At 65.8% G+C, this 56,797-nt stretch carries 50 protein-coding genes and 3 pseudogenes (1 of these 53 cut by a window edge); 30 read left to right on the top strand and 23 right to left on the bottom strand.

What is annotated here, in order from left to right; genetic code table 11:
* Window positions 1-245: the 3' portion of a LysM peptidoglycan-binding domain-containing protein gene (locus tag GV044_RS20235; protein WP_159874281.1), read on the top strand. It extends 1,426 nt beyond the left edge of the window; the window shows 245 of its 1,671 coding nt (coding positions 1,427-1,671); its start codon lies beyond the left edge, outside the window; it ends in the stop codon at window positions 243-245.
* 5 nt (window positions 246-250) lie between these two features.
* Here the strand turns inward: GV044_RS20235 and GV044_RS20230 are convergent, their stop codons facing one another.
* Window positions 251-2,362 carry a bifunctional (p)ppGpp synthetase/guanosine-3',5'-bis(diphosphate) 3'-pyrophosphohydrolase gene (locus GV044_RS20230; protein WP_159874280.1) on the bottom strand — a complete coding sequence of 704 codons (2,112 nt, stop codon included), beginning with the start codon at window positions 2,360-2,362 and terminating at the stop codon, window positions 251-253.
* A 102-nt stretch (window positions 2,363-2,464) separates the two neighbouring features.
* On the bottom strand, window positions 2,465-3,340 hold the full coding sequence (gene hemF / locus GV044_RS20225; protein WP_159874279.1) for an oxygen-dependent coproporphyrinogen oxidase: 876 nt from the start codon (window positions 3,338-3,340) through the stop codon (window positions 2,465-2,467).
* A 44-nt stretch (window positions 3,341-3,384) separates the two neighbouring features.
* On the opposite strand from hemF, the gene pdeM reads away from it, so the two are divergent.
* The 8 genes from pdeM (at window position 3,385) to GV044_RS20185 (ending at window position 10,152) form a co-directional block, all read left to right on the top strand.
* Complete coding sequence (pdeM, locus tag GV044_RS20220; RefSeq protein WP_159874278.1) at window positions 3,385-4,086, top strand: ligase-associated DNA damage response endonuclease PdeM; 702 nt, start codon at window positions 3,385-3,387, stop codon at window positions 4,084-4,086.
* Between the two features lie 162 nt (window positions 4,087-4,248).
* Window positions 4,249-4,770, top strand: coding sequence for a translation initiation factor IF-3 (gene infC, locus GV044_RS20215; RefSeq protein ID WP_159874277.1), 522 nt, complete (start codon window positions 4,249-4,251; stop codon window positions 4,768-4,770).
* Between the two features lie 121 nt (window positions 4,771-4,891).
* The gene (gene cobA / locus GV044_RS20210; RefSeq protein ID WP_159874276.1) at window positions 4,892-5,668 is read left to right on the top strand and encodes a uroporphyrinogen-III C-methyltransferase; all 777 of its coding nucleotides are present in this window, start codon (window positions 4,892-4,894) and stop codon (window positions 5,666-5,668) included.
* On the top strand, window positions 5,665-5,961 hold the full coding sequence (locus GV044_RS20205; RefSeq protein ID WP_159874275.1) for a DUF2849 domain-containing protein: 297 nt from the start codon (window positions 5,665-5,667) through the stop codon (window positions 5,959-5,961). The genes cobA and GV044_RS20205 overlap by 4 nt, the downstream gene beginning before the upstream one ends.
* A gap of 1 nt (window position 5,962) precedes the next feature.
* The gene (locus GV044_RS20200) at window positions 5,963-7,591 is read left to right on the top strand and encodes a nitrite/sulfite reductase (RefSeq protein ID WP_159874274.1); all 1,629 of its coding nucleotides are present in this window, start codon (window positions 5,963-5,965) and stop codon (window positions 7,589-7,591) included.
* A gap of 50 nt (window positions 7,592-7,641) precedes the next feature.
* Entirely contained in the window at window positions 7,642-8,073 is a 432-nt protein-coding gene (locus GV044_RS20195) for a DUF934 domain-containing protein (protein WP_159874273.1), read from the top strand.
* A 274-nt stretch (window positions 8,074-8,347) separates the two neighbouring features.
* Window positions 8,348-9,169: a phosphoadenylyl-sulfate reductase gene (locus GV044_RS20190; protein ID WP_159874272.1), complete on the top strand. Its 822-nt coding sequence runs from the start codon at window positions 8,348-8,350 to the stop codon at window positions 9,167-9,169.
* Between the two features lie 176 nt (window positions 9,170-9,345).
* The gene (locus GV044_RS20185; protein WP_159874271.1) at window positions 9,346-10,152 is read left to right on the top strand and encodes an SDR family NAD(P)-dependent oxidoreductase; all 807 of its coding nucleotides are present in this window, start codon (window positions 9,346-9,348) and stop codon (window positions 10,150-10,152) included.
* Window positions 10,153-10,207: 55 nt separating this feature from the next.
* Here the strand turns inward: GV044_RS20185 and GV044_RS20180 are convergent, their stop codons facing one another.
* Complete coding sequence (locus tag GV044_RS20180; RefSeq protein ID WP_159874270.1) at window positions 10,208-12,277, bottom strand: PQQ-dependent dehydrogenase, methanol/ethanol family; 2,070 nt, start codon at window positions 12,275-12,277, stop codon at window positions 10,208-10,210.
* Window positions 12,278-12,477: 200 nt separating this feature from the next.
* On the opposite strand from GV044_RS20180, the gene ruvX reads away from it, so the two are divergent.
* From ruvX to aat, 3 genes are all read left to right on the top strand, one after another.
* The gene (gene ruvX / locus GV044_RS20175) at window positions 12,478-12,960 is read left to right on the top strand and encodes a Holliday junction resolvase RuvX (protein WP_159874269.1); all 483 of its coding nucleotides are present in this window, start codon (window positions 12,478-12,480) and stop codon (window positions 12,958-12,960) included.
* 122 nt (window positions 12,961-13,082) lie between these two features.
* Complete coding sequence (locus GV044_RS20170) at window positions 13,083-13,502, top strand: DUF983 domain-containing protein (protein WP_201299180.1); 420 nt, start codon at window positions 13,083-13,085, stop codon at window positions 13,500-13,502.
* Between the two features lie 39 nt (window positions 13,503-13,541).
* A complete protein-coding gene (gene aat, locus GV044_RS20165; protein WP_159874267.1) occupies window positions 13,542-14,339 on the top strand; it encodes a leucyl/phenylalanyl-tRNA--protein transferase in 798 nt (265 codons plus the stop codon).
* Window positions 14,340-14,374: 35 nt separating this feature from the next.
* Here the strand turns inward: aat and GV044_RS22455 are convergent.
* The 4 genes and pseudogenes from GV044_RS22455 to GV044_RS20145 all read right to left on the bottom strand — a co-directional run.
* Window positions 14,375-14,557, bottom strand: a pseudogene (locus GV044_RS22455) (DUF2155 domain-containing protein); the annotation flags it as partial.
* Between the two features lie 244 nt (window positions 14,558-14,801).
* Window positions 14,802-15,203 carry an NADH:ubiquinone oxidoreductase subunit NDUFA12 gene (locus GV044_RS20155; RefSeq protein WP_159874265.1) on the bottom strand — a complete coding sequence of 134 codons (402 nt, stop codon included), beginning with the start codon at window positions 15,201-15,203 and terminating at the stop codon, window positions 14,802-14,804.
* 52 nt (window positions 15,204-15,255) lie between these two features.
* Window positions 15,256-15,756 (bottom strand): DUF192 domain-containing protein, encoded by a 501-nt coding sequence (locus tag GV044_RS20150; protein ID WP_371741660.1) that lies wholly within the window; start codon window positions 15,754-15,756, stop codon window positions 15,256-15,258.
* Window positions 15,753-16,277 (bottom strand): RecX family transcriptional regulator, encoded by a 525-nt coding sequence (locus tag GV044_RS20145; protein ID WP_371741659.1) that lies wholly within the window; start codon window positions 16,275-16,277, stop codon window positions 15,753-15,755. The genes GV044_RS20150 and GV044_RS20145 overlap by 4 nt, the downstream gene beginning before the upstream one ends.
* 189 nt (window positions 16,278-16,466) lie before the next feature.
* Here GV044_RS20145 and GV044_RS20140 point away from each other — a divergent pair, with 189 nt between their 5' ends.
* Complete coding sequence (locus GV044_RS20140) at window positions 16,467-18,227, top strand: fatty acyl-AMP ligase (RefSeq protein WP_159874259.1); 1,761 nt, start codon at window positions 16,467-16,469, stop codon at window positions 18,225-18,227.
* Between the two features lie 50 nt (window positions 18,228-18,277).
* Here the strand turns inward: GV044_RS20140 and GV044_RS20135 are convergent, their stop codons facing one another.
* The 3 genes from GV044_RS20135 to GV044_RS20125 are packed head-to-tail and all read right to left on the bottom strand — an operon-like array spanning window position 18,278 to window position 20,080.
* Complete coding sequence (locus GV044_RS20135; RefSeq protein ID WP_159874257.1) at window positions 18,278-18,763, bottom strand: DUF421 domain-containing protein; 486 nt, start codon at window positions 18,761-18,763, stop codon at window positions 18,278-18,280.
* On the bottom strand, window positions 18,763-19,311 hold the full coding sequence (locus tag GV044_RS20130; protein WP_159874255.1) for a hypothetical protein: 549 nt from the start codon (window positions 19,309-19,311) through the stop codon (window positions 18,763-18,765). The genes GV044_RS20135 and GV044_RS20130 overlap by 1 nt, the downstream gene beginning before the upstream one ends.
* Window positions 19,312-19,366: 55 nt before the next feature.
* Entirely contained in the window at window positions 19,367-20,080 is a 714-nt protein-coding gene (locus GV044_RS20125) for a TonB family protein (RefSeq protein ID WP_236555140.1), read from the bottom strand.
* Between the two features lie 116 nt (window positions 20,081-20,196).
* Here GV044_RS20125 and GV044_RS20120 point away from each other — a divergent pair, with 116 nt between their 5' ends.
* Both GV044_RS20120 and GV044_RS20115 read left to right on the top strand, forming a co-directional pair.
* Window positions 20,197-20,919 (top strand): dienelactone hydrolase family protein, encoded by a 723-nt coding sequence (locus GV044_RS20120; protein ID WP_159874251.1) that lies wholly within the window; start codon window positions 20,197-20,199, stop codon window positions 20,917-20,919.
* A gap of 265 nt (window positions 20,920-21,184) precedes the next feature.
* Window positions 21,185-23,758 carry a TonB-dependent receptor gene (locus GV044_RS20115; protein ID WP_159874249.1) on the top strand — a complete coding sequence of 858 codons (2,574 nt, stop codon included), beginning with the start codon at window positions 21,185-21,187 and terminating at the stop codon, window positions 23,756-23,758.
* A gap of 104 nt (window positions 23,759-23,862) precedes the next feature.
* On the opposite strand, the gene GV044_RS20110 is transcribed toward GV044_RS20115, so the two are convergent.
* Window positions 23,863-24,939, bottom strand: a complete 1,077-nt coding sequence (locus GV044_RS20110; RefSeq protein ID WP_159874247.1) for a phosphotransferase — start codon at window positions 24,937-24,939, stop codon at window positions 23,863-23,865.
* Window positions 24,940-25,074: 135 nt separating this feature from the next.
* Between GV044_RS20110 and GV044_RS20105 the strand changes: the two genes are divergently transcribed.
* The 8 genes and pseudogenes from GV044_RS20105 to GV044_RS22450 all read left to right on the top strand — a co-directional run.
* Window positions 25,075-26,292 (top strand): CaiB/BaiF CoA-transferase family protein, encoded by a 1,218-nt coding sequence (locus tag GV044_RS20105; protein WP_159874245.1) that lies wholly within the window; start codon window positions 25,075-25,077, stop codon window positions 26,290-26,292.
* Window positions 26,292-26,717 carry a Zn-ribbon domain-containing OB-fold protein gene (locus tag GV044_RS20100; RefSeq protein ID WP_159874243.1) on the top strand — a complete coding sequence of 142 codons (426 nt, stop codon included), beginning with the start codon at window positions 26,292-26,294 and terminating at the stop codon, window positions 26,715-26,717. The genes GV044_RS20105 and GV044_RS20100 overlap by 1 nt, the downstream gene beginning before the upstream one ends.
* Window positions 26,714-27,898, top strand: coding sequence for a thiolase family protein (locus GV044_RS20095; RefSeq protein WP_159874241.1), 1,185 nt, complete (start codon window positions 26,714-26,716; stop codon window positions 27,896-27,898). Before GV044_RS20100 ends, GV044_RS20095 begins: the two co-directional genes overlap by 4 nt.
* A 247-nt stretch (window positions 27,899-28,145) precedes the next feature.
* Window positions 28,146-29,345, top strand: a complete 1,200-nt coding sequence (locus GV044_RS20090) for an amidohydrolase family protein (protein ID WP_159874239.1) — start codon at window positions 28,146-28,148, stop codon at window positions 29,343-29,345.
* An 81-nt stretch (window positions 29,346-29,426) separates the two neighbouring features.
* The gene (locus GV044_RS20085; RefSeq protein WP_159874237.1) at window positions 29,427-31,016 is read left to right on the top strand and encodes an MFS transporter; all 1,590 of its coding nucleotides are present in this window, start codon (window positions 29,427-29,429) and stop codon (window positions 31,014-31,016) included.
* On the top strand, window positions 31,009-32,301 hold the full coding sequence (locus GV044_RS20080; protein ID WP_159874235.1) for a cytochrome P450: 1,293 nt from the start codon (window positions 31,009-31,011) through the stop codon (window positions 32,299-32,301). The genes GV044_RS20085 and GV044_RS20080 overlap by 8 nt, the downstream gene beginning before the upstream one ends.
* Window positions 32,302-32,323: 22 nt before the next feature.
* A complete protein-coding gene (locus tag GV044_RS20075; protein WP_159874233.1) occupies window positions 32,324-33,196 on the top strand; it encodes an alpha/beta fold hydrolase in 873 nt (290 codons plus the stop codon).
* A gap of 116 nt (window positions 33,197-33,312) precedes the next feature.
* Window positions 33,313-33,400 (top strand): annotated as a pseudogene (locus GV044_RS22450) (GIY-YIG nuclease family protein); the annotation flags it as partial.
* 682 nt (window positions 33,401-34,082) lie between these two features.
* On the opposite strand, the gene GV044_RS20065 reads toward GV044_RS22450, so the two are convergent.
* The 3 genes from GV044_RS20065 to GV044_RS20055 all read right to left on the bottom strand — a co-directional run bounded on the left by GV044_RS20065 (window position 34,083) and on the right by GV044_RS20055 (window position 36,205).
* Complete coding sequence (locus GV044_RS20065) at window positions 34,083-34,388, bottom strand: hypothetical protein (RefSeq protein WP_159874231.1); 306 nt, start codon at window positions 34,386-34,388, stop codon at window positions 34,083-34,085.
* Between the two features lie 183 nt (window positions 34,389-34,571).
* The gene (locus tag GV044_RS20060) at window positions 34,572-35,312 is read right to left on the bottom strand and encodes an SDR family oxidoreductase (RefSeq protein WP_159874229.1); all 741 of its coding nucleotides are present in this window, start codon (window positions 35,310-35,312) and stop codon (window positions 34,572-34,574) included.
* Window positions 35,313-35,428: 116 nt separating this feature from the next.
* Window positions 35,429-36,205, bottom strand: a complete 777-nt coding sequence (locus GV044_RS20055) for a tyrosine-protein phosphatase (RefSeq protein ID WP_159874227.1) — start codon at window positions 36,203-36,205, stop codon at window positions 35,429-35,431.
* A gap of 78 nt (window positions 36,206-36,283) precedes the next feature.
* On the opposite strand from GV044_RS20055, the gene GV044_RS20050 reads away from it, so the two are divergent.
* The 3 genes from GV044_RS20050 to GV044_RS20040 are packed head-to-tail and all read left to right on the top strand — an operon-like array spanning window position 36,284 to window position 40,412.
* On the top strand, window positions 36,284-37,396 hold the full coding sequence (locus GV044_RS20050) for an HlyD family secretion protein (protein ID WP_159874225.1): 1,113 nt from the start codon (window positions 36,284-36,286) through the stop codon (window positions 37,394-37,396).
* 12 nt (window positions 37,397-37,408) lie between these two features.
* On the top strand, window positions 37,409-38,956 hold the full coding sequence (locus GV044_RS20045) for a DHA2 family efflux MFS transporter permease subunit (RefSeq protein WP_236555138.1): 1,548 nt from the start codon (window positions 37,409-37,411) through the stop codon (window positions 38,954-38,956).
* A 1-nt stretch (window position 38,957) separates the two neighbouring features.
* Window positions 38,958-40,412: an efflux transporter outer membrane subunit gene (locus GV044_RS20040; protein WP_159874223.1), complete on the top strand. Its 1,455-nt coding sequence runs from the start codon at window positions 38,958-38,960 to the stop codon at window positions 40,410-40,412.
* Window positions 40,413-40,426: 14 nt separating this feature from the next.
* Here the strand turns inward: GV044_RS20040 and GV044_RS20035 are convergent, their stop codons facing one another.
* A complete protein-coding gene (locus GV044_RS20035) occupies window positions 40,427-40,618 on the bottom strand; it encodes a hypothetical protein (RefSeq protein ID WP_159874221.1) in 192 nt (63 codons plus the stop codon).
* A gap of 248 nt (window positions 40,619-40,866) precedes the next feature.
* Here GV044_RS20035 and GV044_RS20030 point away from each other — a divergent pair, with 248 nt between their 5' ends.
* A complete protein-coding gene (locus GV044_RS20030; RefSeq protein WP_159874219.1) occupies window positions 40,867-41,250 on the top strand; it encodes a winged helix-turn-helix domain-containing protein in 384 nt (127 codons plus the stop codon).
* A 25-nt stretch (window positions 41,251-41,275) separates the two neighbouring features.
* Here GV044_RS20030 and GV044_RS20025 read toward each other — a convergent pair whose 3' ends face one another.
* The gene (locus GV044_RS20025) at window positions 41,276-42,049 is read right to left on the bottom strand and encodes an enoyl-CoA hydratase/isomerase family protein (protein WP_159874217.1); all 774 of its coding nucleotides are present in this window, start codon (window positions 42,047-42,049) and stop codon (window positions 41,276-41,278) included.
* A gap of 232 nt (window positions 42,050-42,281) precedes the next feature.
* Between GV044_RS20025 and GV044_RS20020 the strand changes: the two genes are divergently transcribed.
* Window positions 42,282-44,051, top strand: a complete 1,770-nt coding sequence (locus GV044_RS20020) for a bifunctional diguanylate cyclase/phosphodiesterase (protein ID WP_159874215.1) — start codon at window positions 42,282-42,284, stop codon at window positions 44,049-44,051.
* Window positions 44,052-44,160: 109 nt separating this feature from the next.
* On the opposite strand, the gene GV044_RS20015 is transcribed toward GV044_RS20020, so the two are convergent.
* The gene (locus GV044_RS20015) at window positions 44,161-44,439 is read right to left on the bottom strand and encodes a hypothetical protein (protein WP_159874213.1); all 279 of its coding nucleotides are present in this window, start codon (window positions 44,437-44,439) and stop codon (window positions 44,161-44,163) included.
* 192 nt (window positions 44,440-44,631) lie between these two features.
* Between GV044_RS20015 and GV044_RS20010 the strand changes: the two genes are divergently transcribed.
* Window positions 44,632-45,522 carry a hypothetical protein gene (locus GV044_RS20010; protein ID WP_159874211.1) on the top strand — a complete coding sequence of 297 codons (891 nt, stop codon included), beginning with the start codon at window positions 44,632-44,634 and terminating at the stop codon, window positions 45,520-45,522.
* Between the two features lie 119 nt (window positions 45,523-45,641).
* Here GV044_RS20010 and GV044_RS20005 read toward each other — a convergent pair whose 3' ends face one another.
* The 4 genes from GV044_RS20005 to GV044_RS19990 all read right to left on the bottom strand — a co-directional run bounded on the left by GV044_RS20005 (window position 45,642) and on the right by GV044_RS19990 (window position 52,398).
* Entirely contained in the window at window positions 45,642-46,565 is a 924-nt protein-coding gene (locus GV044_RS20005) for a hypothetical protein (protein ID WP_159874209.1), read from the bottom strand.
* 10 nt (window positions 46,566-46,575) lie between these two features.
* Window positions 46,576-47,652 (bottom strand): DUF262 domain-containing protein, encoded by a 1,077-nt coding sequence (locus GV044_RS20000; protein WP_159874207.1) that lies wholly within the window; start codon window positions 47,650-47,652, stop codon window positions 46,576-46,578.
* A gap of 323 nt (window positions 47,653-47,975) precedes the next feature.
* The gene (gene lepA / locus GV044_RS19995; RefSeq protein WP_159874205.1) at window positions 47,976-49,778 is read right to left on the bottom strand and encodes a translation elongation factor 4; all 1,803 of its coding nucleotides are present in this window, start codon (window positions 49,776-49,778) and stop codon (window positions 47,976-47,978) included.
* A gap of 31 nt (window positions 49,779-49,809) precedes the next feature.
* A complete protein-coding gene (locus GV044_RS19990) occupies window positions 49,810-52,398 on the bottom strand; it encodes an EAL domain-containing protein (RefSeq protein ID WP_159874203.1) in 2,589 nt (862 codons plus the stop codon).
* A 374-nt stretch (window positions 52,399-52,772) separates the two neighbouring features.
* Here GV044_RS19990 and GV044_RS19985 point away from each other — a divergent pair, with 374 nt between their 5' ends.
* On the top strand, window positions 52,773-54,080 hold the full coding sequence (locus GV044_RS19985) for an FAD-dependent oxidoreductase (protein WP_159874201.1): 1,308 nt from the start codon (window positions 52,773-52,775) through the stop codon (window positions 54,078-54,080).
* A 186-nt stretch (window positions 54,081-54,266) separates the two neighbouring features.
* On the opposite strand, the gene uvrC is transcribed toward GV044_RS19985, so the two are convergent.
* Together uvrC and GV044_RS19975 are read right to left on the bottom strand one after the other, a co-directional pair.
* Window positions 54,267-56,210 carry an excinuclease ABC subunit UvrC gene (gene uvrC / locus GV044_RS19980; protein ID WP_159874199.1) on the bottom strand — a complete coding sequence of 648 codons (1,944 nt, stop codon included), beginning with the start codon at window positions 56,208-56,210 and terminating at the stop codon, window positions 54,267-54,269.
* Between the two features lie 80 nt (window positions 56,211-56,290).
* Window positions 56,291-56,797 (bottom strand): annotated as a pseudogene (locus tag GV044_RS19975) (hypothetical protein); the annotation flags it as partial.

Raw genomic sequence — 56,797 nt, 5'->3', positions numbered from 1 at the left:
CGCGCGACATCCAGGTGGTCGACCGCGACTGCAACCACGACGGCAAGTTCACACCGGACCTGCCCACCAGCGGCGACAAGACCGATCCCTGCAATGCCGGCACGACGATGTACATTCACAAGGGCGGGACCAGCTTCACCGGCTCGGCGGGTTGCCAGACGCTGCCGCCCGCCGACTTCGACGCCCTACGCACCAGCGTGGGCGAGCAACCGAGCTTGGATTACATCCTGATCAACGCATCCTGACCGGCTCAGACCCGCTGAGCTTCTGCCACTGCTTCGCTCGCGCGCAGTGAGCCGACGATGCGCGTCAGGTGCGCGAGGTCGGTCACTTCCATGTCGACCTCGTAGGTGCCGAAAGGCTCGTCGCGCTGCACCATCTGCAGGTTGACGACGTTAGCGCGATTTCGCGCGAAGATGTCGGTCACCTCCGCCAATGTGCCCGGCCGGTTGTAGAGCACCAGCCGCAATCGCCCGACCGCGCCGGTGGTCCGCTCGCCCCAGGACACGTCGAGCCAGTCGGCATCGACTCCGCTGGCCAATGTCAGACAGTCGATGGTGTGCACTTCGACCTTCTGGTCGGGCCGCCTCAGGCCAACGATGCGATCGCCGGGCACCGGGTGGCAACACTCGGCCAGGTGGAAACCCATGCCGGGCGTCAGGCCCTTGATGGAGATCGCCTGCTCCTGGACGGGCCAGTCCTCATCCTCGGGCAGTTCGGCGGTACTGCCCGGCGCGATCGCTTCCATGACCTGCCGGTCGGTGAGCCGGGCCGAGCCGATAGCGAACATCAGTTCTTCCTCGTCGCGCAGGCCTAGGCGGCCGACGGCGGCGGTGGTCGCCTTCTTGCCGATGCGGCCGGGGAGGCGCGAGGCGATCTCGTCGTACAGCTTGGCGCCGATCGCGGCGATTTCCTGCCGCTCCTTGGCGCGCACGGCCCGGCGGATGGCGGCGCGGGCCTTGCCGGTGACGACGAAGCCCAGCCAGGCCAGCTGCGGCTCGGTCTGCGTGCTCTTGACGATCTCCACCACGTCGCCGTTCACCAGCCGGGTGCGCAGCGGCACCAACCGACCATTGATCTTGGCGCCGACCGCCGCATTGCCCAGGTTGGTGTGGACGGCATAAGCGAAGTCCACCGCGGTCGAGCCCTTGGGCAGCTGGTGCAGCGCGCCCTTGGGTGTGAAGGCGAAGATGCGATCGGCGTAGATCGCCAGCTTGGTATGCTCGAGCAGTTCCTCGGCATCGTGGCTGGCATCGACGATCTCGATCAGGTCGCGCAGCCAGCCGACTTGCCCGTCTGGCTTGACGCCGCTGCCGGGTCTGCCGCCGCCCTGCTTGTAGGCCCAATGCGCGGCCAGGCCGAATTCGTTGGTGCGGTGCATGTCGCGGGTGCGGATCTGCACCTCCATGCGCATCGAATTTTCATAGATCAGGGCGGTGTGCAACGACTTGTAGCCGTTGGTCTTGGGCGTCGAAATGTAATCCTTGAACCGCCCCGGGATCATCTGCCAGGTCTGATGCAGCACGCCGAGCGCGCGGTAGCAATCCTCCGGCTGCTCGACCAGGACGCGGAACGCCATGATGTCGGTGATCTGCTCGAACGTCACGTGGCGCTCGCTCATCTTGCGCCAGATCGAGTACGGGTGCTTCTCGCGCCCGACGACCTCCACGCCCAGGCCGGCTTCGGCGAGCGCCTGGCGGATGGCGAAGGCGATCGCGTCGACCTGCCCGCCTTCCTGATTGCGGATCTGCGCCAGTCGGCCCGTGATGATCGCGTAAGCCTCGGGCTCCAGCTGCTCGAAGGCGAGGAGCTGCATCTCGCGCATGTATTCGTACATGCCCACGCGCTCGGCCAGCGGCGCGTAGATATCCATGGTCTCGCGCGCGATGCGCCGGCGCTTGTCCTCGCTCTTGATGAAGTGGAGCGTGCGCATGTTGTGCAGCCGGTCGGCCAGCTTGACGAGGAGGACGCGCAAGTCCTCGCTCATCGCCAGCAGGAACTTGCGCAGGTTCTCCGCCGCCCGCTCGTTCTCGGGCATGGCCTCGATCTTGGAGAGCTTGGTGACGCCGTCGACCAGGCGCGCGACGTCGGGCCCGAACTTCTGCTCGATCTCCTCGACGGTGACGAGCGTATCCTCGACCGTGTCGTGCAGCAGCGCGGTGATGATGGTCTGCTGGTCGAGTTTGAGCTCGGTCATCAAGCCTGCCACCTCGATCGGATGGCTGAAATACGGGTCGCCGCTGGCGCGCTTCTGGCTGCCGTGTTTCTGGACGGTGTAGACGTAGGCGCGGTTCAGCAAGGCCTCATCGGCCTCTGGCGCATACTCTAGGACGCGTTCGACGAGTTCGTATTGGCGGAGCATTCCGGGCCGACCATGTGGCGATTTTCCCCGCCGCGGCAAGGGGAAAGGTGCGGTGCCATGTCACGGCAGGCCCGAGCGTCGCACCGCAGAAAGCCTCTCGCCTCAGCTCCAGGTCGCTTCGGGCGGCAGGCTCATCAGGATGGCATCGATGTTGCCACCGGTCTTGAGGCCGAACAGCGTGCCCCGGTCGTAGACCAGGTTGAACTCGGCATAACGGCCGCGCCATTCCAGCTGCTGCGCTTTGTCCGCCGTGCTCCAGGGCAAGCCCAGGCGACGCCGCACGATCCGCGGAAACACGGACAGGAACGCCTCACCCACGGCCTTGGTGAAGGCGAAGTTCGCTTCCCAGACCTGCTCGTCGGTGCACTCGAGGTGGTCGTAGAAGATGCCGCCGACCCCGCGGTGCACGTTGCGGTGCGGGATGAAGAAGTACTCGTCCGCCCACGCCTTGTAGCGTGTGTAGGCGTCGGGCGCGAAGCCGTCGCACGCGGCCTTGAACGCGGCGTGGAACTCGGCCGTGTCGTCGTCGTAGGGCAGCGGCGGATTGAGGTCGGCGCCGCCACCGAACCATGCCTTGGTGGTCGTCAAAAAGCGCGTGTTCATGTGCACGGCGGGCACATGCGGATTGCTCATGTGTGCGACCAGGCTGATGCCGGTGGCGGTGAAGGCATTGTTATCGGCACTGGCACCGTTGATGGTACCGGCAAAGTCCTTCGCCAGCCCGCCCGCGACGGTCGAGACGTTGACGCCGACCTTCTCGAACACCTTGCCCTTCATCACCGCGCGGGTGCCACCGCCGGTGTCGCCGCTCTCGCCTTCCAGGGCTTGCCGCTTCCACGGCGTGTAGGCGAAGGCGGCCTGGCTGCCCATCTCGCGCTCGATAGCCTCGAACTCGGCACAAATCGCGTCGCGCAAGTGCTCGAACCAGGTGCGGGCGCGTTGGGTGAACGGTGTCCAGTCGGTTGCAATATCTGTCATTTCGGCGGCTTGCCAAATCGCGGGGCTTGCGGCAAGGGCGGCACATGGTTCCCTTTTCGTTCTGTGGTGAGGAGTTGCGCCTGGTGGGCGCCACCTCGAGCGGCCGCGGCGGTGGCGGTGCGCTCTACTGGCCGCGCGAGCAGGCGCTGCTGGTGGCCGACCTGCACCTCGAAAAGGCGAGCTTCTATGCCCGTTCAGGCCAGATGCTGCCACCTTACGACAGCCGGGAGACCCTGGAACGCCTGGCCCTCGCCATCCGCGAGACCGGCGCGCGCCGTGTCTTCGCGCTGGGCGACAACTTTCACGACGACAGCGGCGTTGGCCGACTTGAACCTCACGCAGCGGGCATGCTGGCGGCGCTCACCCGCGCGGTGGAGTGGGTGTGGATCGTCGGCAACCACGATCCCTCGCTGGAAAAGGATGCCGGCGGTGAGGTCGTCGCCGAAGCTGCGGTCGCCGGCCTGATCCTGCGCCACAAGGCGCGCGCGGGCGAGACTGCGCCCGAACTCTCGGGGCACTTCCACCCCAAGCTGGTGGTCGCGGCACGTGGTCGGCGCATTGCGCGCGCCTGCGCGGTGGCGAGCGAAAGGCGCATCATCCTGCCCGCATTCGGCGCGCTCACGGGCGGCATGAACGCGGCCTCCACCGAGATCCTGGCGGCGATGCAGCCGGCCAGCGCGATCGACGCGATCTTGCCGGCACGCGGGCGTTTGCTGCAGTATCCCCTCTGGCGCGCGGCTGCGTGAGTACCCATATCCCGGGTCAGTAAAGCCGACGAAATGCAGGCGCTGCGATAGCTGCGCCATTTCGCGCTTTGCTTGAGCGGCCGATTCGCATTATTGGCCGCGCATAATCGCCATACCTACGAACGACTCAGGAGAACGCATATAGCACCCCCACCCCGGCGCATGATGACGCCACCGGTCAAGAGCGGACCGCGCTACAACAATCTGATCCAGTCAGACAAAGTCCGCGTGATCGACGAAAACGGAGAGAACCTGGGCGTCATGTACACGCGCGAGGCGATCGCGCAGGCCGCTGAAGTCGGCCTAGACCTGGTGGAGGTCTCCCCCAACGCTGACCCGCCGGTCTGCAAGTTCCTGGACGTCGGCAAGTTCCGCTACGAAGCGCAGAAGAAGGCCAACCTGGCGCGCAAGTCGCAGAAGACGCAGGAAATCAAAGAGATCAAGATGCGTCCCAACATCGACGATCACGATTACGACGTGAAGATGCGCAACGTCGCCCGCTTCATCGACGATGGCGACAAGGTGAAGGTCACCCTGCGCTTCCGTGGTCGCGAGCTGTCGCACCAGCAGCTGGGCATGGACCTGCTGCGCCGCGTGCAGGCAGACGTCGCCGAAGTGGCAAAGGTCGAAGCCTACCCGCGTATGGAAGGCCGCCAGATGCTGATGGTGCTTTCGCCGAAGTAAGAAGGCCGGCGTCGTCCCCGGGTCCGATCCGGGACGACGTTGACCGGCATAAAGCCCACCTACCGAGCGCTTAAGCCATTCTGGCTGGCCTCGGCGAGCCCGCGCCGCCATTTGGCGCACCATGCAAGCCCTCTCCCCTGAGTCCCGCATCGGTACCGTCCACCTGGTCGGCGCCGGACCGGGCGATCCCGATCTCCTGACCCTGCGCGCGGCGCGGCTGATCATGTCGGCCGGGCTGATCGTCCACGATGGCCTGGTCTCGCCCGAGATCATGGCGATGACGCGCTCCGGCGCCCGCCTGGTCTCGGTCGCCAAGGCACGCTCCAATCACACCATGAAGCAGGAGGCGATCAACGCCCTGCTCGTGCGCGAGGCATTGGCCGGTCACGACGTCGTGCGCCTCAAGGGCGGCGACCCCTTCATCTTCGGTCGCGGCGGCGAGGAGGCGGAGGCCTGCCGCGCCGCCGGCGTGCCGGTGCAGGTCGTGCCGGGAATCACTTCCGCACTGGGCGCCTCCGCATCCGCGCAGATTCCCCTCACCCATCGCGACAGCGCCTCGATCGTCACCTTCGTCGCCGGCCAGTGCAAGGGCCTGACCGAGCAGGACTGGGCTGGCCTGGCCGGCAAGGACCGCACGCTGGTGATCTTCATGGGCGTCGCCACCGCTCCGCTCATTGCCGAGAAGCTGATGGCCGACGGGCTCGCACCCGAAACGCCGGTCGCGGTGATCGAGAACGCCACGCGTTCCGACATGCGCGTTTTGCGCGGACCGCTTGCGGGATTGCCCGACCTGGTGCAGGGGCAGCGCGTCCGCAGTCCGGCGCTGATCGTCATCGGCCAGGTCACTGCAGAGCCCGACACCACCCTACGCGCAGTCGCGCTGGAGGCAGCACAGTGAAGATCCTGACCGGCAACGACCTGAAGAGCGGCGCCGTCATCTGGTGGGACGGCCAGGGCTGGTCGCTCCATGTCGACGATGCGGTCGATGTCGCCGACCAGGGCGCGCAGCTGATCGCGCGCGAGGAAGGCGCCCAGAACGTCTTCGCCGCCTACGTCGTCGATGGCGAGAAGACCGCCGAGGGCGTCCGCCCCGCGCACATCAAGGAGCGCATTCGCGCGCTCGGCCCCACGGTGCGCCCCGACCTGACGCTCAAGCCCGCCGATCCGGCAGCCCTCAACTGGGTGATCTGACATGTATAAGTACGACCAATACGACCAGCAGATGGTCGACACCCGCGTTGCCGAGTTCGGCGACCAGGTCCGCCGCCGCCTGACCGGCGAGCTGACGGAGGACCAGTTCCGCCCTTTGCGCCTGCAGAACGGCCTCTACCTGCAGCTGCACGCCTACATGCTGCGCGTCGCGGTGCCCTACGGCACGCTGAGCAGCGCGCAGATGCGGATGCTCGGCGACATCGCGGACAAGTACGACCGCGGCTATGGCCACTTCACCACGCGCCAGAACATCCAGTACAACTGGATCAAGCTGGAAGAGACGCCGCAGATCCTGGCCGATCTCGCCAGCGTCGAGATGCATGCCATCCAGACCAGCGGCAACTGCATCCGCAATATCAGCTCGGACCAGTACGCCGGCGCCGCCGCGGACGAAATCATCGATCCGCGGCCCTATGCCGAGCTGCTGCGCCAGTGGTCGAGCTTCCACCCCGAGTTCCTGACGCTGCCGCGCAAGTTCAAGATCGCGGTGATCGCCAGCGACACCGACCGTGCGGCGATGCGCCTGCACGACATCGGCATCCAGATGGTCCGCAATGCCGCCGGAGAGATCGGCGCGCAGTTCTACGTTGGCGGCGGCATGGGCCGCACGCCGATGATCGGGCCGATGGTGCGCGAATTCGTGCCGCTCGACCAGCTGATCACTTACTCCGAGGCGTGCCTGCGCGTGTACAACCGCTACGGCCGGCGCGACAACAAGTACAAGGCGCGCATCAAGATCCTGGTCCACGAGTTGGGCAAGGAAGAATACACCCGCCAAGTCGAAGAAGAGTTCCAGCACCTTCTGAGCCAGGGCATTGAGCCGCCGATCGCGGAGCTGGAGCGGATCAAGCAGTACTTCGTCGATCCGGCTTTCGACACCGGCTTGTCGGACGAGCTGGACCTGACCGATCCCGATTTCCGCCTCTGGGTGGAGCGCAACACCGAAGCGCACAAGCAGGCTGGCTACGTGATCGCGACCGTCAGCTTGAAGCCCGTCGGCGGCATTCCGGGCGACGCCACCGCCGACCAGATCCGCCTCATGGCCGACCTCGCGCGCGATTACTCCTTTGATGAGCTGCGCGTCACCCACGCGCAGAACATCGTCTTCCCGCACGTGCGCAAGGCCGACCTTTACACGCTGTGGCAGAAGCTCGACGCGGCGGACCTGTCGACGGCCAACCTCGATACGATCGGCGACATCATCGCCTGCCCCGGCCTCGACTATTGCAGCCTCGCCAATGCCCGCTCGATCCCGATCGCGCAGAAGATCTCCGAGCGCTTCGTGGCGAAGCAGGAGGAGATCGGCGAGATGAAGCTGAAGATCTCGGGCTGCATCAACGCCTGCGGCCACCATCACGCCGGCCACATCGGCATCCTGGGGGTCGATCGTAAGGGCAAGGAGAACTACCAGCTCCTGCTCGGCGGCTCAGAAGGCGCGGACACCTCGCTCGGCCAGATCACCGGGCCCGGCTTCGACGAGGACGGCATCGTCGATGCGGTCGAGAAAGCTACCGAGGTCTACCTGGCGAAGCGCGAAGGCGACGAGCGGTTCCTGGACACCTACCGCCGGATCGGCATGGCGCCGTTCAAGGAGGCGCTTTATGGCTGAGCTTGCGGCTGCGTGGCCCGATCCTGTTCGCACTTTGAAGGTCGTTCATCATGTCTGACGTCCAGTTCCGGTTCCGCAACGATGAACCGGTGTCCGATCCGGCTGTCACCGTGGACTCCTTCGGCGAGCAGACCAACGCCACCGCCGTGCGCGTGGAGCCGGGCGACGACGCGCGCGAACTGCTGCCGCACCTCGACCGCCTGCGCCTGATCGAGGTGAACTTTCCCGCCTGGACCGACGGGCGCGGCTATTCCTCGGCGCGCGTGCTGCGCGAGGCAGGCTTCACCGGTGAGATCCGCGCGGTGGGCGACGTGGTGATCGACATGCTCAGCCACCTGAAGCGCTGCGGCTTCGACGCCTTCGCGCCCGAGCATCCGCTGAACGAAGCGGACGCACAGGCCGCATTCGACCGCTGGGACAACGTCTACCAGGCGACGGCTGACGGCCGCCAGCCGATCTGGGCCAAACGCCACGCGGGTTGAGTTGTCCCTTGATCCTCCCTGCAAGGGGAGGTGGCGCGCACGCAGTGCGTGACGGAGGGGTGTCATCGCTAGTCGAGTGCACGACCGAGAGGGTTACCGCCCTCCACCAACGCCTGCGGCGGCGGTCCCCCTCCCCTTGCAGGGGAGGATCTCGGCAATCGCCAAATCTCTACCGCCAAACCGCAGAAAACTCCCCTAAACCCCCTCGTCCTTTTTCTTCGTCGACTCCGCGACACCCCAATCCCATGTGAGCGTGGCACAAGGGATTACCGCCATGTTCAACGCCCTCGACATCCAGGCTGACGTCCAGCCCGACCGCGTCCGTGACCGCATCGACACCTCGGCCAAGTTCCAGGAAGCCGATGCCGTTCGCCTGAACCGCTTGTTCCGCGGGACCGAGACGGTCGAGATGCTGGAGACGCTGCTCAAGGAGCAGATGGCGGGCGATGTCGCGATCGTGTCCAGCTTCGGCGCCGAGAGCGCCGTGCTGCTGCACGTTGTCAGCCGGATCGATCCGAACGTGCCCGTGCTGTTTCTCGACACCGGCAAGCACTTCGCGGAGACGCTGGCCTATCGCGACGAGCTGATCGCGCGGCTCGGCCTGACCAACGTGCGCAACCTGACGCCCGACGCCGAAGACCTCGCGAAGCGCGACGAGACCGGCCTGCGCTGGTCCTACGATCCGGATGGCTGCTGCGAGATCCGCAAGGTCAAGCCGCTCGCCAAGGCCCTGGCCGGCTACGATGCGACGATCACCGGCCGCAAGGCGTTCCAGGCCTCGACCCGCGCCGCGCTGCCCCGGTTCGAAATCGATACCACAGACGCGCAAGGCAGGCTGAAGATCAACCCGCTGATCGACTGGTCCGCCGAGGATCTTGCCGCCTATGTGGTCGAGCACGATCTACCGCCGCATCCGCTGGTCGCCGAAGGCTATCCCTCGATCGGTTGCTCGCCCTGCACCAGCAAGGTCGCTGCCGGAGAGGATCCGCGCTCGGGACGCTGGAAGGGTTGGGACAAGGTGGAGTGCGGCATCCATGTCGCCGGCGGCACCAGCGACATCAACGACCTGCCTCCTGGGTACGAACCTGCGTTCTGATTGGCCGGTCGCTCCGGGCTCGATCCGGAACCGATTGCACCATGCCTGACGCTCGAGGGCAAACGCCTCCGCGATAGCTGGCGGGATACTGCAACCGCCCCGTGTCGAGCCTCGGACGACACTTGTCTCTCCGCCTTGCGTCATGGCAAGCCGTTGCAAATAGCGCGGAGAGCCAGATGACCGACATTCAGCCGCAAGGCGCCATCATCATCACCGGCGCGGCAGGTGGCATGGGTCGGCCGGCCGCCGTGCGGTTCGCAAAGCGGGGGCAGCCGCTGATCCTGTGCGACATCTCGGCGGAGCGGCTGGACGCGCTTGCGGCCGAACTGGCCCCATCGGGTGCGCCGGTCTCCACGCTGGCGGGTGATCTCTCCGCGCCCGACTTCCCTGCCAAGCTCCTCGAGCGCGTCGGTGACCAGGACATCGCCGCCGTGGTGCACACCGCCGGTCTCTCGCCGACGATGGCCGATGGCGAACGCGTGCTGGAGGTGAACTACTTCGCCACCGAGCGCCTCGTCGATGCGCTCGCCCCACGCATGGCGAAGGGAGCTTGCGCGGTGCTGATCTCGTCCAGCTCGGGCTACATGATCCCGGCGCCGGACATGATCGCAGCGGTGAAGGCGATGGTCGACGGCGGCGGGCGCGAGGCAGTCGCCGCGTACCTGCAATCGCCGCAAGCCGCCTATCCGATCTCCAAGCTGGGCGTGATGAAGCTGGTCGCCAGGGAGTCCGTCCGCTTCGGCCAGCGCGGTGCCCGCATCGTCTCGATCGCGCCGGGCTTCATCGACACCGCGATGAGCCGCGCCGAAGCACAAGCCAGCGAGATGATGCGCGCGATGATGCAACGCGTGCCCTTGCAACGCATGGGCTTGGGCGACGAGATCGCCTCGGTCGCCGATTTCCTGTGCTCGCCAGCGGCCAGCTACATCAGTGGGTGCGACATCAAGGTCGACGGCGGCGCGCTGGGCGAAATGGGATTGTAGGGCCGCGCCCTTCCTCGCCCGTTCGGCGGAAAAGAAGAACGCGAACTTGCAAACCTCAGTACCGCGCCGACTTCGACTTGGGCGTCGCACCCGGCTTGCGCGTGCCAAGCGCCTCACGAGCCCGCGCACGAATATAGCTGCGCAGTTGCAGAAGTTCGCGATCGGTCAGGCTGTCGAACCGCGGCATGCCGTTGCGTAGCAGCGCACCGTCATGGACGACCGAGCGGAACGCCGCCGCGTCGAGCGGTATGGGCGATTCCCGCAGGTCTGGCGCCGTGCCCCCCGCCACCGCCTCCTTACCGTGGCACAGCGAGCAAGTGACGTAGAGCCCCGCCCCCGCCTTCACGTCCATCTCGTCGAGAACCATGGCCGGATCGTCGGTTGCGTGGACCGATGTGTCGGCCTTCTGGACCGGCGGCAGCTTGGCCTTGCCATCGAGCGCAAAGGCGAGCAGCCGCCGCGGAGCGCCGTACTTCCATCCCACATTGTTGCCGCCGACCGGCGCCGCCCCGCCGTAGCCGGACAGGATCGCAAGGTACTGCTTGCCGTTCACTGCATAGCTGATCGGCGCGCCCTGGAAGCCGTGCCCGGCATTGAACTGCCACACGCGCGCGCCGCTCTTCGCGTCGTAGCCGCTGAACAGGCCGTCGGCGGTGCCCTGGAACACCAGCCCGCCTTGCGTCGCCAGCACGCCACCGTTCCAGAAGGTCGGCAGCTTGACCTCCCACGCCTTTGTCTGCCGTACCGGGTCCCAGGCGAGCAGCCAGCCGGTGCGATCGTCGGGATGCTCGTCGATCAGCGTCATCGCGCCCGCCGGGTTCACCGCGGTATTCGTCGGCTGCCCGACCGTGCTGGCGGCGAAGCGCAGGCCCTGGTTTTGCGCCGGCATGTAGACCAGCCCGGTCTGCGGGCTATACGCCATCGGCTGCCAGTTGTGGCGGCCAGCGGGGCCCGGATACATGTCGAAGCCGGCCTTCTCGTAGCGGATGCCCGGCCGCTCCACCGGGCGCCCGGTCTTCAGGTCGATGCGATCCGCCCATGTCACCTTGCCGGTCTTCTCGGCCGAGATCAGCTTGCCGGTCTGGCGGTCCAGCACGTAGAAGAACCCGTTGACCGGCGCGTGCAGCAGCACCTTGCGGGGTTTGCCGTCGATCTCCAGCGTGGCGGCAACGATGTTGGCGGTCGCCTTGTAGTCCCACGCCTCGCGCGGGTTCTCCTGGTAGTGCCAGACGTACTTGCCGGTTTGCGCATCGAGCGCGACGATCGAGACGAGGTAGAGGTTGTCGCCATCCCCCGGGCTGCGGATCTGCGGATCGTAGGGGCCGGAGTTGCCGGTGCCGATGTAGACGCGGTTGAGTTCGGGATCGAAGATCATTGCGTTCCAGGCCGTACCGCCGGTGCCGGTCTTCCAGTATTCGCCGTTCCAAGTCTTCGCAGCCGCTTCCATTGCCGGGTCGCCACGGTTCTGCTCGGGCGTGCCCGGCACGACGTAGAAGCGCCAGGCCTGCTTGCCGCTCGCCTGGTCGTAGGCCGTCACATAGCCGCGCGAACCGAAGTCGCCGCCGCCGTTGCCGATCATCACCTTGTCGCCGAACGCCAGCGGCGCGCCGGTGCTGTAGTAAGCGCTGCCCGGCGGCAGGGTCGGCGTCGCCCAAAGTTCGCGCCCACTGCGCGCATCCAATGCGATCATGCGCCCGTCAAAGCTGGCGACGAACACGCGCCCGTTCGCGTAAGCGACGCCGCGGTTGGCCGCGAAGTTCAGCCGCATGCGCTCTGGCTCGTGCTTCCAGATCTCGGGATCGTACTTCCACAGCAGCTTGCCGGTCACCGCCTCGACGGCATAGACCGCCGAGTAGGCGCCGGAGAAATAGAGCACTCCGTTCACCGCCAGCGGCGTCGCCTCCAGCGTCACCTCGCCCGGCAGGTCGAGCGACCAGGCCAGGCCGAGCCGGCCAATGTCTCCGCTGTCGATTTCGTCGAGACGGCTGAACCCGCTCTCGTCGACGCCGCCGCCATGGAACGCCCAGTCGGCCGCCGTCCCCATCGTTCCGTCGTCGTGCCTGGTGCTGCACCCGGCAAGCGCCAGGGCTGCTGCCGCGGCGGCCGTGTAGACCCACTTGTGCATGATTATCCGCTCTCCCGTGGTCATAGTTTGACACATGTACAGCGGGGCGCAAGCGGGTGTTGGGACGCTCGCGCGGGCGGGCTGGCGGGCTTCGGCAGGCTCAGCCCGTCCGGTTGTTGTGTTTGACGCCGGTCGCAGCGTTGAACCGGCCACCATCGCCGGTCTATGCCGATCCCGCAAAAGCCTGAAGGTAAGCCGAGTTGGACACCCCCACCCTCATCACCACCAGCACGCTCGAATACCGGGACGCGCTGCCGGACGGCGGCGGGCTGCTTGGGCTGGATCTGGGCACGCAGACCATTGGCACTGCCTTCTGCGACGCAGGATGGCGCATCGCCTCGCCCGGCAAGACGCTGAAGCGCGGCAAGTTCGGCGCCGACAAGATCGCGCTCGAAGTGCTGATCCGCGAGCGTGCGATCCGTGGGCTCGTGATCGGCCTGCCGCTCAACATGGACGGCAGTTCGGGTCCGCGCGCACAGTCGAGCCGCGCCTACGCTCGCAACCTCGCCGCGCTCGGGCTGCCGATCCTGTTGTGGGACGAGCGCTGGTCCACCAGCGGCGCCAAGCGCGACCTCATCGCGCAGGACATGAGCCGCGCCAAGCGGGCCGAACGGATCGATTCGGCCGCGGCCGCCGTGATCCTCCAGAACGCGATTGACGCGCTGGCAGGCGGGATGTTCTAGAGCCTGAACCCGCCCAGGCCGCCGATGGACATTTTGTCCTACCCGACATTTTCCAGTCCGCGTGATCCGGCGAGCCGCCTAAGGCGTTATCTCTCCAACAGCCGAAGCAAGAAGGCCGCCCCGTGCCCGACACCGAACTCGAAAGCGCCGACAAGTGGCGCTGGATCATCCGCTGCGGGTGGAAGGGCCTGTGCCCGCGCTGCGGCGAGGGGCGCATGTTCCGCAAGTGGCTGAAGCTGGCTGACAAATGCAACGTGTGCGGGCTCGATTTCCGATTCGCTTCGCCCGACGACGGGCCGGCGTTCTTCTCGCTGTGCATCATTGCCTTTCCGCTGATCTTCTTCGTCGTCTGGCTGCAGGTGAAGTACGATCCGCCGTTCTGGGTGCACCTGCTGACCTCGTTCCCCTTGCTGGGGATCGGCTGCATCCTGCCGCTCCAGCCGCTGAAGGGCTGGCTGGTCGCCTCGCAATACGTCAACAAGGCGCAGGAGGCAGGAACCGAGGGCCTGTGGTCGAAGCTGAACAAGCGCGACGAGCCATAAGCACGACAACCCGCATGACGATCTGCTAGGCTGCGCATCGTGCACGCGCCTTTCACCCCGCCGACGATCGAGCCCGAGACGCTGATGCTCGCCTATCGCAGCGGGATCTTCCCGATGGCGGACCGGCGCGACGATCCCGAGATCTTCTGGGTCGAGCCCCGGCTGCGCGCGATCCTGCCGCTCGACGGCTTCCACCTCTCGCACTCGCTGGCACGCACGTTGAAGCGCGGGCGCTTCGCCGTAACCTGCAACGCCGCGTTTGCCGATGTGCTCGACGCCTGCGCCGCCCCGCGCGCGGACGAGGAAGGCAGCTGGATCAGCCACCGCATCCAGGCGAGCTACGAACGGCTGCACGCACTGGGCCAAGCCCACTCGGTCGAATGCTGGGAGGTGGCGAACGATGGCACGCGCGCGCTCGTCGGCGGGCTCTATGGCGTCGGCTTCGACCGGGTATTCTGCGGAGAGAGCATGTTCTCGCGCCGGACGGATGCGTCCAAGGTGGCGCTGTCGTGGTTGGTGGCGGCGCTGCGCCTCGCGGGCGTGCAGCTGCTCGATTGCCAATTCATCACGCCGCACCTGGCGTCACTGGGAGCGGTGGAGATCAGCCAGGAGCGTTACCTGCGGCTTCTGCGCCGCGCTCAGTCGGGCTCGTTCCCGGCGGGCTCTTCTTCCGGGGTCGGCGTCGCGGTGGGCGATGGCGCTGGACTAGGCCGAGCCGAGGCGCCGCCGCTTGCGCTGCCCGAAGCCTTCGGCGCGCTCTTGTCGGAGGCGTCATCAGCCGGGCTTTCCTCCTCGCCCGGAAAGCTCATCGCGCACTTCTTGACCCAGACGTCGTAGACCGGGTGCTGCACGACGTTCAGCGCAGGCGAGTTCTTGAACAGCCAGCCCGAGAAGATCTTGTGCCAGGCGAGCTTTTCCTGGGCGGTCGCGCGGTCCTCGACGAAGACCTGCACGAAGGCGCCCTCGTCCGCAGGCTTCTCCCAGGGCAGCGTACGCTCGCAGGAGGCGAGCTTGAGCACGACGTTGCCGATGCGCCGGGTTTCACCCGGCTTCATCGTCACGTCCTGGCTCAGGTTGTTGCGCTTGTTGAGCAGGCCCAGCGTCGCCACGCGGTCCTTGAGCGGCGTGCCGTAATCGTCCTTGCGCGCGGCGGGGGCAGCGGGCTTGCCGCCGGTCTGCGCAATCGCCTCGGGGATGCCGGTGTCCTGCGGCTCGGGCGCAGGCTCACCCTTGCAGCCGGCAAGGGCAACCAACAGGGCCGCCGCGGCGGCGAAGGGTACCGCCTTCAGCAAGAGCGGCTCAGGCGTCCGGCGACCAGGCTTCGTAATCACCCGTGGCTCGCGCACGCTGGCCGCCACGCTCCAGCGCACCTTGCGGGCGATAGGCGTGGCCGGTTCCCGTCGCGTTGGGCGTGAAGTCCACCTCCCAGATCCGCGGCGGCGGCAGGTGGCTTTCGGGCAGACCCTCGACGTTGTGGTGCAGCCAGCCGAACCACTCGGCCGGCACGTTGCTGGCGTCGTTCGGCCCCGAATAGATGACCCACCGGCGTTCGTAGCCCTGCGTGGTCTTCAGCTTGGCAGAGCGGTAGTACTTGTTGCCGAAGCTATCGGTGCCGACGTGCTCGCCAAAGCGCGAGCTCCACAGCGAGGTGCCGATGGTCGCGCCGTTCCACCAGGTGAAGATCTTTGCAAGGATGCTCATCGGGTCTCGCGTTAGCCTCGTTCGCGTGGCTTGCCAAGTTATGCCGGTGCGATCAGCCGGCCTTCTTCGGCAGCTTCCAGCTGACCTTGTCGCCCGGCTTGATACCCAGCTGCTCGGCGCGGCCGCCGTTCAGTTCGAGCACGGCGATGGCCACACCCTCGGACGGCAGCGGCGTCAGGTCGTAGGGCAGCGCGTTGACGATGTTGAGGATACGCCCGTCGGTGCCCACGTAGATGATGTCGAGCGGGATGACCGTGTTCTTCATCCAGAACGAGGGCCGGCGCGGGGTTTCCTCAGGAAACAGCATGCCCTCGTCCGCGCCCATTTCGGTGCGGAACATCAGGCCCTTGGCCTGCTCCTCCTGCGAGGCAGCGACCTCGACGCGGAAGTGGTGCGCCTTGCTCTTGGTCTTCACCGCCAGGTCGATCACCGGCAGGCCGGAAATCGGGTGCACTGCGGGCGCGGCTGCCTTGGCCGAGGCGGCGCTGCCGTCGAGCACGCCAGAGGAGCACGCCCCCAGCAAGAGGAGCAGCGCCGAAAGAGTTGAAATCACGCGCAAAGGTCGTCTCCACTTGCCGACTCGATCCAGTCCTCGATCGCGGCGTGATCGGTCGCTTCGACGATTTGGCGCGCATTGTCGAGCGTGTGACCGGCGCGCAGCATCGCCGCGATCTGCTTCTCGCGCAGAGGGCGATCCGGGAGCGGGTCATGCCACGGACCAAAGCGCCTCCTGCGCGCCAGCGCCGCGGCGGCGCGGCGTGCATCGATCAGCGTCGGCGCCACATCTTGGCGCAGCTCTTCCCCGACCCCCGCCGCTCGCAGCGCTTCGCCGACCCGCCGGCCGCCGTATCCTCGCCGCAGCAGACTGTCCGCCTTCATCCGCGCATAGACCGCGTCATCGACATAGCCCGCTTCCGCGAAGCGCCGCGACAGGGCGGCGGCATCGGGCATGCGCTCACCTTCCCAGCCCCGCTCGCGCAGCTTGCGCACGAGATAGGCCTCCAGCTTGGCCCGCGTCGTGGCGAAGCGGGCAACGTAGGCGAGCGCCAGCTCCTCCAGCTTGGTGTCACCCAAGGGCAACGGTTTGCGACGGTCGTGAGGCATGCTGCCCTATTCGTGCCACAGTCCCCAACGATTGAGGAGGCCCTCTTGCATGAGGAAGAGTGCCGCAAGGCCAGGGAGAACTTGTTTCGCATTCGATTAAACCCGGATAAGGGGCCGCGAAACCATGAAGAAAAGTACAACAACACAGGGTCTTGCCAGATGAACGACACCATCAGACTGGTGCCGGAAACGTCGGAGCCGAAACTGCTCCCCACCCCCAACGCGGACAGCTTGCCTCGCCGCATGGCGGACTTCGCCACATTCGGCGAAGCTCTGGACTATGCCGCACAAGGCGCGCGTGGCTTCAATTTCCATGATCCGCGCGGCACGCTGACCCGCACCTATCCTTATTCCGAGCTGCGTCAGGACTCGCTGCGCGTCGCCCACGCCCTGATCGCGCGCGGCATGAAGCCGGGCGACCGCCTGGCGCTGATCGCCGAAACCGGACCCGATTTCGCCGCGTTGTTCTGCGGCGCGGTCTACGCTGGTGTGTGGCCGGTGCCGCTGCCTCTGCCCACCAGCTTCGGCGGCAAGGAGAACTACATCGAGCAGCTGAGCGTCCAGCTCGCGAGCTCGGACCCCACGCTGCTGGTCGGCCCGGACGAGATCGCCGAGATGACCGCGTCCGCCGCCGCGCGTCAGGGCTGTGAGCATGCCACCTGGGCCGACTTCGCGACCACCGACGCGCCGGCGGTCGAGCTGCCGCAGCTCGGCACCGATGACATCTGCTATCTGCAGTACTCCTCGGGCTCCACGCGCTTCCCGCACGGCGTGGCGGTGACGCACAGCCAACTGCTCGCCAACCTGTCGGCGCATAGCCACGCGATGCAGTTGGAGGAGCAAGACCGCTGCATCTCGTGGCTGCCGTGGTATCACGACATGGGCCTGGTCGGCTGCTTCCTCTCGCTGATCGCCAACCAGGTCTCGGGCGACTACCTCAAGACCGAGGACTTTGCCCGCCGCCCGCTCGCGTGGCTGGACCTGATCACCCGCAACCAGGGCACCACGGTGTCGTACTCGCCGACCTTCGGCTACGACATCTGCGCGCGCCGCATCTCCAGCCAGACCGCGGTCGACCGCTTCGATCTCACCCGCTGGCGCCTGGCCGGCAACGGTGCCGACATGATCCGGCCCGACGTGATGCAAAGCTTCGTCAACGCCTTTGCCGACTTCGGCTTCCAGGCCAGCGCCTTCCTGCCCAGCTACGGCCTCGCCGAAGCGACGCTGGCGGTTACCGTCATGCCGCCGGGCGAAGGCATCCGCGTCGAACTGGTCGAAGAGGAGCGCTTGTCCGGCTCCCCCCGCGATCTCAGCCGCCCTGCCCGCTATCGCGCGATCGTGAACTGCGGCAAGCCGGTCAAGGACATGGAAGTCGTGATCCGTGGCGAGAACGACCAGGTCCTCGGCGATCACCAGATCGGCAAGGTCTGGTGCCGCGGTACCAGCGTCATGCACTCCTACTTCCGCGATCCTGAAGCGACCGCTGCTTGCCTGGTCGATGGCTGGCTGGACACCGGCGACATGGGCTACATGGCCAAGGGCTACCTGTTCATCGTCGGCCGGGCGAAGGACATGATCATCATCAACGGCAAGAACCATTGGCCCCAGGACATCGAGTGGGCGGTGGAGCAATTGCCCGGCTTCAACCACGGCGACATCGCTGCCTTCTCGATCGAGATGGAGAACGGCGAGGAAACGCCTGCCGTGCTGGTCCACTGCCGCGTGTCCGACCCGGTCAAGCGCCTCGAACTGCGCGACCAGATCCGCGACAAGGTCCGCGCGATCACCGGCATGAACTGCGTGATCGAACTGGTTCCGCCAAAGAGCCTGCCGCGCACCAGCTCGGGCAAGCTCAGCCGCGCCAAGGCGAAGAAGCTGTACCTGTCGGGCGAGATCGCACCGTTCGACCTGGCGGCTTGAGGCTGCTGCCAACTCCTCTCCCCGTCGGGGAGAGGAGCTAGGCTACTCCATCACGCAACGCCGGAATCATCATCCGTGCGCGGATCGGTGGGCGCGTCGTCCTTGCGGATGAAGCTGATCTTGCCTTCGGGCTCCAGGATCGCCCAGGCGACCTGATCGAGCGAGGCGATCCCGGCGAGCCGCAGCTGGGCGCCGAACTCGTCCTGGTCGATACCTTCCTTGTCCATGTTGGCGCCCAGAAACCGCCCGTCGCGCACCAGCACCAGGGGCGGGCTCTCCAGCACACCGCGGACCTTGGGAAAGCGGTGTGCCAGCGCGCTCATGGTGAGGCTCCATGCGGCGAAGGTGACGATCGCCAGCGTCGCGCCGGTCAAGGAGAAGTCCTGATGGGTGACGCCCTGCTGGATGAGGTCGCCGGTGACGATCAGGGTGACGAGTTCGAAGGGCGCCAGCTGCCCCAGCTCGCGCTTGCCCATCAGCCGCAGAACGACATAGACGATGATGAACATCACCGAGGCGCGAACGACGATATCCATCAGGGCAGCACCGTCAGCTGGACCGGGAACGCTGTGAGTTCGCGCTTGTCGTCGCGCACCCCGATGCGGCCCGTCTGGCGCCGCGGCATGCCCGGCTGGATCTGCCCGTCGAGCTTCAGGCTGAAGGTCTCGCCCGGTTTCATCTCGCCGAAGTGGTAGGCATATTCGCCGTCCAGCGCCTCGGCGCTCTCGGCATCGGGCGCCACCGTGTCGATGCTCATGCGGCTCCAGAGCGGCTGGTCAACCGCAATCGTCAGGTCCTTGACGGGAGCTGTGGCGCGTACGGTCACCGTGGTCTCGTACCAGTTGCCGCTGCGCACAATCGGATCGAAGATCAGCTGCGCCGAGACGCCGGGCCCGCTCGCCATCTGCTGACGCGAGGCGCCGCCACCCAGAACGCCAGTCAGCGCGGTCGCGATCAGCCCGCCCAGCAGGACGACGACGCCCAGATTGCGCCAGCGGCTGCGCGAGCGCTCGTGCAAGTGCTGCGGGCCGATGGCGAACGGCAGCGCCGCTTGCTTCGTTGAAGGGGCCTGATCGCTGGTCATGGCACCCGAAGCAATCGCGAGGAGCGCCGGTTTGTTCCCGACGCGCGACGAGCCGCTACTTCGCAGGCGGTGCGAACCAGCGCTGCTGCCAACCATAGACCGAGGCTACGGGCGCCCCTTCCCCATCGCGCGCAGGGCGGAAGCGGAAGCGCTCGGTCGCGAGTTGGCAGGTCACGCGATCGGCTTCGGGATCGCGGCTGGCGCGCACGATCCGGCAGCCCGAGACCCGACCGTCCGCGCCGACGGTAAGCGCAACGGTGACTGCGCTTCCGAGCCGCAGCGCGCGTGTCGCAGCCGGGTAGTCGCGCGCCGAGACGATGTCGCCGGCGATCTTGACGGCCTTAATCCCACCGCCGCCACCGGTTCCAGTGCCGGAGCCACCGGCTCCCGTGCCCTGCCCAAACCCGCCCGCCCCGGTGCCCGAACCGCTCTCCCGCGCGCCCGCGTTGTCGGCGCTGCCGGTTCCGGAAACCGGCGGCGCGACGTCCTTTGCGACAGCGATGCGGGGCTTGGGCGCAGTGACCTCGCGCGGACTTGCCTTCTTGCCCGCAGGCGCAGCCTTACCTTGAGGCTCGGCGGATCGTGGCTCGGCTTTGGGCTCAGGCTTGGGCTCAACGGCCGGAGGCGTGATCGCAATGTCGAAGGCGGCGGTGACCGGTCCCAGCACGGTCGCGATGGCACCGGGCGCGAACGCCCGCACGAGCAGCACGATCGCTCCGAGGTGCAAGGCAGCCACGAAGATGCCCACTGCCAGTCGCGTACGCAGCATCGGTCGAGGCTGAGCGAGTGCCATTGCAGAACAGAATATAGTCACAGTTATGCTCTTTACAGCATCGCGGTTTGTGGATCAGACTGCCACCAACAAGAGTACGGGGGAGAATCTGGATGTCCGACGCGTCGCCGACGCCTTTTCGGATCGTGCACGGCGACACGACGCTGGAAGGCTTCGTCCACGCTCCGGCGCATCCCGGCCCACATGCCGCGGTGCTGCTGTTCCCCGGCGCTACGGGCGCCGGCCCCAGCTTCCAGAAGGTTGCGCAGGAGCTGAGCACGCGCGGCTACCTCGCGATCGCTGCCGACATGTACGAGGTCGGGGCGGACATCAGCACGCCACAAGCCGCGGGCGCCTACTTCGAGAAAGTCCTGGCCGATCCGGAATTGCTGCGCGCGCGCGTCGTCGCGTGGTTCGATGCGGTGAGCGCACGCGAGGATGTGGACGCCACGCGCATCGCTGCGATTGGATACTGTTTTGGCGGCAAGTGTGTTTTGGAACTGGCACGCAGCGGAGCGGCCGTAGCCTGCGTCACCAGCTATCACGGCCTGCTCAAGACGCATGCGCCCGCGCAACCTGGCATGGTGAAGGCCAAGGTCGCGGTATGGTCCGGCGGCGACGATCCCTACTCACCGGTTGCAGACTTCGATGCCCTGCGCGCCGAGTTCGATGCCGCAGATGTCGACTACCAGGCCACGCTTTTCGCCAAGGCCAAACACTCGTTCACCGATCCCGACCACGACGGCATGCTGCCGGGCATCGCCTACGACCGATTGGCGCATCAGGTTTCCTGGGCCGGCACGTTGGCGCTGCTGGAGCAATGCCTCGAAAACTGAACCTGTGTCCAATTTGCCGCACCTTGCGATTCTGTTTTTGGAAGAGAGGTTCGGGATTGTGAAAGTTTGGATGAGGCGATAGGAGTATAGTATACATCGTCGTACCACCCGAAGCGGCTGGGCGAGCATAATGGGGGAGTGACGAGCCGGCGCCCGGAGTGCGCAAGGAACAGTCTTCAATACAAAAACAAACCGCATTTCGGTCGCACATCGTGCGCGCACCCGCGCACGACAGACACGCAAATGACATCAGGGAGGAAACAGGATGACTGACAGGCTTTGGAAGTGCGTATTGGGCTCCGGCGTGGCGATGGCCAGCCTTGCCGTAAGCATGCCGGCAATGGCGCAAGACGCGGGCGACATCGTCGTCACCGCACGCCGTACCGAGGAGCGTCTGCAGGACGTTCCGATCTCGATCACCGTGTTCAACCAGGACCAGCTGCAGAAGCGCAACATCGCGGTCGCATCCGACCTCGCGACGTATACGCCTTCGCTCTCGGTCAACACCCGGTTCGGCCCCGAAAAGGCGACGTACGCTATCCGTGGCTTCAACCAGGACGCAGCCGCCGCACCGACGGTCGGCGTGTACTTCGCGGACGTCGTCGGCGTACGTGCGCAGGGCGGCACCGCCGGCGGTAACAGCGTGGGCGCGGGTTCGTTCACCGACTTGCAGAACGTCCAGGTTCTGAAGGGACCGCAGGGCACCCTATTCGGCCGCAACACCACGGGCGGCGCCGTGCTGCTGGTTCCGCAGAAGCCGACCGACAACCTGGAAGGCTATGTCGAGGGCACATACGGCAACTATGACCAGAAGCGCGTCCAGGCGGCTCTGAACATCCCGCTTGCGGAGACATTCAAGGTTCGCTTCGCCGTCGATCGCAACAAGCGCGACGGCTTCATGCGCAACCGCTCCGGCATCGGCCCCGACCGCTACAACGACGTCGACTACGGCTATTACCGCCTCAGCGTCCTGGCCGAGCTCACGCCAGAGCTCGAGAACTACGTGGTGGCGTCCTACAGCCGCTCGCGAACGAACGGATACGCCACGCACTACGAGAGTTGCGACCGCAATCCGAGCACGGCGAACCTGCCGCGCTACTACACCTCGCTGGCGGCGTGCGACCAGATCGATCGCCAGGCTGCCCGTGGTGACGGTCCGCTCGACGTCGAAGTCAGCAATCCCAATCCCGGCATCGCGCTCGACATCTGGCAGGTCATCAACACGACCACCTGGCAGGCCAGCGATTCAATCACGTTGAAGAACATCGTCAGCTATGGCGAGTATCGCGAGAAGTCGGCGTTCCAGCTGTACAGCGACAACTTCTTCGTGCCCAACACTCCGGTCACCCGCGCACTTGCGGCGACTGGCGGACCGGCCGTCGGCCAGCGCTTCGACTACGTCCAGCTCGGCACCCAGCCCGGCTACGACGCCGCTGCCGGGTCGACCACCACCGAGGAACTGCAGCTGCAGGGCCGTTCGAGCGACGGCAAGTTCGACTTCGTCGTCGGTGGCTACCTGGAGTTCAGCCGCCCGCTCGGCTACAACCAGCAGCGCACCGGCATCTACGGCAACTGCAGCGATCCGGGCATCGGCGTGGCAGGCTGCACCGGCGGCATCCCGCTGGTCCCGCTGCCCGCGAACGCCCTGTTCCCCGGTTCTCCGGCGTACGTGCTGTCGGCCGGTTTGATCTCCGAATCGCGGACCAAGTTCAACTTCGACAACCATGGTGTGTTCGGACAGGCGACTTACCGGTTCTCCGACAAGTTCTCGGTCACTGCCGGCGGACGCTGGACGTTCGACAAGATCGTGGGCTATTCCGAGAGCAATCGCTTCACCTACGCCACGTTCCCGGCGCTGGTAGGCGGCTTTACCCGCGTGGTTGCGCGTGGCTGTAACGACAGCCTCAACCACCCGGCCCCTGGTGCGCGCAACGCGACGGCGACCAACACGGTGAACCTGCTGACGAACGGCGGCGACACCTCGGCGTGCGGCACGACGATCGTCAACAAGTCCAACAAGCCGACCTGGCTGATCGACTTCGACTTCAAGCCGACGCCGGACATGCTGATCTACGCCAAGTACGCGCGCGGCTATCGCCAGGGCGCCGTCAACTTCACCAACCCGGGCATCGAGACCGTGGCACCGGAGAAGCTCGACGCTTACGAGATCGGCGGCAAGTTCACGTTCCGCGGCAGCTTCCCGGGCTACTTCAACGTCGCAGCCTTCTACAACGACTTCTCGGACCAGCAGATCTTCGGCGCTCTCGTCGCCAAGCCGGACAGCGGCTTGACCGGTGGTGCGGCTCTGATCAACGCGGGTAAGTCGGTGCTGAAGGGCTTCGAGGTCGATACCGGCGCCACGGCGTTCGACGTGTTCCGCTTCGGTGCTTCGTACACGTACCTCGACACGAAGCTGAAGGAGCTGGTCGTTCCCACGCTCTCGCCGGACAGCCCGTTCCTGCAGATCATCCCGCGTGGCAACCTTGGCGGTCCGCTCACCTACACGCCCAAGCATCGCTTGACGCTGTCGGGTGACATCATGATCCCGGTGGACGAGAGCCTGGGCAAGGTGACGGTGGGTGCGATCTACACCTACACGGCCAAGCAGTTCGTCGATGGCAACGCAGGTATTCCCTCGTTCGACCTGCTGAACCTGAACGCTGCGTGGAACAACATCGGCGGCAGCGGCATCGACGTGGTCGGTTTCGCGACCAACGTCACCAACAAGAAGTACCGCGTCACCTCGGGCGGCGGCTTCGAATCGTCGGGCATCCTCGACTTCGCCTATGGCCAGCCGCGCATGTACGGCGTGCGCATCCGCTACAACTTCGGCTCGTAAGAATAACAAGGCCCGCTCTGCTTGGCAGGGCGGGCCACCTTCCGGCTACCGAGCCGACCTCAGGCCACGCTCTTGCAAAGAAGCGTGGCTTTCGTTTGTGCAGCTCAGTCGATCCCCAGCAGCTTGTGGCTCTCGTGCCGGGTGACCGCCTTGCCGAGCCGGTCGGTGAACTGCACCGTGATCTCCGGCGCGACGCGGCGGGTGATACCCCAAAGGTAGAAGCCGTAGATCGGCGCTTCGCGATACTGCGCCCAAGCCTGTTCGTCGTCTGGCATCTCCATGCCGCGTGCGCGCATCAATGACAGGTATTCGCCCAGAAGCCGGCGCTCCTCCACCTCGGCAACCTCGGTCGGCAGCACCGCGTTCAGGTGATAGGCGACATCGAGCGCCCAGCCACCGCGCTGGAGCAGCTGCCAGTCGATCACGCCGGCACCTTGTGCCGTGCGGTAGATGTTGCCGGCATGGGCATCGCCGTGGATCATGAATTGCCGGCGTCCGCCATCGCGTGCCGCCAGCGCCTTCATCGCCGCGCCGAGCCGCCTGGCGTCGCGCACCTGGGACGAGAGGTTGTCGCCGCGCGGGCCGTCGAGCAGCTCCTGCAGCATCTCGGGCGTGACATAGGTCATCTGCGACAGCTCCGCCGCGCGCGGACGTATCCAGTTTGCGTTATCGAGGAACGCGCTGGCCGCATGCAGCTTCGACAGCTCGGTCAGGCTGAGCAGCGCGTCGTCGGCGCTGAACGGCTCCAGTGCCGAGCAGAAACGGCCGCCGTCGACGATGACGTCGCGCATGATGATGACCGCCTGCTGCGCCTCCCGGTCGATCACGGCCGTGACGCAAGTCGGCACCTGGATGTCGGGGATGGTCGGCGCGACCTTGCAGTAGAAGTCGCTCTCCAGCACGCAGGTCGAGCCGCCGCGCGCGGTCATCTCGTCGACGTCGAGCAGGCCCTTGATGCAGAAGCCGTGTACCTCGTCCGATCCGGCGAAGGTCACTGCGAAGCGCACCTTGGTGGCGACGGTGCGGATGAACTCGACCTGCTCCACCGAAGTCACCTGCTTGCCGCCCGATACTTGCGCCAGAGCCTCGCTCAGCCAGGCCGGATCGAGCGCCTCATCCAGCGTGCGCGGCACTGCGATCTGCGGCTGTGCGGGCACCGCCCGGCTGATCGTGTTCGGCATCGTTCTCCCTTTCGTATCGGCGCGAGATCGCTTGACCCAATTCGCCATTTCGTTCCATGCTTCGCAATATAGAATTTGCGCAGTCGGGAAAGCGTCATCAGACGAGCGGCTGCCATAGCGAGGATGGGACGAGGAATGGGCAAACCCCTGGAGGGCATCAAGGTCGTCGAAGTCGCGATGTGGGCCTTCGTGCCCGCGTGCGGTGGCATGCTGGCCGACCTCGGCGCCGACGTGATCAAGATCGAGCCACCGACGGGTGACCCGTTGCGAGGCCTGCAGATCGGCAACATGAACTCAGGCTCCGGTCAGCGGATCGACTACTCGTGGGAGAGCTACAACCGCGGCAAGCGCTCGATCACGCTGGACCTGAAGCAGGAGGCCGGGCGCGATGTGCTGATGAAGCTGCTGGAGGATGCCGACGTCTTCCTGACAAACCTGCTCCCCCGTGCGCGCCGATCGATGCGCATCGATGCGGACTCGATCCGTGCGCAATTCCCGAACATCATCTATGCCAGCGGCAGCGGCGTCGGCCCGCAAGGCCCGGAGATGGAGAAAGGCGGCTACGACGCGATCACCTTCTGGGCGCGTGGGGGCGTTTCCTCGTCGCTAACGGAGGATTGCGCCGACCATCCCGTTGGGCCGCCGGGACCGGCGTTCGGCGATACGCTGTCAGGCTCGATGCTGGCGGGCGGCATCTGCGCGGCGATTGCCAAGCGCGCGCTGAGCGGCGAGGCTTCGGAAGTGGACGTCTCGCTGCTCGGCACCGCCATGTGGTCGATGCAGCGCTACATCTGCCAGGCGACCGCCGACAACATCGACAAGTTTCCGCGCCCCGCCTCGACCAAGCCGAACAACGTGCTGGTCAGCAACTATCGCACCTCCGACGGTCGTTTCCTCGCGCTGTGCATGCTGCAGGCAGACAAGTACTGGGCGCCGCTGATGGACGTGGCCGAACGCCCCGACTTGCGCGACGATCCGCGCTTCGCCGATGCCAAGTCCCGCGTGGCCAACATCGACGAATGCTATGCCGCGGTGAAGGACATGTTTGGCTCCAAAACATTGGCCGAGTGGAAGGATATCCTCGGCCGCCAGGAAGGCCAGTGGGACGTCGTCCAGAACGTCGGCGAGATGAAGGACGATGTGCAGGCGCAGGCCAACGGGTACTTGAAGCAGGTCGATTATGGCGATGGCTCGAGCATCCCGATGGTCAGCGTGCCCATGCTCTTCGATCGCCAGGCTCTGGCTTCCACGCGCTCGCCGGACCTTGGCGCCCACAGCGACGCGATCCTGGAGAGTCTGGGCTACGACGAGGATGCGATCATCGACCTCAAGGTGCAGGGCGTGGTGTTCTGATGAGCGAGGCCGCCTCCCCACCCGAGCGCAAGTTGCCGCGGCTCGAGCCCGACACCGCGTTTTTCTGGACCGCGGGTGAGCAGGGCCGCATGCTGATCCAGCGCTGCACGCACTGCGAGGTCTGGCAGCACCCGCCCCTGCCCCGCTGCGCCAAGTGCGGCAGCGAGGACGTGGCGCCGCAGCCGGTGTCGGGCAAGGGCCGCATCGCCAGCTACACCATCAATCACGAACGGTGGGTGCCTGGCCTTGAAGTGCCGTTCGTGTTCGGCGTCATCGAGCTCGCCGAACAGCCTGAGCTATACGTCTTCACCAACGTGCTGGCGCCGATCGACAGCGTCCGTGTTGGCATGGCGGTACACGTGGAGTTCGAGCAGCACGAGGATGTGTGGCTCCCGATGTTCCGACCAGAAGGTCAGTCGGCATGAGCGCCTACCCCGAGAAGCTTTGCGCCATCACCGGCGCCGGCCAGTCCGAAGTGGGCCGCCCATCCTCGCGCACCGCGCTGCAGCTCACCGCCGACGCCTGCCTCCAGGCGATCTCCGACGCCGGGCTGAAGCCGTCCGACATCGATGGCATCGCGACTTACCCGGGCAAGTCGTCCGAAGGCGGCGGCATCGCGCCGGTCAGCCCGTCCGAGGCCGCCGCAGTGCTCGGCATCGATCCCAAGTGGATCCTCGCCTCGGCCGAGGGCTTCAGCCACATGGCGCCGATCTTCAACGCCATCAACGCGATCGCCTGCGGCTTTGCGCGCCATGTCGTGGTGTTCCGCTCGGTCGCGCAAGCGCAAGCCCGCCTCGTTTCGCGCGCATCGACGCTGATGAGCGGCAGCCGCAACCGGGTGGATGGCAACAACGCCTGGAGCGTGCCGTATAACGCGCTCTCGCCGATCAACACCTTTGCGCTCTATGCCCAGGCGTACTTCGAGAAGTACGGGGCGAACGAGGCGCAGCTCGGCGCGATCGCCGTGAACAACCGCGCCAATGCCGCACACAACCCCAATGCGATCTACCGCAAGCCGCTCAGCCTGGACGACTATCTCGCCGCCCGCGTGATCTCCTCGCCCTTGCGGCTGTTCGACTGCGATTCGCACATCGATGGTTCGACTGCCATCGTCGTCTCCAGCCTGGATGCGGCGAAGGACCTGAAGAACCCGCCACTGCACTTCGAATCGATCGGCATGGGCGTGGGCGGACTGTGGGTCGGCAAGTACGAGGGTGACTTCACCTGCATGCCCGCGGCGCGCACCTGCGGCGCGATGCTGTGGTCGCGCACCAACCTCAAGCCCGCGGACATGGACTGCGCGCAGATCTACGACGGGTTCTCGATCCACGTGTGGATGTGGATGGAGGCGTTGGGGCTGGTGCCTCCCGGAGAGGCGTGCCGCTTTGTCGAAGGCGGCAGCCGCATCGCCATAGATGGCGAACTGCCGCTCAACACTGGAGGCGGTCAGCTCTCGGCCGGGCGGTTCCATGGGTATGGGCACATCCACGAGGCGACCGTGCAGCTGTGGGGCCGCGGCGGTGGCCGGCAGGTCAAGGATGCGCGCACCTGCATCGTGTCGAACGGCGGCTATGGCTACGGCGCGATGATCCTGCGGCGGCCTTAATCGCGTCCCGAGATCCTCTCCTGCAAGGGGAGGTGGCGCGCGGCGTTAGCCGCGTGACGGAGGGGTGTCACCGCTGGCGGATTGCTCGACCGAGCGGGTGACACCCCTCCGTCAGCCGCTCCGCGTCTGCCACCTCCCCTTGCAGGGGAGGATCTGAACCTGTTGCAACCCACACCCGAAGCTTGACTGTTCCATTCAGAACTGCGATAATCAATTCACAATATCGAACAACGATGGAGTTTGGGAGATGAGTGAAGCTGATCCGAAGTTCGGAAGCGCCCTCAAGGAAGATTGGACCCTGGGCCCGATCTTCGATGCCGACGCCCACATCGATCCGCCCTACGACATGTGGAAGGAATACCTGCCCAACCACCTGAAGGCGCGGGCTCCGGTAATCGAGGCGCGCGACGATGCCGACTACATCGTGTTCGAAGGCCACAGCCGCCCGGTGATGATGATCAACAACCAGGCCGGCCGCACGGGCAAGGACTTCAAGATGAAGGGCCGCCTGTCCGAGCAGCGCAACACCTACGATCCGCAAAAGCGCCTCGCCGACATGGACCTGGACGGCATCGATCAGGCCATCTTGTTCGGCGGCGGACCGCTTGGCACGCTGGACAACGAACTCTATCTCGCCAGCTTCGAGGCATTCTCGAACTGGGTGTCGGACTGGGCCTCGAACGCGCCGCACCGGCTGTTCCCGGTCGGCCACTCGCCCATGCGCGACATCGACGAGACCATCAGCCACGTGAAGCGCCTCGCCAAGATGGGCTTCAAGATGGTCCAGCTGCCGGCCTTCCCGCAGAACCCGGAGGCGTGGAAGACCACGTCCGAGATCAAGAACATGAAGGCAGGCCAGGTCTCGGCCCAGACCGGCGATCCCAAGGGCGCGCTGCAGTACTACCAGCCCGAGTTCGACGCGCTGTGGAAGGTGCTGAGCGACCTGGGCATGGTCATCACCTTCCATCTCGGTGGCCGCGTGCCCCGCTTCGGCGAAAAGCAGCACTTCCTGCCCGACATGCCGATGAGCAAGCTGGCCATGGCCGAGCCGATCGGCATCTTCATCTTCAACGGCATCTTCGACCGCTTCCCCGATCTTCGGATCGGCAGCATGGAAAGCGGCGTGGGCTGGTTCTCATGGTACGCCGAATACTGCGACCGCACTTGGGAAAAGCAGCGCTACTGGACCGAAAGCGTGATCGACAAGCCGCCGAGCTGGTACATGGACCAGAACGTCTGGGGCTCGTTCATCCAGGACCGCGCCGGCATCCTGATGCGCGACCTGCCGGGCGGCAGGAACATCATGTGGTCGTCGGACTATCCGCACTCGGAGACGACGTTCCCCAACAGCCACGCGGTCATCAAGCGCGACTTCGCCGGGGTGCCCGACAAGGACATCCAGGACATCATCTGCAACAACGCCAAGCGTCTCCTGCGCATTTCCTGATGCGCACGACGCAGCACGCCGGGTATCGGAGCGATCGACTTCGAGCCCGGCGACGTTTGAAGCCAATGGTGGGAGTGGCCTGTGGCGAGCCTTGTTGAACGCGGCGTGGCGGCCGACGCAGGCGCTGGCGCGCGCACGCCGGCGATCGGAATGGCCGCGTACTACGCCTTGGGCGTGCTCGCCCTGGCCAATGTCCTGAACTACCTCGACCGCCAGATCGTCTCGATCCTGGCACAGTCGATCAAGGCCGACTTGAAGCTCGACGACGCGGATCTCGGCTTCCTGCTCGGGACCGCGTTCGCGGTTTTCTATTCGGTCGTCGGCATCGCCATGGGGCGCATCTCTGATGGACTGCCGCGCAAGAAGGTCATGGCGCTGGGCCTCGCCCTATGGTCGAGCATGACCGCCCTCGGCGGTGCCGCAGCCAACTTCGCGATGCTCGGCGTCGCGCGCATAGGCGTCGGCGTGGGGGAGGCGGTGGCGAACCCGTGCTCGCACTCGCTGCTCGCCGACATCTTCCCGCCGCAACGCCGCGCGATCGCCATGTCGATCCTGCTCTCCGGCGTGTTCGCCGGCGGTGCGCTGGCGTTGTTCCTGGGCGGCTATTTTCTCGAGCACTGGGACGCCATGTGCACCGCCGTGCCGATCGCCGGCGCGTGCGAGGTGGCGCCCTGGAAGGCGGCCATGTTCACGGTGGCGCTGCCCGGCCTGCCGCTCGCCCTGATGATCCTGGCCATCCGCGAGCCGGCCCGCGCCACCGAAGCGCAAGGGTCGAAGATGGGCTTCGTGCTGGGCGAGTTCGCGACGGCGATCCCACCGTTCACGATGCTGACGGTCTGGCGCCTGGCGGGCCTGCGAGGGCTCGGCCGGAACATGCTGATCGCCGCCCTGCTCGCCGTGGCGGCTGCGATCCTGACGCACCTGACCGGCGACATTGCGCAATGGGCCGCCTTCGCGCTCGGCGCCTATGCCGTGGTGACCTGGGGCCAGGTCCAGAGCTATCGCGACAAGCCACTCTACCGCCTGACCTTCGGCGACCGCACGTTCCTGCTGGCGACCATCTCCACGGCGCTGGTCGCCTGCGTTGGTGGTGCGGTCCACGTCTGGTCCGCACCTTACGCGATGCGCACCTTCTCCATCCCCGCGCACGAGCTCGGCTTGTCGCTCGGCGTGGCGAGCATCGCGGGCGGCGTGCTGGGCGTCCTGCTCGGCGGCTGGGCGACCGACCGCTGGAAGCGCAGCGACTTGCGCGCGCCAGTCGGCATCACTGCCATCAGCCTGCTGGGTGGCGTGCCCTGCATCCTGACAATGCTGCTGGTGGAAGAATTCGCCGTGTTCATCGGCGCGGCCTTCATCCTGGGCATCTTTTCCGCGCTGTGGAGCGGCGCCACCGCGGCGATGGTGCAGGACCTGGTGCTGCCCCGCATGCGCGGCTCGGCAGCCGCGTCCTACTCGCTCGTCGCGATCGTCATCTCCTCGGGCACCGGCCCCTACTGGGCGGGCAAGGTCAGCGCGCTGACCGGCTCGCTGACGGCAGGCCTGCTCAGCATCATGATCCTGGTGCCGATCGCCCTCTACTTCCTGTGGCGCGTGTCGCGCCGCCTGCCGCACGAGACGAGCGAAGCGCGCCTTGCCATCGCCCGCCAAGCCGGAGAACCTGCGCATGCTTGACGACGTCCTGGTCGCCGACGACCCGCTTTACGAAGAACTCTACGACGTCCGCAAGGAAGCGGAGTCTGTGGGCAACTTCATCGACGTCAGCACCGTCATGCCGCGCGTCCACCGCTTGCGCGCCCAAGCCCCGGTGCACAAAGGCAAGCTGCGCGAGATCCTGGACCTGCCCGAGCATGACCGCCACGTCTACGCCAAGGGGCGCCAGCACTGGAGCGTACTGACCTACGATGCTTGCGAGGCTGCCTTCCGCGACCCAGCGACGTTCTCCAACACCGTGCAGGGCCACCCCAATCCCGCGGGCGAGCGCACCATGGGCATCCTCGAGATGGATCCGCCGATGCACCGCGGTTACCGGCGCACGATCCAGCCCAAGTTCCTGATGCCCGAGGCGCTCGGCTGGTGGCGCACGCGCACCATCGACGGCATCGTCGAGCGCCTGATCGAGCGCATGGCCACCGGCGACCGCGCCGACCTCAACCTGGACTACTGCGCGCGCATCCCGGTCTACACCATCACGACCGCGATCGGCCTGGACGGCGACGAGGCGCTGCGCTTCCGCCACGCTTACCTGAACTCCACCAGCTCCAGTCGCAACATCAGCATGGAGGATCGGGTCCGCAACGCCCGCGTGGTCGAGGAGACGCTGCTCGGCCTGATCGCCGCACGCCGTGCCGAGCCGCAGGACGACCTGATCAGCTTCCTTATCGGCACCCGGCTTATGCTGCCGGGCGAGGAGCCCCGCCCGCTCACCGATCGCGAGATCATGACCCATGCCAAGCTGGTCATGGTCGCCGGCGGCGGCACCTCGTGGCGGCAGATGGGCATCACTCTGTTCGCGCTTCTCACCCACCGCGACCAGTTCGAGGCCGTGAAGGCGAACCGGGCGCTGATCGACGACGCCGTCGAGGAGGGCCTGCGCTGGAACCCCACCGCGCCCTACTTCTACCGCATGGTGATGAAGGATACCGAGTTCTACGGCCACCACATCGCCGCAGGATCGGTGCTGGAACTCGGCCTCGGTCCCGCCAACCGAGATCCCGCGCGCTGGGACCGGCCTGACGAGTTCGACATGTCGCGCCCCAAGCTGACCAACATGGCGTTCGGGCTCGGTACCCACCGGTGTCTGGGCATGAACGTCGCACGCGTCGAGATCGACCGAGCGGTGAATGCCCTGCTCGATCACTTCCCGAACCTGCGGCTCGACCCGTCCGCCCCTGCTCCGTTCATGACCGGCGGGCTGGAGCAACAGGGCGTCTCCGCGCTGCAGGTGTTGCTGCGATAGACGTCTCGCCTTACGAGGCGGCATGGACAGTTTTCCCGGGCCCACCTCCAACCGCTTCGTCTCGCAGCGCCTGCGCCTCAACTACGTCGATTGGGGCAACCCCGAGGCGCCGCCGCTGATCCTGCAGCACGGCGGGCGCGACCATTGCCGCAGCTGGGACTGGGTGGCGCAGGAGCTGCGCCGCGAGTGGCACGTCATCGCGCCCGACTTGCGCGGCCATGGCGACAGCGACTGGTCGCCCGAGGGCCACTACGGCATGGACGCCTTCGTCTACGACTTCGCGCAGCTGGTGCACACGCTCGGCTACGATCAGGTGACGATCATCTCGCATTCGCTGGGCGGCAACATCGCCACGCGCTTCACCGGGCTCTATCCCGATAAGGTGCGCAAGCTGGTCAACATCGAAGGCCTTGGTCCGCCGGTGGACGTGCAGCGCGAGATGGAAGGCGGCGACGCGCCCGATCGCCTGCGCAAGTGGATCGACGACAAGCGCCGCGCCGCCGGCCGCACCCCACGCCGCTATGCCACCTTGCGCGACGCCTACGAGCGGATGAAGGCGGAGAACGGCTTCCTCACCGACGATCAGGCCCGCCACCTCACCATCCACGGCGCCACCCGTAACGAGGACGGCACCTGGAGCTGGAAGTTCGACAATTACCTCAACGTCTGGAGCACCGCCGACATCACCTTCGAGGAGAAGGTCGCGTTGTGGTCGGCCATCACCTGCCCCGTCCTGCTTCTGTGGGGCAAGGACAGCTTCGCCAGCTCCCCCGCAGGCGACGGCCGGCTCGACCACTTCGCCGACGCGACGCTGCTGGAATACGAAGACGCCGGCCATTGGCTGCACCACGACCAGTTCGCGCGGTTCATGAAGGATGTGCGAGGGTTTTTGTAAAGGTGGCTGCGGGGATTGAAGACGATGTTGCGAGATAGCGAAACATTGGGTTTGCTCACTTCATCCACATCGTCGTCCCGGGCTTGACCCGGGACCCGCTTTCTTCCGAGCACGACATGGACCGCGAACACAAAGGCGGCTGGGTCTACATCATGGCCGATCGCTACCGCGGCACCATGTACGTCGGCGTCACCGCGGATCTCGGTCGCTGCCCTTCTACCATCCGTCATCCTGAACTCGTTTCAGGATCCATCGTGCCGCTTGGCCCGACCATTGCGGGTGTAATCGAAGCACCGGCTCGCCAGTCGAGGCACCGAGCTACGAGGCGAAATAGACCCTGAAACAAGTTCAGGGTGACGGCAGCTAAGGGTGGCTAGCTGCCACTGATTTCGATAGCGTTCTTGACAGCTAGGAGGACACGCTGTTGCTCCCTTTGTTGATCTTGGCAAGTGTGAGCCGCTGTGCCGCGCCGATGTTGTGCCCGACTGATGAGCAACTATTAGCCGCAGTTCGTAGCCGCGATGGCGCGGTCGTTCAGGCGGTGGCCAACCAAGCCGCACAAGACGATCCGAACAGCGTTATTTTGGTGCACTCAGAACGGATTAGGCGAATTGCCGACGTGTTGTGCAGTGACGCATTGCCTAATGAAAGCTCGAAAGATCCAACTACGATCAACTGCGCGTTCGTGGTTCAGTACCGGAGCAGGAACGCTCACACCGTTGCACGGATGGTGCGGGGGAGCGACGGCTGGAGGATAGACGAGGCCCTCACGGTGACACGCCGTCGTTGATAAACTGAAATGACCGCAACTGGGCGTGAGCAGCCTGACCGTTCTCCGGATCGACAAGCGCCGGGTTGAACGACAGTGACGGAGTGTTGGCTGCCATCACTCGTCGGTGTAAAAGGTATGCCCCTTGTTGTCTGGCTTGAGCACCTTGCGTATCGGCGCAATCGATATCTCTTCTGCTTCAAGGTGGAGGGAAGCAGCACCGTTGGAAACCCAGCCGAACTCCCGGTCGAGATTGTCCCCTACTCGACGGAAAGCTTTCACGGTCGCCTCGTCCTCGTCGGCTGCGAGAAGATAGCGATGACAGTAGAAGCCTGCTGGCTGCATCGCGCCGAGTTCGACGCCAGCAGGGTTCTTCTCAGCTTGCCGTGAACGAGAACATGATAACAGCGCATCGCTCAGCATCGCCCGTACGCTGAATGACCGCAAGTAAGCGTAAGCCGCCGGTCCGCTTCCAAGACGCCGCCCGACCAAGCGGACGATCGGAATGGGTCGACGCCGCCTGCTACTCATCTGCTGACAGGCCAGCCAGATGGCTGGGCGATCGGAAGTGTGCAAACGCTTGCCCCTTGACCCCGCTATCGGCGATCAGTCTTTCAACTTCAGCGGACGTACGAGCACTTCGCTGACGTCTACCTCGTGCGGTTGCTCGATGGCGTAAGCAATGGCTCGGGCGATGGAATCCACCGGCAGCGCGTCGGCCATTCTCGACGCGAGCGCTTCGCGGATCATCGGGTGGTCGATGTTCTCGACCAGTTCCGTGTGCGTGGCACCCGGCGAGATCAAGGTGCTGCGTACAGACGAGCCGCCCTCGATCCGAATGCTTTCTGCCAGGGCACGGATCGCGAACTTGGTCGCCGCATAGACGCCGTTCATCGGGGCGACGCGGTGGCCCGAGGTAGAGCCGACCATGATGATGTGGCCGGACTGCTGCTTCATCATGTGTGGCAGCGCGGCAGCGATCCCGTTCAGCGCGCCGCGCAAGTTGACGTCGATCATGCGATCCCAGTCGTCCTGCTTCGCCTCGGCGAGAGGCGCCAGCTTCATGATGCCGGCATTGTTCACCAGGACGTCGATCCGCCCGAACCGCTCCACGGCGGCGCCGATGTAGGCCTGCGTTTCCGCGCGATCGGTGACGTCCAGCCGGAGCGCGATGGCCGCGCCGCCCTGCGCCTCGATGTCGGCAACCAGCGCGTTGAGGCGCTCCATGCGGCGCGCACCCAGAACCAGCTTTGCGCCGCTCCGAGCCAGAAGCCGGGCTGTCGCCTCGCCGATGCCGCTGCTTGCACCCGTAATCGCGATCACCTTGTCCGCCATGCTCTTCTCCATCTTCCTCAACGATTCGAAAACGACAAGATCGTCGGCTGACTTCCTTCAGCATGGCGATGCTGAAGCGATGCCGTTTTTCCTGACGGCACCGAACAAAAGCCGAATGCTGCCCCCAGCTACTCGACCAAGGCCTCACGCAGCCGCTCGCGCATGTCCGCATCCGCTCCGAGCGTTTGCTCCAGGTATGCGTCGAGCGAGCCATGCTTGTCCTCGATCGCCGCGAAAGCCGCTTCGAGGTACTCCGCCTCCACTCCCATAAGCACGCGCATGGAGGCCTCGTCAGCCTGCCCGGTGACGGCGCGGATCGTCTCCATGCCGGCGAGGATGCGTGCTTCGACGTCGCCGGCGGTGTTGGTCAGCAGGTAGTCCTCGATCACGTCGTCACGGTGGACGCCGGCGGCGAGTTGGAGCATCGCCACGGCGATTCCGGTGCGGTCCTTGCCGGCCATGCAGTTCACCAGGCTAGGCCCCTCGCCCGCCGCCGCAGTGGCGATCAGCCGTGCGGTCATGGCTTGCAGCTCGGGGCGGAAAGCGATGCTGCCGTAGTTGCGGCGCAGGCTCTCGCGCGTGCCTTCAGGCGTGCGCTGGCGAGCCGTCTGCGCGGCCGCGACATGGGGCGCGCTCACCGCGGCCGGGTCGGCCGCGTGGTGGATCTGGGCCACGAAACCCGCGGGCCGCCGGCATGGATGGCTGGTCCGCTCGCGGTTGGAGCGCAAGTCGAATACCGCCGTCAGCCCCAGCGCGGCGATCGCCTTCAAGTCATTATCGGTGGCGCCATGGTGCTGGCCCGAGCGCCACAGCACGCCGCGTTTCAGGCGTCCGCCGCCTGCCACCGCGTATCCGCCGTAATCGCGAAAATTGTGCACGCCTTGCAGCGCCAGGACCCGATCCAAAGGCTTGCTCTCCGAACATCACTTGCCGATACTATCCTAGCTTAGTATCGCCCGCCGCACCGGGATACAGGAAAAACGATGAACGCGGAGAGCCCCATAGCCGTCGAGGCTTCGCACGAAGTCACGGCCAGCGATCACCAGGTACGCGGGCGCCGCCGTGCCTTGCGGCCGATCCTGATGATTGCGGGCCCTGCGGTGGTGCTGGCGGGCGCCTTGTGGTTCTACCTGAGCGGCGGCCGCTACGAGTCGACCGACAATGCCTCGCTGCAGGCTGGGCTTGTGGCGATCGCTCCCAGCATCCCCGGCCGCGTGACGGCGGTCGAAGTGCGCGAGAACCAGCGCGTGCGCAAAGGCCAGGTGCTGTTCCGCATCGAAGGCGACACCTACCAGGCCGCCGTGCGCCAAGCGGAGGCCGAGCTCGGCGGTGCGCGCACCAGCGTCGGCTCGCTGCGCGCCGACTACCAGGAAGCGCTTGCCGACATCAGCGCCGAGGAGGCCCGCTATGACTTCGCGCGCAGCGAGGCAGCCCGCCAGCGCTCGCTGCTGGGCGAAGGCATATCCTCGCGCGCGCAAGCCGACCAGGCCGACACCAACGTGCGCACGGCGCGCGACGCCATTGCCTCCGCGCGTGCCAAGGCGGAGAGCCTGCGCGCACGCCTGCCCGCCGGCGGAGCCGATGCGCAGCCCGGCGTCCAGAGCGCCTCGGCCCGGCTCAATCAGGCGCGCATCAACCTCGCCTACACCGTCGTGCGCGCGCCGCAGGATGGGGTGGTGACCCGCGTCAACCAGCTGCAGGTCGGCAACTATGTGCAGCCGGGCCGTCCGGTGTTCATGATGACGGGCCTCAGATACTGGGTGCAAGCGAACTTCAAGGAAGACCAGCTGCGCCACATGCGCGTGGGCCAGCCCGCCACGATCGAGATCGACGCGTTCCCCGACCAGGCGCTGCGCGGCCATGTCGAGAGCTTCAGCCCCGGCACCGGCTCCAGCTTCTCGGTCCTGCCCGCGGAGAACGCCACCGGAAACTGGGTGAAAGTGGTGCAGCGTCTGCCGGTACAGGTGACCATCGACAACCCGCCCGCCGGCCTGCCGCTCAGCGCCGGGCTCAGCGTCAGCGTCTCGGTCGACACCGGGTACGAGCGGCACCTGTTCGGGCCAGACACCGCGACCGCCAGCGCCGCCGCCAAGTAGGCACCGGGTACGATGTCGCCAGCCGAGCCGCACAGCTATCCGAGCCCCGCCCGGCGGATGCTGATCACCGTGCCCGCGATGATCGCCTCGATCATGGTCGCGGTGGACATCACCATCGCCAACGTCGCGCTGCCGCACATGAGCGCCAGCCTCTCCGCCTCGCAAGAGCAGGTGCTCTGGGTGCTGACCAGCTACCTCGTCGCCGGCGCGATCGCCACGCCGCTGTCGGGCTGGCTGGCGGGTCGGTTCGGGCGCAAGATGGTGATGGTCACCTCGGTGTTCGGCTTCACCGTAGCCTCGGCCCTGTGCGGCATGGCGAACGACCTGCCGACGATCATCTTCGCGCGCTTCCTGCAAGGCGCCTGCGGAGCGAGCCTGGTGCCGCTGAGCCAGGCGATCCTGCTCGACATCAACCCGCCAGAGGAACACGCCAAGGCCATGGTGATCTTCGCGCTCGGCTCCATGGCCGGGCCGATCATCGGGCCCACGGTGGGCGGCTACCTGACCGACGCGCTGTCGTGGCGGTGGGTGTTCTTCATCAACGTGCCGTTCGGGATCATCTCGTTCTTCGGCATGCTGGCATTCCTCCCCTCCTCCACCACCCACCGCGCGCGGTTCGACATGTTCGGCTTCGTGACGATCTCCATCGCGCTGGCCGCGCTGCAGCTGGTGCTCGATCGCGGCGAACACCTCGACTGGTTCGATAGCAACGAGATCCGCGTGACCGCGCTGATCGCCGCGATCGCCTTCTGGCTGACGCTGGTGCACATGTTCACCGCAAAGAACACCTTCATCCGGCCCGAGCTGTTCGCCGACCGCAACTTCGCCATCGGCGCGATCTTCAGCATCGCCATCGGTGTGGTCGCGTTCGCCACGCTACCGATGATCGTAGTGATGACGCAGTCGCTGCTGGGGTACTCCGCGTTCCACACCGGGATGGTCGGCCTGCCCCGTGCGCTGGGAACGCTGGTCGCGATGCTGATCGTCACCCGCCTGGTCGCGATCCTGGACACGCGCGTGCTGCTGGTGGTCGGCCTCGTCATCACCGCGCTGTCGATGCTGATGTATTCGCACATCGACTTGTACGTGGACGAGCGCACGCTGCTGATCGCCGGCTTCGTGCAAGGGTTTGGCGGCGGGCTGATGTTCGTGCCGCTCTCGATCATCGTGTTCTCGACGCTGTCGCCCACCATGCGCAACGAGGGCGCGGCGATGTACGCGCTGACGCGCAATGTCGGCAACGCGGTGGGCATCTCGGTGCTGAACTACCAGCTGACGCACTACGTCGCCGGATCGCGCGCCCAACTGGTGCAAGGCGTCAGGCCGGACAATCCGACGCTGCAATGGGCACGCCCAGACCTGGACTTCGGCTCGACCGAGGCACTCGCGGCGCTCAACGCCGAGATCGGACGCCAGGCCTCGATGGTGGGCGACGTGAGCATGTACCACCTGGTGTTCGTCATCGCGATGGCGCTGGTGCCGCTGGTCCTGTTCATGCGGACTGGCAACAAGGCGGGCGACGCTGGCCCCGGCCCGGCGACGCTGCACGTGGGGGAATGAGATGAACCGCAACCTGGGCGCAGCCGCCGCGCTCCTGCTCGCGAGCGCGTGCACCACTGTCGGCCCCGATTTCGAGCGCCCCACGCCGCCACCCCAGGCCGGCTACGGCGCGCCGGAAAACGCTGCGCTCGCCATGGGCACCGGCCCCGGGGCCGAGTGGTGGAAGACCTTCGCCAACCCGCAGCTCGATGCACTGGTCGCGCAGGCCCTCGCCGGCAATCACTCGCTCGCTGCCAGCCGCGCCACGCTGGAGCGCGCCCGCGAGCGCATTGCGGCCGTGCGCGGCCGCTCGCTGCCGCAAGTCGATGCCAGCGCCCGCGCCGAGCGTGAGCGGATCAACCTCTCGGCCTTCGGCTTCAGCGGGCTACCGGGCACCGAGATCGAGAACCCGACCTTTAACCTGTTCACCCTGGGCGGGGGCGTGAGCTACGACCTCGACCTGTTCGGGCGCAACCGTCGCGCGCTGGAGCAGGTCGGCGCCGATGCCGAGGCCCAGGCACGCGCGACACAGGCCGCGCAGCTGGTGATCGCCGGCCGCGTCGTCGCGCAAGTGCTCGCGCTCGCCGCGCTGAACGACAAGCTGGCGACCGAACGCGCGCTGCTGGCCGAGGACGATCGCAACGTGACGCTGACCCGGGCGCGCCAGGATGCGGGCGCCGGCACGCTCGTCGAAGTGCTGACCGCACAAAGCCAGCTTGCGGGCGACCGCGCCGACGTGCCCGCGCTGGAGCAGGACATCGCCGAGGGCCGCGCAATGCTGGCAGTGCTGCTTGGCATCTCACCGGCCGAGCTTGGCGCGACGGACTTCGCGCTGGCCCAGTTTGCCCTGCCCGCGACCATCCCGGTCGCGCTCCCTTCGGAGCTGGTGCACAAGCGACCCGACATCCTGGAGGCCGAAGCGCGACTCCACGCCGCCACTGCCGAGATCGGCATTGCCACCGCCGCGCTCTACCCCGACCTGACGCTCGGCGCCTCGCTGACGCAATCCGCGGCCCGGCCCGGTAATCTCACCAGCAGCAACTTCAATGCGTTCGACGTGTTCGCCGGGCTGACGGCGCCGATCTTCCACGGCGGCACGCTCAAGGCCGAGAAGCGGGGAGCGGAAGCGGGTGCGCGCGCCGCGGCCGGGGACTACCGGCAAGTGGTGACTGAAGCATTCGGTCAGGTCGCGGGGCTGCTGTCTGCCCTCGGCACGAATGACCGCGAGTTGACGGAACGGCGTTCAGCGGCCGCGATCGCAGAGCGCTCACTTTATCTGTCGCGGCGCAGTTTTCAGGTGGGCAACAGCGGCGTGCTGCAGGTGCTGGATGCCAGCCGCGCTTCACAACGCGCGCAGCTTTCGCTCGTGGATGCACGGGCACGCCAGTATCAGAACGTTGCCCGGCTGCTGGTCGCGACCGCGGGGGGCTGGGAGCCCGCACCAGTCGGCGAGACCAGTACGCGGGCCGGTAGCTGACTCCTAGGGGCTGGTCAGAGCAGGAAAGCGAGTCCGATCCCGGCCCAGCACGCGGCACTCATGGCAACGGCGAGCACGAAACCGCGAGCATTGTGCATCTGCAACTGCGGCTGAACATGCGCCCGGGCGAAGGGCGATCGGCGGTCGGTTGCGACAACGGTCTCGGCAGGGGCGGCGAAACCTCTGAAATCGTTGATGGCCTTCATCTCACATCCTCTAGCGTCGGCATCCTTTGTTTCACCATCCTGAACGCCGGGTCACATGGCTTGTTCCACCTACTGTGATCGGAAGAAGTCAAAAACTGTTTAAGTTCAGTCTAGTTAACTAACGACCGCAATCGTTCGGGCACTTTGCCTTCAATTTCAGCCACGCTGCGGCGTCTTGCGCCACGCACGCTCCGCCGTGGCAACCGTCGGCGTTGCCCTTTGGCCCGGCTCCGGCCTAAGTTGTAGGCATGGCCAAAGCTGACTCTCTGAAGCTCAAGATCCAGCTGCTTTGCGGCGACGAGATCGCGATGGGTCCCGGCAAGGCCGACCTGCTCGACGCCATTGCCGCGCAAGGATCGATCTCCGGCGCCGCCCGCGCCATGGACATGAGTTACCGCCGCGCCTGGCTGCTGGTGGACGCCATGAACCGCTGCTGGCGAGAGCCGCTGGTCGAGACGTCGCCGGGCCGCGCCAAGGGCGGCGGCGCACGGCTGTCTCCTGCTGGTCGGCGTGTGCTCGACGGATATCGAGCGCTTCAAGCCACGCTCGACAGCACTGCGCACGGCGATCTGCTGGCTGACCTGAACTCGGAACTGCGCCAGGAACCCAAGGCACGCGCCGCCGACGCGTGAGCTCGCTGCGGCTACGCCGTGGCGCTCAGCGCCCAGTCCAAATCGCCTCGCGCCGCTCGAACACCGACGCCACGCCCTCCGCGTAGTCAGCAGTCGGGCGCAGCGCGGTCTGCTCGGCATGTTCGTGCCGCATCGCCGCGGCCACCGCATCGGCGAGCTCGGCCGTGATCGTCGCGCGCACGGCTTTCAACGCCAGCGGCGCATTCGCCGCGATCTCGCCCGCCATGGCGAGCGCAGCCTCGCGCTCTTGCCCCGCATCAGCCAGACGATCGACCAGGCCCCAGCTCAGCGCATCGGCAGGCTTCACTCGCTCGGCCGACAGCATCATCCACGCCGCACGCTGTTGCCCCAGCAGCCGCGGCAAGGTGTGCGTCAGCCCGAAACCCGGATGGAAGCCAAGGCGCACGAAGTTGCTGGAGAGACGCGCAGCCGGTCCCGCGACCCTGAAATCGGCGCTGAGCGCCAGCCCCAGGCCGGCACCGATCGCTGCGCCTTGCACGGTCGCCACCATCGGCTTGGCACGGCGGAAGATGCGCTCTGCCTGCACGTAGAGGCCGCCGATCGCATCCATGCCGGCTTCCCCGGCAATGGCGTCGTCCCCAGCAAGGTCCGCACCCGCGCAAAAGGCCTTGCCCTCTGCCACCAGCACCGTCGCGCGCACGCCATCATCGCCATCGAACGCCTCCAGCGCGTTCGCGATCTCGCGCAGCAAGGCGGGGCAGGCGTAATTGAGCGGCGGCTTGGAAAACCGGATCTCGCCGACTGCACCATGAACCTGTGTGCTCACGTCGATCGTCATCGCCCACTTCCTTGCTGTTCCTGCCGGCAAGCTGCCATGCCCGCGATGCGCTCGGCTCGCTACGAAAAACGAAGGTTAACGCACGGCCACTCACAAGCAGGCAGAGCAGCTCCTGTTGCGAACACCTTCTCGGTCTATTGTAGTTAATGCGGCGTCCTGATTGCCCCTTGAGCGGTACCGCCTCGCGAACAAACTTGAGACCTTATTAACTGGCGTGACCTAACTCACACGCATGCCGCGTCGTATCCTCCCCAAGTTCGCGCCGGCCGACGCGCCTGGCAGCGCCGACGAGGACATCCGCGTCGGTCGGGAACGCTCGGCGCTGCACTTCGGCAGCTTGCGCGCGCGCATCGCCGCGATCCTGGCATCGCTGTTCGGCATGCTGGTGGGCACGCTGGTGGTGCTGTTCGCGGCGGGCATCGTGCGCATCGATAGCGGCCCGATCGGTGCCACCGTCGGCCAGTCGGCGCTGCTGCTGCTGGTGATCGGTGCCGCCGAGCTGGCGCTGGTCGTCGTGCTGGGCATTGCGCTTACGCGCACCATCACCTTGCCACTGGCCGATCTGCTGCGCGCGACGCGCAGCGTCACCCGCGGCCGCAAGGCGCATGTCCAGGTCGAGACCGGCGACGAGATCGGCAAGCTGGCCGCCAGCTTCAACACCATGGTCGATGCCATCGAGACGCGCGAGCGGCGCATCACCCATGTCGCGCTGCACGATGCCCTCACCGGGCTTCCCAACCGCCAGTATTTCGTCGAGCAGCTGGACCAGGCCCTCGCCCGGCGCCGCGACGGCACCCGCGTGCTGGTCGCCTACATCGACCTCGACGACTTCAAGATGGTCAACGATACCCTCGGCCATGCCGCGGGCGACCGCCTGTTGTGCGATGTCGCTCGGCAGTTGCAGGCCGAACTGCCCGAGGGCCTGATCGCGCGCCTCAGCGGGGACGAGTTCGCCGCGATGATCCCGGCGATCCCCGCCGATGCCGACATCGCCGCCTTCGGCATGCGCCTGCAGGGCTGCTTCGCGCGCGACATCGTGCTCGATGGGCGCAAGGCGGAGACTTCAGCCAGCATTGGCATCGCCGTCGCGCCCGAGGACGGTGCGGAAGGCAGCGTGCTGCTGAAGAACGCCGACCTCGCGCTCTACCGTGCGAAGCAGCAGGGCAAGGCGGGCCACCACTTCTTCGAGACCGCATTGGACGAGCGCGCGCGTCACCGCCGCCAGCTCGAGCTCGACTTGCGCGCAGCGATCAGCGGCGGTGGCTTCGCGCTGCACTTCCAGCCGCTCTACAGCCTCTCGGAGGAGCGGCTGACCGCGTTCGAGGCGCTGGTGCGCTGGCCGCATCCGACGCTGGGCCTCGTCGCGCCCAACGACTTCATCCCGCTCGCTGAGGAGACCGGGCTGATCATGCAGATCGGCGAGTGGGTGATGCGCGAGGCCTGCCGCCAGGCGATGGCCTGGCCCGAGCCGCTGTCGGTGGCGGTGAACCTATCGGCCAAGCAGTTCCTCAGCCCCGCCCTGCCCGCGATGGTGGTGCACGCCCTCGCCGCGTCGGGCCTGCCGCCGCAGCGCCTGGAGGTGGAGATCACCGAGAGCGCGTTCGCCGCCAATGTCGAGAAGACGCTGGAGACGCTGCATGCGCTGCAGGGCCTGGGCGTGCGGATCACCCTGGACGACTTCGGCACCGGCTACACCTCGCTCAGCCACTTGCGGCTGTTCCCGTTCAACAAGCTGAAGATCGACCAGAGCTTCGTCCACGACATCGCCCCCACCGGCAACGCGCATGCCGTGATCCGCGCGATCACCACGCTGGCCGACGCGCTGGGGATCGAGACGCTGGCGGAAGGGGTGGAGGAGCCCTCGCAGCTTGCCGTGCTGCGGCAGGAGGGGTGCCAGCAGATCCAGGGCTACCTGCTCAGCCGCCCGATCGACGGGCGCGAGGTGGGTGCCTTCATCGACGACCAGCGCGCCCGCGCCCAGGTCATCCGCCTGCGCGCCTAAGACGCCCCCCGCCAACGTCCAACGCAGAAACGCACGGTATCCGCGAGGACACCGTGCGCTCATGTTACCAGTCGTGGGAGGGCCCGGCGCGAAGCCGAGCCGACCTCGATCAGCCCGGGCTGCCGTTGTGGTGGCCGCCGCCGCCGCTGACGGCCGCGATCAGGCCGACGACCGCGACGATGCCGACCAGCGGCACCCACAGCGGCAGCGTGCCGAAGCTCTTGTCGCGCTTGGCGACCACGGGCGAGGCCACGGTGGCCGGCGCCGCCACATTGGCGGTCGCGGCGGGAGCCGAGAACGCGATGTAGGTCGGGCGCTGCTCACCCGCCATGGCGGCCGTCGACATCAAGGTCGTACCTACGACCAAACCCAGCATCAGTTTCTTCATGACGATTGCCCTCGCGCCTCAGTATAATCCGAGAGTTACCTATCTCAGTACTTATCCTGATCGTCAACTGAAGAGAGTCATCTGCGGTTCATTTCCCACCCAAGCACCGGAACAAACAAAGAACTTTCCTACACCCCCCTGCCTGAGCCATGCTGCGCGCCCTTTGCCCGACCCGGAGGACGCAGGCCCGCCATGATCGACAAGTCCCCTCCCCCTCGACAATCCGGCCGCAAGCGCCGCCAGACAGCACACAAGCATTTGGCCACCTTCACCCCCGTCCCGCGCCAGACCACGCGCCACGACGGCTGGACGCCCGAGCGCCAGCGCGGCTTCATCGAGGCGCTGGCCGACACCGGCAGCGTCAAACACGCCGCCCACGCGGTGAACATGACGCCGGAGGGCGCCTACGTCCTGCGCCGCCACCCGGAGGCGGGAAGCTTCCGCAAGGCCTGGGAGGCCGCGCTGAGCCTCGGCGTGCAACGCCTCGAGGATGTCGCCATGGAACGCGCGCTCCACGGCATCGAGGTGCCGGTGTACTCCCCCGGCAAGATCATCGGCACCCGCCGCGTCTACAACGACCGGCTGCTGATGTTCGTGCTGAGGAACCGCGCCGGCAAGCGCTTCGCCCAGGGCAACCCGCAAGGGGTCGGCGCCGCCAGCCGCTCACAGCTGGAGCGCCTCAAGCGCGAGTGGCGCGCCGAATGGGAGGCGGAGGCGAAGAAGGCGGACGACACGCAAGGCGACCTCGGCGCAGTCCTCGAAAAGCGCTTCGCCACGCTGCACACCACCTGGGTGCAGGGCATGAGCGCGGAGACGCTACGCTACTACAAGGCCTTCCGCCTCGCCAAGTGCGCGCAGGACCGCCGCATGACCCTTGCCGAGCTCGAGATCGACCCGTTCGACCCCGAGTTCGACATCGACGCCACGCTCAAGCAGATCGACTGCAACCCGCCCCGGCACATCCGCGAGCAGGGCCAGGAGATGGGCGGGGACGCGGACACGGCGGAGTCGTACCTCACGCCGCGGCTGAGCTGGCGGGACATGCCGGATGAGGATGAGGATGAGGATGAGGATGAGGATTGAGCACCCTCCTCTTTCAGTGGCAAGCATACGCAGGCTTGGCCGGTCCGCTGCCTTGCCGGGATTTCAGAGAGACTTGTGCTCTCTTTGCGGAGCTCCTTACGGTTGCACGATAAGGGTGCTCAAAGTATCTGCCACGTGTGCGGCCTAGCTGAAGCGTTTTGTTCAACCAGAACTGCTATCTGTCCCGCTGGAGGTCTTGGTATCAGCGCACGAAAGTCGCCTACCTGATTGGCAATCCGAAGCGCTCTAGATTGCCCATATTTATAAAGACGCATACGCCGATCATATGGCTTAGCTATATACAAAATGACACCAGCGCGCCAAGAACATCTTCCTAGCGCCCAATCATCAGCCATCGCAATGGCTTGCTCTAGGGACGCGGAAATAGATACATCGAAGCATAGTGCTATGCACAACAAGTCGTCTTGTAAGCTTGAAACTTCCGTAGCAGTCGGGGCGTAGGTCGCGGAATGTGCGCTTCGGTGACGTTTTCGAACAATCCCTTTCACAACCTCCTGGACCGAGGGAACGCCAAGCCCGATCTCGGCGCTAAAAGCCCTGAAGGTTGTCCAACAATCTGAAACTTGCAAGGAAGCTAAGAGATCTTTCAAGCCGCTATCAGAAAGGTTACCTGTGTAATCTCCAGCAACAAATTTTGTAAATTGCTGGACGGTTCCATGCCCTGAAGCCATCTTCGTTATCTCGGCTTGGACCTCGGCCTCAAAATCGTCCCCCTGGCGCTTCAACATCCGCGCGAAGTTATGCAGGTACGACAAGGCGTCCAACCTCGCAGCAAGCCGAAGTTTTTCGGGTAGATCTTCGAACGACTTGGGCCATCTCTCGAGATTACGGAGAACCTCGACAGTTCTCTCGCGGACAAATGTCTCCAGGGCGATAAGACTAGCTACTAACACGCCGCGGCGGAGAACAAATATTCCGGGCGGCAGGGATGTTCCCATGGCACCTTGAGCCAAGGGTTCAAGGTTTATCGCCTGACCTATGCCAGCAAGATTCGCCAAAAACTGAGATCGCGCGATACTCATAATGCAGGTGCTATATGAGTGAGATTAGAAGTTCATACATACGCTCGATGCGATATTTTATTCGCGATGGCGTATTTGTTCCTAGACGTACTGCCTCCTCAAAGTCTGAGTTGAGGAACAGTTCACGTGTCTGACTAACAATCAGATTTTGTTTGTGCGACAAGTATTGCACCTGCACATCGCTGAGTTTGTTCGCGGCGATCATCTGTGCATCATATAGTCCGGCGAGAGCTTGTTGCCGCCACTTCTGACCATCCCATCTCTGAAAAGCGACCTCGCCCCATAAGGCCGCCGTACGGTCCATAGCCTCATGGAAGGGCCGCACCAAATCGACAGCAGCGGCAGCATCGACGTCGCGATATTCAAGCATGAAATCATCCATTGATCGCGAGAGACTGCCGGAGAACCGCTCCCATGATCTATTCAGAGTGAGAAAGCGGAGCACGTACTCCGCATCCTGCATCTGTTGAAAAGCGGCCGACTTCGGCCCGTCAATTTTCAAGGCAGATCTAAGCAAGGCATTCTCACCAGCGAGATAGATGGTGTCATTGAGAAAACCCCGAAAAGCTACATTCCGGATCTCTTGATTATTTAACCTGATGCCACCGCGGTTCAGTCTTATGAAGACCTCATACTTTAGTCGAGGATGCGACTGCTTCAAGAGTGTAATCACACGCAAGTATGGCCGGATTCGAAGAGCACTTTGTAATGCTTTTGGTAGATCACGAAAACGAGCTCCGTTCAGCTCAGTGAATTCCTCTAATCCTTTTAAAGCAAAAGAATTGTTTAGGTAATCAGAAACTGCAGTTATTCTCTGCTTACCGTCGATTATGGAGTAAACTCCATACTCCTCTTCTGCTAAGTAAATCGGCGGAACGGGAACATTCAGAAGAAAGGACTCGATTAGCTCAGACTGCCTTTCCACCTCCCAACGCTCGCGCCTCTGGTACTTCGGAGATAAATCAATGATGTTGTCGTCCACCATTTCCTTCAGGCCTTGAAGCGAGAAGTCGGAAGTCTGAAGGACAAGGTCATTTTGCGACTGCTCGAAGCGACGTTCGATCTCGACTGGATTGCCTAATGCCACAAATCTCTCCTAATCTCAGCGCTCCGCGGCATGTCGCCTAAACTCGGCCGCCGCTCGCTGCAAGCTAAGGCGGTTCAGCGCGAAATAACCGGCAATCGGCACGCAATTAGTTCAGCGTATAGCGTGATCGGGAGCGCGAGGGCGGTGGCCCTCGCATCTTCACTTTCTTCCCCCCTCGCGCCGGCCTTCCGCCCTCATGGCTGGCGCCATGACGTCGAACCTCACCGTTCGGCGAGGCCGGCCGGGTCGACCGCTGCGCTGGAGCGCACCGGCTTCTAAGCTACCGCTCCTGCGGAACGTCGCTTAGGCGCCTGCGGTCTTCCCTACTCCTCCCCCATCCTAAGCGCCGCAATAAAAGCCTCCTGCGGGATGGACACGTTGCCATACTCCCGCATCCGCTTCTTGCCTTCCTTCTGCTTGTCGAGCAGCTTCTTCTTGCGGCTGATGTCGCCGCCGTAGCACTTGGCGGTGACGTCCTTGCGCATGGCGCTGATGGTTTCGCGGGCGATCACCTTGGCGCCGATCGCGGCCTGGATGGGCACCTTGAACATGTGGCGGGGGATCAGCTCCTTCAGCCGCTCGACGAGGCCGCGGCCGCGCGCTTCGGCCTGGCTGCGGTGGACGATCATGGACAGCGCGTCGACCGGCTCGTTGTTGACCAGGATGTTCATCATCACCAGGTCGCCTTCGCGCAGTCCGATCTGCTCGTAGTCGAAGCTGGCGTAGCCGCGGCTGATCGACTTCAGGCGATCGTAGAAGTCGAACACCACTTCGTTCAGCGGCAGCTCGTAGGTCACCTGGGCGCGGCCGCCGATGTAGGTGAGGTCGATCTGGATGCCGCGGCGGTCCTGGCACAGCTTGAGGATCGAGCCGAGGTACTCGTCGGGCGTGTAGATCGTCGCCTTGATCCAGGGCTCTTCCATCTCGGCGATCTTGACCGGGTCGGGCATGTCGGCCGGGTTGTGCAGTTCCTTGACGCTGCCGTCGGTCATGCTGAGGCGATAGACCACCGATGGCGCGGTGGTGATGAGGTCGAGGTCGTACTCGCGGCTGAGGCGCTCCTGGATGATCTCCAGGTGGAGGAGGCCCAGGAACCCGCAGCGGAAGCCGAAGCCCAATGCGGCGCTGCTCTCCATCTCGAAGCTGAAGCTGGCGTCGTTCAGGCGCAGGCGGCCGATCGATTCGCGCAGGCGCTCGAAGTCATTGGCGTCGACCGGGAACAGGCCGCAGAACACCACCGGCTGCACTTCCTTGTAGCCGGGGAGCGCCTGGGTGGCGCCGCCCTTCACGGTGGTGATGGTGTCACCGACCTTGGCCTGCTCCACTTCCTTGATCTGCGCGGTGATGAAGCCGATCTCGCCGGGGCCGAGTTCGGGCAAGTCGACGCGCTTGGGGGTGAAGGCGCCGACGCGGTCGATCAGGTGCTCGGTGCCGCCTTGCATGAACTTGACGGAGAGGCCCTTGCGGATGACGCCGTCGATCACGCGCACCAGGATGACGACGCCCAGGTAGGGGTCATACCAGCTGTCGACCAGCATGGCCTTGAGGGGCTGGTCGCGCTCGCCCTTGGGGGGCGGGATCTTGGTGACGATGGCTTCGAGCACTTCGTCGATGCCGATGCCGGACTTGGCGCTGGCGAGGACGGCGTCGCTGGCGTCGATGCCGATGATGTCCTCGATCTCGGCGCGGACCTTCTCGGGCTCGGCGGCGGGGAGGTCGATCTTGTTGATGACGGGGACGATCTCGTGGTCGTGCTCGATCGACTGGTAGACGTTGGCGAGCGTCTGCGCCTCGACGCCCTGCGCCGCGTCGACCACCAGCAGCGCGCCCTCGCACGCGGCGAGGCTGCGGCTGACCTCGTAGGCGAAGTCTACGTGGCCGGGGGTGTCCATGAGGTTGAGCTCATAGGTTTGGCCATCGTTTGCGGTGTAGTTCAGGCGCACCGTCTGCGCCTTGATGGTGATCCCGCGCTCTTTCTCGATGTCCATGTTATCAAGGACTTGCGCACTCATCTCGCGCTCGGAGAGGCCCCCGGTGCGCTGGATCAGCCGGTCGGCCAGCGTGGACTTGCCATGGTCGATATGCGCGATGATGCTGAAGTTGCGAATGAGGGAGAGATCAGTCATCCCGGCCCGTTAGCAGGCAGTCTCCGAACTGTCAGCCTGCCTTGCGCAACCCCGCCGCTTCGACCTTCTCGCGCACCGATCGAGGCGGTGTGAACGAGACCGCCCCGCTGGCATCGACCGGCAGCGGCTGATCGAACTCCACGCCCATGCGGTCCTCGTTGCACCACCGGCAGGTCGCCAGGCGCTTGAGCCCCTCGGCCAGTTGCACTTCGAACGTCGTGCCCTGCGGCACGTTCCACAGCCCCTCCACCAGTGCACCGGAGCGCGAGATGTTGCGGATGGTGCCGGCGTACTCCTGGCCGCCATGCTCCAGCACGACCTTGCGCAACATCGTCTGGCGGGGTGCACGGGCCGACCGCGGACCTTGCGCAATGGCGGTCAGGCCTTTGGCGAGGCGCTCGGTCGCGGCCGTGGAGGGCAGCGGCTTCTCGTAGATATAGCCCTGCACGTGGCTGCAGCCGAGCATGCGGATGAGGTCCAGCTCGTCGAGCGTCTCGACGCCCTCTGCCGTGGTCTCCATGCCGAGCGCTTCGGCCAGGCTGACGATCGAGGCGATGATCGCGCCGTTGCGGCTGCCCTGGATGGTGGCCCCGCGCACGAAGCTCTGGTCAATCTTGATCTTGTCGAACGGCGCGTGCTGCAGGTAGGCGAGCGAGGAGTATCCGGTGCCAAAGTCATCGAGCGCCAGGCGCACGCCGACACCCTTGAGTGCGGCGAACATCGCCTCGGTCGAGGCATCGTCGCCCATGAACACGCTTTCGGTGATCTCCAGCTCCAGCCGGCCGGGTGCGATACCGGCGGCGGCGATGGCGCTGGTGACGATCGCGGGCAGCGCGGGGTTGGCGAACTGCAGCGGCGAGACGTTGACGGCCACGCGCACTTCCTCCGGCCATTGCGACAGGTCGTGGCACGCGGTGCGCAATGCCCATTCGCCGATCTGCGGGATGAGCCCCGCGTCCTCAGCCACCGGCACGAACTTGGCGGGCGACATGTAGCCCATGCGCGGGTGCTTCCAGCGCAGCAGCGCCTCGAACCCGGTGATCTTCTCGGTCGTGACGCGGACCTGGGGCTGGTAATAGAGCTCCAACCCGCCATGCGCGATCGCGTCGCGCAAGTCCTGCTCCAGCTGCTGGCGCTCCTGCGCGTCGCTGTGGAGGTCCTGTGCGTAGAAGTGATGCCGGCCGCGGCCGCCGTCTTTAGCGGCGTAGAGCGCGAGGTCGGCGTTGCGGATCAGTGCTTCGGAGGTCACGCCGTCGTCTGGCGAAAGCGCGATGCCGACAGAAGCGCCGATCGTCACCCGGCTGCCCTCGATTGAGTAGGGCTGCGACAGGTTCTCGATGATGCGATGCGCAAGGTACGCCAACTCGTCGCGGTTGATGCGCCCTGGCAGTACCACTTGGAACTCGTCACCGCCGAGCCGGCCGACCCGGCCGCCCTCACCCACCGTGCTGCGCAGGCGGTCGGCGACTTGCTTGAGCAGCGCGTCGCCCGCCGGGTGGCCCATGGTGTCGTTGACCTGCTTGAAGCGGTCGAGGTCGAGCAGGAACACGGCGCAGGCCTTGTTCTCCTCGCGCGGGGCGCTGAGGATCTTCTCCAGCCATTCGGCCATTTGGAAGCGATTGGCGAGCTTGGTGAGCGAGTCGAAGCGCGCCAGCTCCACAACGTGGCGCTGCGACTTGCGCGTCTCGGTAAGGTCCGAGCCCGAGCCACGGAAGCCCAGGAAATTGTCGAATTGGTCGAGCACTGGCCGGCCGCTGATCGACCACCAGCGCTCCTCGTGCTCGCGCGTGGCAGCGCGCACCTGCAACTCGTGGAACGAGGAGCGGGTGGCGAGATGGAACACCAGCGTGCGCTCGCTCTCCTGCTCCTGGTTCTCCAGCTCGAATAACTCGGTAAACGGGCGGCCTTCGAGGTCGGCCGGCTCCTTGCCCAGCAGCTTGGCGATACGGCGCGAGACGTAGGTCAGCTGGCCGCGGCGGTCGGTTTCCCAAAACCAGCCCTGGCCGGTCTCCTCGTATTCGGCGAGCAGCTCCTCGGCGCGGCGCTGTTCGTGCTCGCGGGCGGTGCGAGCCTCGGCCTCGCTCACCAGGCGCCCGATCTCGCGGTAAGCGACGACGAGACCAAGGAAGGCACCGAGCACCATCAGCAGCTGCGCGGCGACACTTCCGCTGGCGAGGCAGGGACCGAGCCACAGGCTCTCCAAAGCGGCGACCTTGGAGATCAGCCGCCCATCGAGAAGCGCGGCGATCAGCATCGTCAGGATTGCCAGCCCCGCGACTGCACCCGTCCAGGCGACAGGACCGACGGCCGACGCCCAGCTCGACATCGCAAGGCCGGTCAGCACCATCGGCGCGGCAATCGACACGGCCATCACCACGTAGCGTGACCAGGTCTTGTCGGCATGGGTGACCTGCAACTGTGCAAAGAACGGCGCGGCAGCACACAAGCCGATGGCGCCGAGCGCCAGGACAAAACCCGGCCAATGCGGGATCGACCACGTGGTTGCGCCCACCAGCACGAACATGCCCAGGATCGCGGGCGCGATCAGCCGCCAGCGGCGCGGCAGCAGTTCGCGCAAGGGATCCTCGACCGCAACGCGGACCGGACGCAAACCACGCATGCGCGGTTTGCGGCGGCGGTCGTCGCCTGAGCGCTCGACTGGACTGGAGGCGTCGTCGCTGGCCGCTGGTTGGGCAAGCGGAGCCAGGGAGTCCTCATCAGACGGTGATGCCGTCAGGGCAGCGCGCCTGCGCAGTGAACCGGATGCTTCGCGCCTGCTTGTCATGCCGACTTCATGCGCTGGAGCGCGTTGCGAATCTCTTAAGCGCGGCAGCTAGCACCTTGCCCTTGTTGCATTCCTGCCGTTGGTTCGGCGCGCAGCGGGTCAGGCGGCACTTTCGGCTTGTATGGCCAGGACGCCCATGCTTGCTTGCACCCTGCAAGAGCCAAGAGCGCCAAGTGCAAACGTGCGCGCCGATCGGGAGAACACAGCACATGCGGCACATCGCAATCGTGGGTTCGGGCCCTGCGGGCTACTACACCGCCGAGGCCGCGCTCAAGCTGTGGGGCGATGAGGTGCGCGTCGACGTCTACGACAGCCTGCCTGTTCCCTTCGGCCTGATCCGCAGCGGCGTCGCCCCGGATCACCAGTCGATCAAAGCCGTCTCGCGCCGCTACGAGACTACGGCGCTCACCGGCAATGTGCGGTTCCTGGGCAATGTGACGATTGGCAGCGACGTGACCATCCCCGAGCTGGAGATGCTTTACGATGCAGTGATCCTGGCAACCGGTGCCCCGCACGACCGCAAGCTGGGCCTGCCCGGAGAGGAGCTCCACAACGTGTTCGGCAGCGCTTCGTTTGTCGGCTGGTACAACGGCCATCCCGGTTTTGCCGGGCTCGACCCGCACCTGGCACACCACACCGCAGTGGTGATCGGCAACGGGAACGTCGCACTGGATGTCGCGCGCATCCTCGCCAAGTCGCAGGACGAGTTCGCCGGCAGCGACATCGTCGCACACGCGCTCGATGCGCTCAAGGAAGCGCGGATCGAGCGCATCGTCATCCTCGGTCGGCGTGGCCCGCACCAGATCGCAATGACGCCCAAGGAGCTGGGCGAGCTAGGCCACCTGTCACGCGCCTGCCCGATCGTGGAGGCCGCGGACCTGCCCGACGAGAGCGAGGATGCCGCACTCGATCCCGGACAGCGCAAGTCGGTCGCGCACCTGCGCGCCTTCGCCGCGCGCTCGCCGGAGGAGTGCTCCGAAAAAGCGATCCGGGTGGAGTTCGACTTCTTCGCCTCGCCACTGGCGATCACCGGCGCCGAGCGGGTCGAGGCGGTGCAGGTAGAGCGTACGCAGCTGCTCGACGGGCGCGCGGTCGGCACGGGCGAGACTTACGAGATCCCGGCTGGGCTGGTGATCGCCTGCATCGGCTACCAGACCTCCCCTATTCCCGACGTGCCGTTCGACGACAAGGCCGGCCGCTTCGCCAACGACGAAGGCCGCATCCGCCCCGGCCTTTACTGCGTCGGCTGGTCGCGCCGAGGACCGACCGGGACGATCGGAACCAACCGGCCTGACGGGTTCTCGATCATCGAGAAAGTGGCTGAGGATATCGGCGCCGGTGCGGCCAGGCGCGGCGGCGAAGGCTTTGACGAGATCGCGACCGAGCGCGGCCTCAAGGTGGTGCGCTATCGCGACTGGAAGAAGATCGAAGAAGCCGAGATCGCCAACGCGCGTGAAGGCTCACCGCGCGAGAAGTTCGTGCTGGTGCAGGAGATGATCGCGGCGGCGCAGGGGTGAGTGGGTCCTCCTCGGAACAGGGAAAACAAACAGAAGATCCCCCCCCCTGCAAGGGGAGGTGGCAGGCGCGAAGCGGCTGACGGAGAGGTGTAACCTTCTCAGTCAAGCCATCCGCCAGCGCTGACACCCCTCCGCCACGCGCTACGTGTGCGCCACCTCCCCTCAGGGGCGAGGATCTAGGTAGAGTCACCCACTCGGGTGGTAGAAGTCGTAGATCGCCTGCGCCACCGTCACGCTCACGCCGGGCGCGCGCTTCAGGTCGTCCAGGCTTGCCGCTCGCACCTTCCCCGCCGTGCCGAAGTGCAGCAGCAGCGCGCGCTTCCTCGCCGGCCCAATGCCGGGAATTTCGTCCAGCGGAGACGCCGTGATTGCCCGGCTGCGCTTAGCCCGATGCGCGCCGATGGCGAAGCGGTGCACTTCGTCGCGTAGGCGCTGGAGATAGAACAGCAGCGGCGAGTTGACCGGCAACATCTTCTCGCGCCCATCCGGGAAGTGGAACACCTCGCGCCCCTCGCGTCCGTGGTGCGGCCCCTTGGCGATGGCGATCAACGCGATGTCCTCGACCCCGAGTTCGTCGATGACGCCCTTGACTGCGCTCATCTGACCCTTGCCGCCGTCGATTAGCACCAGATCGGGCCAGGTGCCGCCTTCGCGGTCCGGGTCCTCCTCCAGCACCCGGCCGAAGCGGCGGGCCATGACCTCGCGCATCATCGCGTAGTCGTCGTCGGTCTGCGCAGAGCGGATGTTGAACTTGCGGTACTGGCCCTTGATGAAGCCTTCGGGCCCTGCAACCACCATCGCGCCGAGCGCCTTGGTGCCGGAAATGTGGCTGTTGTCGTAGACCTCGATCCGCTGCGGAATCTCAGGCAATTCCAGGAATTCGGCCAGTTCGGCCATGACCTTGGCCTGGGTGCCGCGCTCCGCCAGGCGGCGGTCGAGCGCCTCGACCGCATTGCGCGTCGCCTGCGCCAGCAGGTTGCGCCGATTGCCGCGCTGGGGCACCGAGATCTCGACCTTGCCGCCCGCCGCCTCGCGGAAGGCCTCGGCCAGCAGCTCCGCCTCGGGCAGCTCGCGATCAACCAGGATCACGCGCGCGGGCGGCACTTCCTCGTAGAACTGGGCGAGGAAGGCCGTCATGATCTCCGCCTCGCTCAGCCCCTCGGTGTGCGTCGGGAAGAACGCACGGTGCCCCCAGTTCTGGCCGCCGCGGATGAAGAACGCCTGCACGCCGACATGGCCGCCCTTGCAGGCCATCGCGAAGATGTCGGCATTGTCCATGCCCTGCGCGTTGATCGCCTGGCTGCCCTGGATGAAGGTCGCGGCGCGCAGGCGGTCGCGCAGCATCGCCGCGCGCTCGAAGTCGAGGTTCTGCGCGGCCTCCGCCATCTGGCTCTCGATCTTCTTCTGCACGGCGTTGGACTTGCCGCCGAGGAAGTCCTTCGCCTCGCGCACCAGCTCGGCATAGCCCTCCTGGTCGATGCGGCCCACGCACGGGGCCGAGCAACGCTTGATCTGGTAGAGCAGGCACGGCCGGTCGCGCCGCGAGAAGAAGCTGTCGGTGCAGCTCCGCAGCAGGAACAGCTTCTGCAGTGCGTTGATCGTCGTGTTGACCGATCCGGCGCTGGCGAACGGGCCGTAGTAGTTGCCCGCTGCCTTGCGCGCGCCGCGGTGCTTGGTGATGCGCGGGAAACTGTGCTCGGAACGCAAGAGGATGAACGGGAACGACTTATCGTCGCGCAGCAGCACGTTGTAGGGCGGGCGGAACCGCTTGATCAGCTGTGCTTCCAGCAGCAGCGCCTCGGCCTCCGAGTTGGTGGTGACGATGGTCATGCTGCGCGTCTGGCTGACCATGCGCTGCAGGCGGCCCGACAGGCGCTCCCACTGCGTGTAATTGGCGACCCGGTTCTTCAGCGCGCGCGCCTTGCCGACGTAGAGCACTTCGCCCTTGGCGTCCTGCATGCGGTAGACGCCCGGCCGCGGCTTCAGCGTGCGCACAGTGTCGCGGATCACTTCGACGCCGGCCTTCAGGTCCGGCTGGTCGGAGCCGCGCACGGTGTAGGTGGCGCGCTCCTCGTGGAAGCGCTCGGTGTTCTGGGGAGTGTCGGGTCTGCCGGCAGGGGTACGAGCCATAGGCGGCATTTAGGTGCGGCGGGACGGAAAGGGAACAGGCACCATCACTCCTCTCCCCGCCAGGAAGAGGAGTGATCGCATCAGAACATCTTGCGGAAGTCGATGCCGACGACGCGCCCCTGCGGCTGGCGGTAGGCCGCTTGATACGCCAGCGGAACCTGGCCGCTGTCGTCCGTAACGCGTTGGCGTTGGTCGAGCAGGTTGTCGACAGTGAACGACAGCCGCGCATTCTTGAAGAACGGCGCCTTCTGCACCAGCGACTCCTGTTGGCCCAGGTTGACGAACGCCCGTAGTCCCAAATCGAAGGTGCTCCCGAACCGCAAGTCCGAACTGCCGGGCAAGCCGCTGCCGTTCACCCGGGCGGGCGCGTTCCACTCGCCCTGGAGGCGCAGGCCGTAACCGTTCTTGAACACGCCGCCTTCGAACTCGATCGCATGGCGAGGCACGCCACCTGCGCCGATCGCGTCGCCGCTCAGCTGGTTCAGCTCGGCCGAGCCAGGAGCGATCCGCACGGTGTCGGTGAAGCGCCAGGTGTGGTACACCGCGATGTTCCAGCGTCCGCCGCGACCGCCCGGTCCGCCCGGCCC

This window comes from Novosphingobium sp. 9U, assembly GCF_902506425.1.
GTDB lineage: Bacteria > Pseudomonadota > Alphaproteobacteria > Sphingomonadales > Sphingomonadaceae > Novosphingobium.
The sequence above is the reverse complement of the archived record's forward strand: the minus strand, read 5'-3'. Positions and strand labels throughout refer to the sequence as shown.

Bases quoted from the DNA above. Each gene is read 5' to 3' on its own strand.
- GV044_RS20120 (WP_159874251.1), top strand. From the start codon at position 20,197: ATGTCCGACGCGTCGCCGACGCCTTTTCGGATCGTGCACGGCGACACG.
- GV044_RS20155 (WP_159874265.1), bottom strand. From the start codon at position 15,203: ATGAGCATCCTTGCAAAGATCTTCACCTGGTGGAACGGCGCGACCATC.
- GV044_RS20040 (WP_159874223.1), top strand. From the start codon at position 38,958: ATGAACCGCAACCTGGGCGCAGCCGCCGCGCTCCTGCTCGCGAGCGCG.
- GV044_RS20180 (WP_159874270.1), bottom strand. From the start codon at position 12,277: ATGCACAAGTGGGTCTACACGGCCGCCGCGGCAGCAGCCCTGGCGCTT.
- GV044_RS20185 (WP_159874271.1), top strand. From the start codon at position 9,346: ATGACCGACATTCAGCCGCAAGGCGCCATCATCATCACCGGCGCGGCA.
- GV044_RS20080 (WP_159874235.1), top strand. From the start codon at position 31,009: ATGCTTGACGACGTCCTGGTCGCCGACGACCCGCTTTACGAAGAACTC.
- GV044_RS20125 (WP_236555140.1), bottom strand. From the start codon at position 20,080: ATGCTGCGTACGCGACTGGCAGTGGGCATCTTCGTGGCTGCCTTGCAC.
- GV044_RS20050 (WP_159874225.1), top strand. From the start codon at position 36,284: ATGAACGCGGAGAGCCCCATAGCCGTCGAGGCTTCGCACGAAGTCACG.
- GV044_RS20195 (WP_159874273.1), top strand. From the start codon at position 7,642: ATGTCTGACGTCCAGTTCCGGTTCCGCAACGATGAACCGGTGTCCGAT.
- GV044_RS20110 (WP_159874247.1), bottom strand. From the start codon at position 24,939: ATGCCGAACACGATCAGCCGGGCGGTGCCCGCACAGCCGCAGATCGCA.
- GV044_RS20190 (WP_159874272.1), top strand. From the start codon at position 8,348: ATGTTCAACGCCCTCGACATCCAGGCTGACGTCCAGCCCGACCGCGTC.
- GV044_RS20230 (WP_159874280.1), bottom strand. From the start codon at position 2,362: ATGCTCCGCCAATACGAACTCGTCGAACGCGTCCTAGAGTATGCGCCA.
- GV044_RS20030 (WP_159874219.1), top strand. From the start codon at position 40,867: ATGGCCAAAGCTGACTCTCTGAAGCTCAAGATCCAGCTGCTTTGCGGC.
- GV044_RS20135 (WP_159874257.1), bottom strand. From the start codon at position 18,763: ATGGATATCGTCGTTCGCGCCTCGGTGATGTTCATCATCGTCTATGTC.
- infC (WP_159874277.1), top strand. From the start codon at position 4,249: ATGATGACGCCACCGGTCAAGAGCGGACCGCGCTACAACAATCTGATC.
- GV044_RS20100 (WP_159874243.1), top strand. From the start codon at position 26,292: ATGAGCGAGGCCGCCTCCCCACCCGAGCGCAAGTTGCCGCGGCTCGAG.
- GV044_RS20065 (WP_159874231.1), bottom strand. From the start codon at position 34,388: ATGCTGAGCGATGCGCTGTTATCATGTTCTCGTTCACGGCAAGCTGAG.
- GV044_RS20015 (WP_159874213.1), bottom strand. From the start codon at position 44,439: ATGAAGAAACTGATGCTGGGTTTGGTCGTAGGTACGACCTTGATGTCG.
- GV044_RS20020 (WP_159874215.1), top strand. From the start codon at position 42,282: ATGCCGCGTCGTATCCTCCCCAAGTTCGCGCCGGCCGACGCGCCTGGC.
- GV044_RS20095 (WP_159874241.1), top strand. From the start codon at position 26,714: ATGAGCGCCTACCCCGAGAAGCTTTGCGCCATCACCGGCGCCGGCCAG.
- GV044_RS20105 (WP_159874245.1), top strand. From the start codon at position 25,075: ATGGGCAAACCCCTGGAGGGCATCAAGGTCGTCGAAGTCGCGATGTGG.
- GV044_RS20005 (WP_159874209.1), bottom strand. From the start codon at position 46,565: ATGAGTATCGCGCGATCTCAGTTTTTGGCGAATCTTGCTGGCATAGGT.
- GV044_RS20130 (WP_159874255.1), bottom strand. From the start codon at position 19,311: ATGACCAGCGATCAGGCCCCTTCAACGAAGCAAGCGGCGCTGCCGTTC.
- GV044_RS20090 (WP_159874239.1), top strand. From the start codon at position 28,146: ATGAGTGAAGCTGATCCGAAGTTCGGAAGCGCCCTCAAGGAAGATTGG.
- uvrC (WP_159874199.1), bottom strand. From the start codon at position 56,210: ATGGCTCGTACCCCTGCCGGCAGACCCGACACTCCCCAGAACACCGAG.
- GV044_RS20200 (WP_159874274.1), top strand. From the start codon at position 5,963: ATGTATAAGTACGACCAATACGACCAGCAGATGGTCGACACCCGCGTT.
- GV044_RS20075 (WP_159874233.1), top strand. From the start codon at position 32,324: ATGGACAGTTTTCCCGGGCCCACCTCCAACCGCTTCGTCTCGCAGCGC.
- GV044_RS20035 (WP_159874221.1), bottom strand. From the start codon at position 40,618: ATGAAGGCCATCAACGATTTCAGAGGTTTCGCCGCCCCTGCCGAGACC.
- GV044_RS20115 (WP_159874249.1), top strand. From the start codon at position 21,185: ATGACTGACAGGCTTTGGAAGTGCGTATTGGGCTCCGGCGTGGCGATG.
- GV044_RS20060 (WP_159874229.1), bottom strand. From the start codon at position 35,312: ATGGAGAAGAGCATGGCGGACAAGGTGATCGCGATTACGGGTGCAAGC.
- GV044_RS19990 (WP_159874203.1), bottom strand. From the start codon at position 52,398: ATGCGTGGTTTGCGTCCGGTCCGCGTTGCGGTCGAGGATCCCTTGCGC.
- lepA (WP_159874205.1), bottom strand. From the start codon at position 49,778: ATGACTGATCTCTCCCTCATTCGCAACTTCAGCATCATCGCGCATATC.
- GV044_RS20045 (WP_236555138.1), top strand. From the start codon at position 37,409: ATGTCGCCAGCCGAGCCGCACAGCTATCCGAGCCCCGCCCGGCGGATG.
- GV044_RS20025 (WP_159874217.1), bottom strand. From the start codon at position 42,049: ATGACGATCGACGTGAGCACACAGGTTCATGGTGCAGTCGGCGAGATC.
- cobA (WP_159874276.1), top strand. From the start codon at position 4,892: ATGCAAGCCCTCTCCCCTGAGTCCCGCATCGGTACCGTCCACCTGGTC.
- GV044_RS20140 (WP_159874259.1), top strand. From the start codon at position 16,467: ATGAACGACACCATCAGACTGGTGCCGGAAACGTCGGAGCCGAAACTG.
- GV044_RS20010 (WP_159874211.1), top strand. From the start codon at position 44,632: ATGATCGACAAGTCCCCTCCCCCTCGACAATCCGGCCGCAAGCGCCGC.
- hemF (WP_159874279.1), bottom strand. From the start codon at position 3,340: ATGACAGATATTGCAACCGACTGGACACCGTTCACCCAACGCGCCCGC.
- pdeM (WP_159874278.1), top strand. From the start codon at position 3,385: ATGGTTCCCTTTTCGTTCTGTGGTGAGGAGTTGCGCCTGGTGGGCGCC.
- GV044_RS19985 (WP_159874201.1), top strand. From the start codon at position 52,773: ATGCGGCACATCGCAATCGTGGGTTCGGGCCCTGCGGGCTACTACACC.